The organism is Metamycoplasma auris 15026, from assembly GCF_000367765.1.
Taxonomy (GTDB): Bacteria; Bacillota_I; Bacilli_A; order Mycoplasmatales; family Metamycoplasmataceae; genus Metamycoplasma; species Metamycoplasma auris_A.
Genome location: NZ_AORI01000009.1, coordinates 1 through 57,671 on the forward strand (window position 1 = coordinate 1; position 57,671 = coordinate 57,671).

38 protein-coding genes and 2 tRNA genes (1 of these 40 running past the window's edge) are annotated in these 57,671 nt (G+C 28.5%); 18 read left to right on the forward strand and 22 right to left on the reverse strand.

All coding sequences use genetic code 4. The annotated features are described in order from the left end of the window. The 16 genes from MAU_RS01410 to MAU_RS01485 all read right to left on the reverse strand — a co-directional run. The coding region (locus MAU_RS01410; protein ID WP_036433059.1) for an Mbov_0400 family ICE element protein at window positions 1-283 on the reverse strand (283 nt) is incomplete at its 3' end. 176 nt (window positions 284-459) lie between these two features. After that, window positions 460-5,070, reverse strand: a complete 4,611-nt coding sequence (locus MAU_RS01415; RefSeq protein WP_004424243.1) for an Mbov_0399 family ICE element protein — start codon at window positions 5,068-5,070, stop codon at window positions 460-462. Beyond that, the gene (locus MAU_RS01420; RefSeq protein WP_004424247.1) at window positions 5,063-5,662 is read right to left on the reverse strand and encodes an Mbov_0398 family ICE element protein; all 600 of its coding nucleotides are present in this window, start codon (window positions 5,660-5,662) and stop codon (window positions 5,063-5,065) included. Before MAU_RS01420 ends, MAU_RS01415 begins: the two co-directional genes overlap by 8 nt. Before the next feature lie 43 nt (window positions 5,663-5,705). After that, window positions 5,706-8,528, reverse strand: coding sequence for an Mbov_0397 family ICE element conjugal transfer ATPase (locus MAU_RS01425; protein ID WP_004424250.1), 2,823 nt, complete (start codon window positions 8,526-8,528; stop codon window positions 5,706-5,708). After that, the gene (locus tag MAU_RS01430; RefSeq protein WP_004424254.1) at window positions 8,528-10,411 is read right to left on the reverse strand and encodes an Mbov_0396 family ICE element transmembrane protein; all 1,884 of its coding nucleotides are present in this window, start codon (window positions 10,409-10,411) and stop codon (window positions 8,528-8,530) included. Before MAU_RS01430 ends, MAU_RS01425 begins: the two co-directional genes overlap by 1 nt. 68 nt (window positions 10,412-10,479) lie before the next feature. Beyond that, the gene (locus tag MAU_RS01435) at window positions 10,480-10,782 is read right to left on the reverse strand and encodes an Mbov_0395 family pilin-like conjugal transfer protein (protein WP_004424256.1); all 303 of its coding nucleotides are present in this window, start codon (window positions 10,780-10,782) and stop codon (window positions 10,480-10,482) included. Between the two features lie 361 nt (window positions 10,783-11,143). Then, on the reverse strand, window positions 11,144-11,272 hold the full coding sequence (locus MAU_RS03720; RefSeq protein ID WP_274517386.1) for a hypothetical protein: 129 nt from the start codon (window positions 11,270-11,272) through the stop codon (window positions 11,144-11,146). Beyond that, window positions 11,259-12,839 carry an MAG3960 family lipoprotein gene (locus tag MAU_RS01445; protein WP_004424262.1) on the reverse strand — a complete coding sequence of 527 codons (1,581 nt, stop codon included), beginning with the start codon at window positions 12,837-12,839 and terminating at the stop codon, window positions 11,259-11,261. Before MAU_RS01445 ends, MAU_RS03720 begins: the two co-directional genes overlap by 14 nt. Before the next feature lie 106 nt (window positions 12,840-12,945). Next, window positions 12,946-13,386 (reverse strand): single-stranded DNA-binding protein, encoded by a 441-nt coding sequence (locus tag MAU_RS01450; RefSeq protein ID WP_004424265.1) that lies wholly within the window; start codon window positions 13,384-13,386, stop codon window positions 12,946-12,948. A gap of 10 nt (window positions 13,387-13,396) precedes the next feature. After that, window positions 13,397-13,654, reverse strand: coding sequence for a hypothetical protein (locus tag MAU_RS01455; protein WP_004424269.1), 258 nt, complete (start codon window positions 13,652-13,654; stop codon window positions 13,397-13,399). 47 nt (window positions 13,655-13,701) lie between these two features. Beyond that, a complete protein-coding gene (locus MAU_RS01460; protein WP_004424273.1) occupies window positions 13,702-14,472 on the reverse strand; it encodes a hypothetical protein in 771 nt (256 codons plus the stop codon). Between the two features lie 48 nt (window positions 14,473-14,520). Further along, entirely contained in the window at window positions 14,521-15,129 is a 609-nt protein-coding gene (locus MAU_RS03435) for an Mbov_0392 family ICE element protein (protein ID WP_004424275.1), read from the reverse strand. 83 nt (window positions 15,130-15,212) lie between these two features. Beyond that, the gene (locus MAU_RS01470) at window positions 15,213-16,070 is read right to left on the reverse strand and encodes an Mbov_0389 family ICE element HExxH motif-containing protein (protein WP_152414847.1); all 858 of its coding nucleotides are present in this window, start codon (window positions 16,068-16,070) and stop codon (window positions 15,213-15,215) included. After that, the gene (locus MAU_RS01475; RefSeq protein WP_152414848.1) at window positions 16,057-17,982 is read right to left on the reverse strand and encodes a type IV secretory system conjugative DNA transfer family protein; all 1,926 of its coding nucleotides are present in this window, start codon (window positions 17,980-17,982) and stop codon (window positions 16,057-16,059) included. The genes MAU_RS01470 and MAU_RS01475 overlap by 14 nt, the downstream gene beginning before the upstream one ends. Window positions 17,983-18,086: 104 nt before the next feature. Beyond that, on the reverse strand, window positions 18,087-19,406 hold the full coding sequence (locus MAU_RS01480; RefSeq protein ID WP_004424282.1) for a hypothetical protein: 1,320 nt from the start codon (window positions 19,404-19,406) through the stop codon (window positions 18,087-18,089). 218 nt (window positions 19,407-19,624) lie between these two features. Next, entirely contained in the window at window positions 19,625-20,416 is a 792-nt protein-coding gene (locus tag MAU_RS01485) for an MAGa4850 family ICE element protein (protein ID WP_004424284.1), read from the reverse strand. Between the two features lie 319 nt (window positions 20,417-20,735). On the opposite strand from MAU_RS01485, the gene MAU_RS01490 reads away from it, so the two are divergent. From MAU_RS01490 to rpmE, 15 genes are all read left to right on the forward strand, one after another. Continuing rightward, entirely contained in the window at window positions 20,736-22,889 is a 2,154-nt protein-coding gene (locus tag MAU_RS01490; protein ID WP_004424286.1) for a putative immunoglobulin-blocking virulence protein, read from the forward strand. Window positions 22,890-22,953: 64 nt separating this feature from the next. Then, window positions 22,954-25,557 carry an Ig-specific serine endopeptidase MIP gene (mip, locus tag MAU_RS01495; protein WP_004424289.1) on the forward strand — a complete coding sequence of 868 codons (2,604 nt, stop codon included), beginning with the start codon at window positions 22,954-22,956 and terminating at the stop codon, window positions 25,555-25,557. Window positions 25,558-25,737: 180 nt separating this feature from the next. Next, the gene (locus MAU_RS01500) at window positions 25,738-27,954 is read left to right on the forward strand and encodes a putative immunoglobulin-blocking virulence protein (protein ID WP_004424292.1); all 2,217 of its coding nucleotides are present in this window, start codon (window positions 25,738-25,740) and stop codon (window positions 27,952-27,954) included. A 22-nt stretch (window positions 27,955-27,976) separates the two neighbouring features. Beyond that, window positions 27,977-30,466, forward strand: coding sequence for an Ig-specific serine endopeptidase MIP (mip, locus tag MAU_RS01505; protein WP_004424293.1), 2,490 nt, complete (start codon window positions 27,977-27,979; stop codon window positions 30,464-30,466). A 210-nt stretch (window positions 30,467-30,676) separates the two neighbouring features. Next, window positions 30,677-31,174 (forward strand): 50S ribosomal protein L10, encoded by a 498-nt coding sequence (rplJ, locus tag MAU_RS01510; protein WP_004424294.1) that lies wholly within the window; start codon window positions 30,677-30,679, stop codon window positions 31,172-31,174. 28 nt (window positions 31,175-31,202) lie between these two features. Next, window positions 31,203-31,574: a 50S ribosomal protein L7/L12 gene (gene rplL / locus MAU_RS01515; RefSeq protein ID WP_004424295.1), complete on the forward strand. Its 372-nt coding sequence runs from the start codon at window positions 31,203-31,205 to the stop codon at window positions 31,572-31,574. Between the two features lie 138 nt (window positions 31,575-31,712). Next, window positions 31,713-35,303 (forward strand): DNA-directed RNA polymerase subunit beta, encoded by a 3,591-nt coding sequence (locus MAU_RS01520; RefSeq protein WP_004424296.1) that lies wholly within the window; start codon window positions 31,713-31,715, stop codon window positions 35,301-35,303. Further along, complete coding sequence (rpoC, locus tag MAU_RS01525; protein ID WP_004424298.1) at window positions 35,303-39,760, forward strand: DNA-directed RNA polymerase subunit beta'; 4,458 nt, start codon at window positions 35,303-35,305, stop codon at window positions 39,758-39,760. The genes MAU_RS01520 and rpoC overlap by 1 nt, the downstream gene beginning before the upstream one ends. A 180-nt stretch (window positions 39,761-39,940) precedes the next feature. Beyond that, window positions 39,941-40,243, forward strand: coding sequence for a 50S ribosomal protein L21 (rplU, locus tag MAU_RS01530; RefSeq protein ID WP_004424300.1), 303 nt, complete (start codon window positions 39,941-39,943; stop codon window positions 40,241-40,243). A 2-nt stretch (window positions 40,244-40,245) separates the two neighbouring features. Next, window positions 40,246-40,503, forward strand: coding sequence for a 50S ribosomal protein L27 (gene rpmA / locus MAU_RS01535; protein WP_004424302.1), 258 nt, complete (start codon window positions 40,246-40,248; stop codon window positions 40,501-40,503). 206 nt (window positions 40,504-40,709) lie between these two features. After that, entirely contained in the window at window positions 40,710-41,171 is a 462-nt protein-coding gene (locus tag MAU_RS01540) for an MSC_0623 family F1-like ATPase-associated protein (RefSeq protein WP_004424304.1), read from the forward strand. Between the two features lie 17 nt (window positions 41,172-41,188). After that, a complete protein-coding gene (locus tag MAU_RS01545; protein ID WP_004424305.1) occupies window positions 41,189-42,736 on the forward strand; it encodes an MSC_0619 family F1-like ATPase alpha subunit in 1,548 nt (515 codons plus the stop codon). Then, the gene (locus MAU_RS01550; RefSeq protein ID WP_004424308.1) at window positions 42,736-44,112 is read left to right on the forward strand and encodes an MSC_0618 family F1-like ATPase beta subunit; all 1,377 of its coding nucleotides are present in this window, start codon (window positions 42,736-42,738) and stop codon (window positions 44,110-44,112) included. Before MAU_RS01545 ends, MAU_RS01550 begins: the two co-directional genes overlap by 1 nt. Before the next feature lie 176 nt (window positions 44,113-44,288). Beyond that, a complete protein-coding gene (locus MAU_RS01555) occupies window positions 44,289-46,670 on the forward strand; it encodes a phosphoketolase family protein (protein ID WP_004424309.1) in 2,382 nt (793 codons plus the stop codon). A gap of 65 nt (window positions 46,671-46,735) precedes the next feature. Continuing rightward, entirely contained in the window at window positions 46,736-46,945 is a 210-nt protein-coding gene (gene rpmE, locus MAU_RS01560; RefSeq protein ID WP_004424310.1) for a 50S ribosomal protein L31, read from the forward strand. 75 nt (window positions 46,946-47,020) lie between these two features. Here rpmE and MAU_RS01565 read toward each other — a convergent pair whose 3' ends face one another. The 3 genes from MAU_RS01565 to ileS all read right to left on the reverse strand — a co-directional run bounded on the left by MAU_RS01565 (window position 47,021) and on the right by ileS (window position 50,666). Further along, a complete protein-coding gene (locus tag MAU_RS01565; protein ID WP_004424312.1) occupies window positions 47,021-47,260 on the reverse strand; it encodes a hypothetical protein in 240 nt (79 codons plus the stop codon). Between the two features lie 93 nt (window positions 47,261-47,353). Next, entirely contained in the window at window positions 47,354-48,001 is a 648-nt protein-coding gene (locus MAU_RS01570; RefSeq protein ID WP_004424314.1) for a signal peptidase II, read from the reverse strand. Beyond that, window positions 47,988-50,666: an isoleucine--tRNA ligase gene (ileS, locus tag MAU_RS01575; RefSeq protein WP_004424316.1), complete on the reverse strand. Its 2,679-nt coding sequence runs from the start codon at window positions 50,664-50,666 to the stop codon at window positions 47,988-47,990. Before ileS ends, MAU_RS01570 begins: the two co-directional genes overlap by 14 nt. A 283-nt stretch (window positions 50,667-50,949) precedes the next feature. Here ileS and leuS point away from each other — a divergent pair, with 283 nt between their 5' ends. After that, complete coding sequence (leuS, locus tag MAU_RS01580; protein WP_004424319.1) at window positions 50,950-53,355, forward strand: leucine--tRNA ligase; 2,406 nt, start codon at window positions 50,950-50,952, stop codon at window positions 53,353-53,355. Between the two features lie 101 nt (window positions 53,356-53,456). Further along, window positions 53,457-53,861 (forward strand): hypothetical protein, encoded by a 405-nt coding sequence (locus MAU_RS01585; RefSeq protein WP_004424321.1) that lies wholly within the window; start codon window positions 53,457-53,459, stop codon window positions 53,859-53,861. A gap of 83 nt (window positions 53,862-53,944) precedes the next feature. Here MAU_RS01585 and MAU_RS01590 read toward each other — a convergent pair whose 3' ends face one another. From MAU_RS01590 to MAU_RS01600, 3 genes are all read right to left on the reverse strand, one after another. Further along, window positions 53,945-56,272 carry an MAG2960 family serine endopeptidase lipoprotein gene (locus MAU_RS01590; RefSeq protein ID WP_004424324.1) on the reverse strand — a complete coding sequence of 776 codons (2,328 nt, stop codon included), beginning with the start codon at window positions 56,270-56,272 and terminating at the stop codon, window positions 53,945-53,947. A 160-nt stretch (window positions 56,273-56,432) separates the two neighbouring features. Beyond that, window positions 56,433-56,507, reverse strand: a tRNA-Gln gene (locus MAU_RS01595). A gap of 3 nt (window positions 56,508-56,510) precedes the next feature. Continuing rightward, window positions 56,511-56,594, reverse strand: a tRNA-Tyr gene (locus MAU_RS01600). 292 nt (window positions 56,595-56,886) lie between these two features. On the opposite strand from MAU_RS01600, the gene MAU_RS01605 reads away from it, so the two are divergent. After that, window positions 56,887-57,671: the 5' end (the start) of a 5'-nucleotidase C-terminal domain-containing protein gene (locus MAU_RS01605; RefSeq protein ID WP_004424328.1), read on the forward strand. The gene runs 1,261 nt beyond the window's last position; the window shows 785 of its 2,046 coding nt (coding positions 1-785); its start codon is at window positions 56,887-56,889; its stop codon lies beyond the right edge, outside the window.

The window sequence follows — 57,671 nt, forward strand, 5'->3', positions numbered from 1 at the left end:
AATTAATCGCGTTACCAATTTCTACTTCTTTACCATAAATATTTCTATTTGGAACGATTACATTTCTATCATCATTAGTTGTTTTATATTGATTCTTTTTAGTAATTGATTTAACTGATAAATAATAAACATAATCATTAGAATAAAAGACTACATAGGGGCGATGAATCTTACCTTTTTTAAATGTATCTATTATTTTTGCATCCGAATTAATTGCTATAGGTAAGTCATTTTTATTACTTCTAACTTTAAATAATTTCCCAAACATTATTTTATTTTCCATACTATTTTAATTATAAAATTAATAAAAAAATGTAGGCATTTAAACCTACAATTGTTTCTTTTTTTAACCCGAGTACCAGGATCGGAGAGTGGTTGAAACTAATCCACTAATAATCAAGAAAACTAAGTTTTCTATACCAATAGTTTAACATAAATTTTAAAATTAATAAAATTTTTTTACTTAATTTTGTTTTTAACTTTTCTTACATAGATAAAACCAATAAGAGTTCCTATGCCTGTAGCTCCTAAAATCCCTAAAGGGATAAAAATTAAAAGAATTTGTTTTTGCGTTAGCTTTTTAGTAGTGCCATTTATTGGCTTATTTAGATCATCAATAGGATCAAATAGTTTATTGATATTAGAAATACTTATAGCAACGGTATTCTTAGATACATTAGGTATTGCTTTTAAACTTAATGAAGCGAAAATTGGCTCATTTGATTTTTTGCCAATTTTCTTAATAACTTCATTTAATTCATTAAGGTCTATATCATAATGTTTTTTGTACTCAATAAAGTATTGTAAACTCAAATTATTAATAATAGTTTTTAAAACTTTTTCTCTTAGTTCAGATAAAACGTGCTCATTAAATGATTGTTTAGCTAAATATACATATGAAAGGTCATAAAGAACTTTATTAATTTTTGGATCTTTGTTTGATCCACTACCATTATTATTGTTTCCATTAGATCCATTGCTATTGCCATTGTCGTTATTATGGCCATTGCCATTGTTTTCGCCACTACCACTTCCGCCTGGATTGTTTCCATTTCCATCAGAGTGGCTATCACCATTACCATGGCCATTATTAATATATCCATCTCAAGGTCTATATGGACTTACATATGGATCTAGTTCATCATTAATAACTTCATTAGCATTGTTTGTAACATTTACAAATGTAGAATTTTTAATTTTAATGTTATTGCCTTTAATTTCTAATTTAGCAGAAACACCTTTTCCCAATGAAAGTGCTCTTATACCACTTTCTCAATTATCAATAATTAAGTCTTTATTTATTTCTAAATTGTGTTCCTTTAATTGCTTATTAATTTCATCAATTACTTTAGTTTTTAAGGATGAAAGCTTGCTTTCATTTAAGCTAATATCATTAAGTTTAATTTTTGATAAGTCAATATCTTCATCTAACACTTGATTTACTACATTAATAACTTCTACTTGAGCATATCCAAATTTATTATTAAGTGCTTGCAAATTGGCAATTGAAATAGATAAGTCACTTTCATTTTCAATATTTGTTTGTGGATTTAATCTATCAAACGCTACTTGGTCTAAATTAGTGATGATATAATCTTCATTTATTCTTAATCCTAGTGTTTGTGCTTGAACTTGTTTTTTGATTTCTTCTTTTGCTGCCTCTAGAGTAGTAGTTCCCTTAAGATTAATTTGTTTAAATTTGATCCCTGAAAAAATATTTCTTTTTTCTTTAGTAAGATCACTTTCATCATCATCGTCATTATACCTATTTGTTCCATCAGAGTTAGAACCACCACCAGGATTACTTCCACTACCACTTCCGCCTGGATTGTTTCCATTTCCACCAGAGTGGCTATCACCATTACCATGGCCATTATTTCCACCATGGCTGCTATCACCAGGGGAAGATGGATTATATGGATTTATCTTATCTCAGTCTCTTTCATCATCAATTGGCTTGTTAGGTTTTTTGTTATTACTATTAGGATCATAATTAATATTTTTTGAAAAGTCTAATGTTAAGAAAAATATATTATTTGGCACTATTTTATATCTAGATTCATCACTCTTATTCTTAAAGGATACTTCTATTTTTAATCTATTAAGAATTTCAATAGCAGAATATTCAATATTTAATAGTTTTAAATATTTATCAGATAGCCCTATAAAAACGTCTTTATTGTCAATTGTCTTTAATGCTTTTAAAAAAGACTTATAAGTATTTTTTGCTGCTAGGTTTAAAAACAATTGTGAATTAAGTTTCAGATTAATAAGTTCTTTATTAATGTTTGGATCCTTATTTGGATCCTTCCCATCAGAGTTAGAACCACCACCAGGATTACTTCCACTACCACTTCCGCCTGGATTGTTTCCATTTCCACCAGAGTGGCTATCACCATTACCATGGCCATTATTTCCACCATGGCTGCTATCACCAGGGGAAGATGGATTAGTATATTCAGCAATAGGTACTAAAACAGCATAAGGATTTTGACTTAGTCTAAAACGGCTGTTAGTTGTAATTAATTTAAAATATACTTTTAAATAATTACCTTCACCAACTTCAACTTTGCTAAGTGCTACCTTGTCATCATACATAAAACGGTCGACAAATGGTTCGAATGCCTTAACTGATGCTATGTCTTTAATGTCCTTTTGTGGAGGAATAGTTTTAAACTTAGGAGTAATTGCGATTGGATGATTATATTCATGCCCAATTCATAAAGTATTAATGTATTGCTTGTAGAACTCCATTGCATCTTCATAATTAAGTTTCTTAATTTGATTGAATTTAAGTTCTTTATTAATTTCTAATCATTCAAAGAATTTTTTTCCTTGTTTGGTTTCTCATAAAGGTCTAATATATTTTAAATTTGGTAAATTATCTAAAAATTGTGTGTGCGGACTATTATTTGGTCTAATTAGAATTAATTTAAAATTTGAAATTGACTTATCAGCATTAGAAGCAAAAAGTCAAATGCCTTCTTCACTAAAATATGTATTTTCTGATGTTTCGTTCGACAGTTCGTAAGCTCAATTTTTGTACTTAGATTCAATTCATTCGTTTTTATCGTTTAATTTATATAAATGAGCATTTTTAGTTTTTCCAACTAAAGTTCTTAAGGCACCTTTTTCTAAAACAGCAGCTTCCATTATCACACCACGATCTAAGTCTTTTTCGTTGGTATGTGGGGGAAATAAAGTCTTAGTAAATGCAGGAAGTTTTGTAGTTTTATAATATGTTTTTTCTTTATTTGATGTAAAAAAGGAAGATCATTCAAATTTCATTTTATTAAAGTCAAATCAAACTAATTGTTTCTTTGTTCCTGTTTTTGGATCAATTAAAGGATCATATTTAGGATTAGGTAAGGGATTACCATGTTCGTCTGCTTTTGCTTCTCCTTTTTCGTTCATCAAAAATTCCTCAATAAGTTCTTTTTGATGTTTATATTTTTCAGGATTTCAGGCATATCATTTAAAATTTAACTGTGAACTTTTTGAATCAATGATAATCACTTTTTCATATGTATATTCAACAATTTTATTTGACTTGTCACTAAATTTAGTTATTTTAATTTTGTACTCATTTTTAGCATGGGAATTATCTTCAGTTTTTATGGATTTTTCTTTATCACCATTAAAATTTTCATTAAATTCTTTTGATTCATCATTTGCATCTTTACGATTATCTACTAAATCATGTTCAAAATAATAGTTAAGGACATCAATTTTTTGACCATTAATTTCAATTATTTCTTTTTCATCATCCTTTGTTGTAAAACTTACTTTTAAAGGCGTATGGGCAATTCATTTTCCACCATATCTATTTTTTCCATGTGTTGTAATTTCTTTATCTTTGTCAGCTCTAACTAAAATGTCGTCTACTAATTGAGTAGTGTTGGAATTAAAATCAACTCATTTGCCAAGCTTAATTTTTAGTCTATCTTCTAAAGAAGCAGTTGCTACATAGCCTTTATATTTATCAGAGTTCTTGAAACTTATTTTTATGTTTTTTGCTACTAATTCTTTAAAACTGCGATCAGCATTTACTAAATAAATATTAATAGTATCAGCTGAAATTATTTCAAATTCAGCTCTTAGATTAGAAGTATTATTTTTTTTATTAAATTCTTGGAATTTTTTATCTAACTTCGTTTCATTAGTTTCAAAATCTGCTTTCTTTATTTCATCACTATTAAATTTACCACCAGTATCTGATTCAAGTGTTCAATCTTCATTTGTTAATTTGTTTTTTAATGTATTGAAATCAGTCTTATAAGCAGAAAATGGATGAGCTATTTCTTTAGGAATTTCTAAATCAACTGTTATTGTGTAGTCAGTTATATGATCCCAATTTCCTTTTTTTGTATATTCAATTTCACCATCTGTAGGAAATTCATATTCATCTCTTTGGTCTTCAGCAGTATAATGATGAGTAGCAATCATATTTTTTGCTTTTTGATACATTGTGATTTTTTTAATATATTTTTCTAAGTTAGCATAATCATTAAACTGCTTGTTTAAATTTTTAGTTACAAAATGTTTAAATGTATTAATGAAAGGATTTTTATTAATATTTTCATCATCTGTTGTTAGGTTTTTTCAATAAATTGAACTCAATAAGTCACTTAAGTTAGAATATTCAGTAGTTTTTTCAAACCCACTAGCAGTAGTATAAAAGGTAGGAGCACAAACTCCGGGTTCATCATAAGGGTTTTCGCAACCATGGTCGTATGGATAATCACCCTGACTGGAAAGGTCAATCACTTTTCATTTTCCATTTTCTAATTTTTCATTAGGTTTAGAGATATCTTTTCAATTTTTAGGCTCTCAAGTTCGCATAAAAAACTTAGTTCCCGCTTGAGATTTTGCATCTGATGGCACCATAAAAAGATTACTAAAAGAAATAGTCTTTTTTTCATAATGAATTGATGCTGCATACTTATTATTCGGGAAATCAAAATATTGAGGAAATTTATAAGCATTTACAGATGCACTTAAACTTAAAACAGCAGTTGGAATTAAAGAAGAACTTACAGCAAGAAATAAGCTTAATTTTCTTTTATTCATTCTTTTTTTCCTTTTTATCTTTCTTTATTAATGAATCAATACCTTCTATTCTTTCAGAAACAATTTTTGAGTCTAATTCCCCATTATGCATTCTATAATTATCAAATTTTTCTTCTGCGTCTTTAATTGCTTTAATTTTTTCATTAATCTTATTTAATGTTTCATCGTGCTTAATATCTAAAATTGTCCGCATTTTTTCAAAATATGAAGCCTCAGTTAAAAGTTCTACATTCAAATTAGCTAATACCTTTTTATCTAAACTTTCGCTAGAGTTCAAAAGCACATCTAGCTTTTTATTAATAAGCATCAATTCCGCTCTATTTTTTAAAATTTCTCTTGTTAAATTTGCTTGAAAGGGCGCTAAGGATGAGTATAAAACCTTTCTCATTGCATAGTAAATATCATCTAGCGCATCTTTAAACACAATCTCTTTTTCTTTGTTATATAAATATTCTCGGAATATAGTTGCAATTGCTTCAGAAACACTTCTATTCTCAATTTCATTAGTTCTTCGAAACTTTTCAAATCTTGCTATATCTTCTTTTTCATATAATCGAAAAGTAACTCTTAAGGGATCAAATTTTTTTGCCATATCTTTTTCCTTTGCCTTTTTATTTCATTAGACAAAATAGGTCTTATTGACCTATTATTCCTTTATCAAAAAATAGTTGTTGTTCAAAATCATTGTAGTAAACACTACCTTTGATTTTTGAATACATATGTAAGCTAAAAATTAAATTACCAATATCACTGTCAGCTAAGAATCTTTGATAGCTTTTATTTAGTCCACCAGAAGCCTTAAACATATCCATTACAGCTTCCAAGTCTTTTTGTTTAAGACCAAAGAATTTAGCATATTGACAGTTTTGTAAAATAGCTTCAGCTTTTTTAGTTATCATTGATGAGCCTAAAAAGTCCGATGGATTTTGTGTACATAAGATCATCCCTGCATTAAATTTTCTTACAGTCTTTGTCATTGTATAAACAAAATCTAATGTAGCCATATTGCTTGGATCTATATACATATGTAACTCATCTATTACTAATACTGTTTTAGCTTCTTTATCTTCTATAGCATTATTAAAGATCTTATTTTGAATAAAGCTTAGTAGCACAAATAGTCCTACTTGTCCACTATCTTTAGAAGTATTAAATAACTTTTGTGTATTAAAAATAATGAAGTCATTTTCAAGGTTAATATTAGTTTGTCCATTGTAAATATATTCATATTTACCATTATTTTCAAAGTCAAATGCAAGACGATCAATAATGTTAGCTAAAACAATCTTTTTTCTTTGTTCTTCAAATTCATCTTTTCATTGATAGTTTCTTAAATGATGAATTAGATCACTCATTATTGGATATTTAAAGTTCTTTAATGAAAGTACATCCTTAATTGCATATAACCCTATTTTTTCATATAGTTTTCTTATAATTGACATTAGAAAAACAATATAGTCTTGATTTCAATCAGGATTAATTAGCTTAAAGTATGTTTCTAGTCATTCAAGATGCTTATTAATAATTAATTTTGTACTTAATTCTTCATCATCATTAAATAGTTGAATTTGTACTTCTAGTGGATTAATTAAAGTCTTATGCCCTAGTCCTAGGTCGATCATTGTGGCATTAAACTTATTGCCTAGTTTTGTATATTCATTTTGTGGATCAATGATATAAACTTTATTATTAGCCGCTAAATGTCCAACAATAGCTTTCTTAACATCAGTTGATTTACCTTTACCTGAACTACCTACTGTAAACATATTATAGTTCACTCTCCGAGCACTCTTTTTATAGAATTGATCAAAGATAATAGGCTCACCAGTTGAAGCTGTTGCTCCTAGTATAAAAGCATTATTATCATTGTTATTTTCATTTTCGAATGGCCATCCGTGGCTAACGTTATAACTTGACATAGGTATTGCTTCATGTAAGTTATCTGTAGGAATTAAAGAAGCTTGTGCAAATGCTTCAAATTGTTTAAATGGCACAGTATTAATTGTTAATTTAGCTCTTTTTGCATTAGTTATGCTCTTTGCTTCAGCTACTCTTAATTCCTTTAAATTATTTCCTTCATTAATGAGCATTAATGAGCTATTAAGCAATAAGTTCTTATTCTCTTGTAATTGTCTTTGCAACTCTTCTAAAGCTTCAATTTGTAAGCTTGATGATTGTCTAAAATACTTAGATTTAATAAGTGTTTTATTATCAGTCATTCTTTTTCCACTTTTATCTAATAATGAAGCTTGTGAGTCTTCGTTAAAAATGCCTAAATTTCAAACAATAGTAGCTTCATTATCGAATAAAGAAATAGCTCATCCATCATCAATGTTTAATGGTAATTCACTAATAGTATGGATTGAATAATATTTTCCATCTTTTATAAAATAATTACGTTTAAATATAGTATTTGATGCTAGTAGTGAATCTAAAGTTAGAGTATTTGTTTTTTTACTTGGTTTTTTTGATACTTTAGTTCTAACAAACTTCTCTTTTAAAAACTTAAAGAACTCTCTGACTTTTTCTTTAAAGGTTAATGATTCATATACTTCATTGTTTTTAACTAAAGTTTCCCTTTGGGAAATATTTTGTTCTTCTAAATATCTATATGCTTCTTCTTCATTTAGCTTTGTAAGACTAATCGAAGCTAGAAATTTAAGTAAGTCCATCCCTTCAACTAAATTCGCTTCAATATCCATTGAATTAAAAGAAGCAATAGTATTAGCTACAATCTTTTTAAGTTCTGCTATGTCTTTAGCATATAAAACTACATAATATGTATCTACTAATAGTTCAGTATCTAATAGTTCTAAATCATCTTTAATTGATTGATAATATTCTTTATAGTTTTTAATTACTGTTTTATCAGCATTATTATTTCTTAATGTAGAAAGTTTCTTTTTCTTATTTTGTTCTAAGCTAACAAAATTCTTTGAATAGTCTGCTAGTTCTTTTTTTCTTATTAGTGTTAAATGATATTCAGAAGTATCAATTCATTCATTAAATTTATTTAAGAAAGTTTCTCTATCTTCTAAATCTTCATTTCAAGGACTCTTACCTTGAAATTTTAAAATTCCAAGATATTTAGTACCAGTTTTTAATTGTTTAGTTTTAACAAACTTATTTTCAATTATTGCCTTATAAGGCACTAATAGTTTTGGACTATATGATTTATTATTGTATTTCTTTACTGAAAACAAATACTTAATGGCTCTAAAAAGCAAAACATATAGTCTACAATCATATTTATGAACTTTTATTAATAGTAATGAAAACGTTAATGCTAATCCTAATGAAAGAACTAAACTTCATTTCTTAGGATATGATGGAGGGAACGAAGTATAGCCTATTGTCACACTTAGAATTGTTATTATGCATAGTACTAAAAAGTCCATTCATGAAAAAGATTTTCAAAAATAGTTTTGTGTTTTTTTTAAATTCTTAGGTTGTAACATTATTTGCCTCCTTTGTTTTCTTTTTCTAGTAGCTTCTTAAATTTATAAGCAGTTACATTTCCATCAGAGTTAGAAACAGTATTTCTGGTCTTCAAGAATGCTTGCTCATCCTTTGTATAGAATTTCATTCTACTTTTTTGGAGCTTATCTAAATCTTGGGCTCTTTTAATAGCAGCTTCTTTCTTAATTTTTGTATCTTTTAATTTAGTTTCGAGTTTCTTAATTTTTGCTGTAGCTTTATTGATTGCTTCAGGATCAGAATTTGAATCTAATTTATTTTTAGCTTTATTAATTTTAGAATCTAGTTTTAATTCTTGCTTATCGCTTCTTAATGCTTCTTTTGAAGCTTTTTCCATTTCCTTTCCATTTTTAAATGCTGAAGATCTAAGATCTTTTTTAGATAAATTATCTAAGTTACTTTCATTAGATGAAGCGCTAGATTCACTAATTAAGTTATTAGAATTTGTTTCACCGCCACTTACATTAGATGCATTTTCACTAGCATTTGAAGTGTGAGCATTACTTTGATTTTCGGAATTTGCTGATGTACCTAATGTAGGATTACTTTGTCCTTTATCTTCTACTCCAGAAGATCCAAGCATTAGATCTTTTTCTTTTGCTTCTTTTAACTTCATCTTATTAACTTTATTAGTTTGTTTTTGATCTTTAAGAGCATTTAGTTTTTCATTTCTTTCAGCTAGACCAATCTTGCCATCTTTAAATGCTTGTTTAATACGTCTTTTACTATCAACATTTTCTAAAAATTGACGTCCAGCTGCAGTCTTACCCATAATGCCTTTTACGCCTTTTGTAAGGACATTATTTTTAGCGAATTTCCCAATTCCTTTAGCTGCTTTAACTGCTCCAAAACCACCAGCAGCTAATGCAAGTCCTCCATGTATTGCCGCTTTTGTACTTGCAAACGATTCTTTAGCAGAAGCACTCTCACCAGCAAATGAAGTAACTATATCTGTTAAACTGCTTACTGAGACAGCCCCACCAACAATTAGTCCTACCATTAAAATAAATCTTGCAAAATAGCTCATATTTAATGTATTTGCTCATCCTACAGACTTCTGAGTTCAAATAACAAGAATTTGCATGCCAATTAACATACCTAATATTGCATATGATTTTGCAGCATACATTTCCATTCATTGCTTCATTCTTTTTCCATCATCAGCCACAGACGCACTAACAATAAATGGAGATATTATAAATAGAAAGAATTGTTGAAAGACTTTAGTCACTAAGACAATTAGTCCCATTGCTAATGGTATTAATGTTCCAAATCCTAAAAATGCCCCCATAAAGATAATTTGTCCAGTAGCACCCTTAGGTAAGTTTTTATATATTCCATATGGAATATGAAAATTCCCTGCCCCCGGATCTGGTTTTCTTCATTCCGCAAATGAAATTCCAGAAGACGCCCATTTTTTATCATATAGTGAATCAAATATTGATTGCCCGATCGAAACTCCATCACCACCTAGTATTAAATTCATTAAAACATTAATTATCATTGTAAAAAGATATAGTAATATTGGAATACCGACTATAATTAATGTTCCTAGTAAACTTCTTTTCATTGCCACACTAATTGGCGAGACTTGATCTGATTTTTGAAATTGCACACGTACGGCTGACATTACAAATAAGATTGCAAAGACAAAGACAGATATAATTGTTAATCTTAAAAATAATGTTGGTAATTGGGCATCAGCAAAACTTTGCCCTGGCTTGATTCCAAACATCAAATATTGTGGTAGCGAAGTTGAGATTAAGTTATAAGTTTTTGCTACTAAATCTACAAGAGTAAGTGGCAATCTAACGAAAATTGTGTAAAATGCAATGAATAGTCCATAAAGTAAATGCGTAAACACTTAAGACTACCCCCTATATTTTTTGTTTAATGTATTTAAAGCAAATTTTTCTTTTAAATGATTAGCCCCTAAGAGACTTTTCAAACTTGTTGTAAGATTCCAGTTACTAATCCTGAAATTGCTCAAGCAATAACAATAAAAATAATAAATCCAGCTAATCATTTAATTTTTTTAAGTTCATTCGCTCTTTGTTCATCACTATCCGCTTTTGAAGCTTTAAATCATGCAGTAGCTCCAACTATTAGAATTACTACTACTAGAATTCCGGCTAGTGATCCTAATGTTATGTTTATATATTTTTGTACAGTACCTGCTAATTGTGCTAGGCTTTGTCCTAAGCTTCCAGTATCAATTGGTTTAACATCACCCATATTTTTTTTCTCCTTATTAATAAATTAATTATTTTGTATTAGTACAATTACTAAAACTACACTTATTGCAGCTAGCATCCCACTTAAAATTACTGATGCTAAGCTTATTTTTCATCTTTTTCCATAAAATGCTTTGTTATTCTTCCGACTTTTTTTATCCCTAATAAAAACACTTCTATATTCAATTAAAAATAAACTTAAACATAGTCCAAAAGCACCCAAAGCAATTAATGCAAAAAGTATTGCTGATATTATTCCTGTTTTAATGCTTATTACCCCTTTTAAAAGTAAATTAGAAAAGCAAAAATGCCAACAATTATTTAACTGTTGGTATTTACTATTTTTGTTTATTATGAGTTAATTATTCTTTAATTAAATCTAAGATAATTTGCTTAACTTCTAAGTCATTATCATCAATTACTTCAAATTCTTCACTATTAATAATTTCATTCAATGATTGAATTAATTCTTCTTTATTATTCATCTTCATCTATTGAGGAATTTTCTGTTTTAAATTTTCAATTGAAATTATTTTTGTAGTGATTAATAATACTCTTAGATTCTTCAAGCACTTCTTTTTCATTTAAAATTCTTGGTTTATCTAATTTATCCACAGTTTTTATATTTGCTCAAATAAATTCATAGTAAGGTTTAAGTTCTTTTTTCTCGAACGCTTTCTCGAACGCTTTCTCGAACGCAAATTTATTGTTTCTATTTATAGCAAATGCTAATGGTTGGATGAATTTATGGTATTGCAAATATGCTCATCTATAAGCATCTCTAAAGTCTGTTTTTATTTCATTATTTAAATCGGTAGGGAAAAGAAATAGTTCAGTATCACTTTCTTCATCAGTAAAACCTACTAATTGCCCTAATTTCATATATTCAATAACTGCATCGTGGAATTTATCAAATGTTTCAGTTATATTTAATTCCTTAAAGTTTTCTTCTAATGTCTTATCTTCTTTTCACTCTTGCTCTTTAATCAATGCTTGTTGGAGTTTTAAATAACTCATTAACATATTTCATAATGGATACTGCATTGTAAATCTTTTAGTTCTTTGTCAGTAGTTAAGCATTAAGATATCAATATTAAGTGTGTATTCATTAGGATTTAAGTCTTTTTTAAAAAGAAATTCACTTGTTAAGAATAACTCATTAACTTTGTTACCAAAATTAAAGAAGTCAACATTATTAATCATTCTTTCAAAAATTCAAAGCATAGATGGCATTTTTTTAAGTTTATTATCATCAGCAGTCATGCTTAATTCAGGGTAATCATTTTTAGGAGGTATTGATTCAAAATATGTACTTATTTTAGTTTTTCCATCTAGATCTGGAACTGAAGTTCTACTTTTTTCCTTACCCCAAATAATTCCGCCTGCTCCATCATTTTTAAATGACTCATAGATTTCTTTAAGTGTTTGTTTTTTAACTTCTTCAAAACTAAATGAAGCATCCTCTGATGAACTTATTTTCCCACTTAATGTAATGTCTAATTTAGAATCTTCCATTATTTTTGTAACTATATCAATTAATGTTCTATACTCATCCGCATTAATTTTTATTAGATCTTTTTCTTTTGCTCTATAAGGAAAACCTTTTTTAAAATGTTCCAAGTTGCGCACATAGTAAGAAACTCTAGCAATAGAAGGGAAATCAATATTTTCATCATCCAAGTGTTCTACTTTTTGATAATCTCTAAAAGTAGGTAACATTGCTTTAAATTCTTTAGCATCATCATTTAATACAGCAGAAGCATAGATTGCATCTTTAGTATCAAGTGTATCTTCCCTACTTATTTTGTATTTCTTCCCATTAAAAGTAAAAGTAGTTGGAATTGCATTTTCAGCTTCTTTTTGTGAGCTATCTGATGATGATGGATTATTGTTATCAACATTGAATGAATCAATATGATTAGGATCTTTTGGCACTGGAGTTACGTTTCTTTTCCCATTTATGACTTTAGTTTCAACACCAAGAATTTTACAAGATATAGTTGCAATTGGTAACATTGCAATCATACTTGCTATTCCTCAAAATAATCTTTTTTTCATTATCTTTTTATATCTTCTTCACTAATAAGATAAATTATACTAAATATTTTATTTTATAAAATATTATTTAACTCATATGATAGTAAATGCCGTTATAATTTATTTTTTAAAGATCTCATTTTCAATTTAGCCCATCTTCAACATCATCCTCAGCAAGGATTTTTTCTAATTCACTTACTGTTTTTTTAGTTACCTCTTCTTTTTCTAAGATTTGATTTTCTTTAACTTTTTCTGCTGATTGAATTAAATAAATTTCGTCAGCAATTATGTTTATTGTGTAAACTTTCTCATTATTTTTAAGATATGCATTTGATTCTAAATAACCATTAACTGTAATATAGTCACCTTTTTTTATGTCATTAGCAACTCACTCGGCTGTATTATTTCAGGTTATGATATCAAAATAGTTATGCTTTTTGTTATTAATGTTATGAATCTTAAACTTTAAAAGTTTTGCTTCATTCCCTTTAGGATTTGTAAATTCCTTTATATAATATTGGTCACTAACTACATATCCATCAAGAGATATTTTGTTTTCTTTTTCCATTTCTCCCCCTTTATTCTTCTATTGGATTTAATAATAAAATTGCTTTTATTGCGCTTGCAGTTTCTTCTTCATTTTTGTTGCCTATTTGGTAATTATTAGCTCAGCTATTTAATACATTAATTCACTGTCAGCCTTTTATTCTTTCAGCTTCCAATCTTTTATCAATTAGTACAAAATTAAGAAAGTTATTAAGCTCCTTGCTTGATGGACTTTCTTTTTCTATTAATAGTTTGAATTTGTGTAATTCTTTTGTTAATTCCGTCGTCATTCATCCTTTATGTATTTTTCTAACTCTTTTTTTAATTGAGTATTTTGTTAGTTGAGTTGATTAATAGTTTGTTTTAAAATATCAGCAATTAATTTTGTAGGTATTGAGCTACGTTCATCATAATTGCCTAATGTGTAATGATTCTTGTTATAGCCATTTTTTAGCATTTGCTTTTTTAAATTTAATGAGTAATTACTCATAAAGCACGTTGGCTTTTGGCTAAAATTAAGATCATAATTGTAATAGTAGGTTATATTCTTGAAGCCTTCGAAGCTTCAGTGGTTTTTTAAAAACTCTCATATTTTGCTATTTCTTGGATTTTCAATTACATAGGCTTTAGGCTTAAATGTTTCTATGATATGAACTAGGCCTGAAGCACAGCCTTCTCCATTTAGCCTATTTCTTTCTTTTTTAATAAAGTCTCTAGTTTTATTAGGAACATCAGCAGTTAATGCTCTGTTTCTATATCACTCTCTACTTCTTACTATTCACTTATCATTATCGTAAGTTTGGCTCATTCTGCAAGAACAGTCGGCCATACTGAAGCTTTCACAAGGCGGACTAGCTAGGATAATATCTGGGCTTGGTAGATTATTTAGATCTTTAATAAGATCTACATTTGCTAAAGATAAGTTTATTTTTTTATATTCTCAGTTTATGTTGGCCTTTGTTAGTGGATGCAGTTTTAAATCATTTATACCTATTGCATATACTTTAACTAAGTCATAGTTAGCAAAAAGCTCATTGTTTTCTAAAATGCTTTTAGTATATGAACAATTGCCATCGTCAAATAAAAGTCATAAAACTAAACCATTCATTAGTATTCTCTTTATTATTGCTTTAGAAAAAATTTATTTAGTTTTTTATTAAAGCACTAAGCCTTCAGTTTGTTTTTCTTTTAGATAGTCATCTAGATCGTATGGATAATTAACTAGTAAATCATCGATTTTTTTGGTTGCTAGTCAATCTTGAAATTCATCATTAATGCTATAAATTTCTTCAGCACGTCCATAAGCGTTTAATTTAATATAGCTTTCTGTATCATGGATTTCTAATAAATCTTTTAATAAATAAATATTGGCATCAATTCCATTAGTTCTTAAATCGCTATCCATTTCTTCTCATAAATCACTAAATGCATGAATATCTTGTTCTTCAAAAAAAGTATCCCTGAGTTCATTGTCAAGATATTCGTTCTCACTAAGTTCGAGAGTCATTTTATATAAACTTGCAAGGTCGTTTAGATCTTTGTTTTCTATTAATCAATACGACATATTTTGTATAAATTCTTCTCTGAAATAATCTTCAAGATTATTATGTATACCTTTAATTAATTCGATATATATTTCTCTTTTTTGTTCATCTTTAAATGAAGATGCATATGCATTTAAAATTCTTAAAAAATATTCATTATTTTCAGATAGTTCATTTGCTAGTAGGTATTCTATATCTTCGTATTCAAAATATCTTTCCATTTTTTAGTTCCCTTTGTTTCCTTTTTCTAGTAGCTTTATTGATTAGTTACATAACTAATGCATTTTCATCACTATTTAAGTTTTTAAATTTCTTCTTCATATTCATCGATTTTTAAATGTTCAATAAGCTTGTATCCTAAGGTTAAAATTTCTTCCAACAATTGGTATTTTTCTTTATCACTCAAATTATTAATAGTTGTTGAAACTTTATAGTTTTTATATTTTGGTATTGAGATATTGGTTTCTAAATAATCTAAAGACATTAGACACATTTCGCAAGCTTTAATTACTACATATTCTTTTAATAAGTCTTGTCGGTCTTCTAATGTATGATTAGATACCTTATGACCAAATTCATGAATTAATAAATACTCCTCTTCTTGTTCAGCATACTTTTCATTAAGAAATACAGACTTATTTAATGTTTCAAGTATTAATTTATTTCCATGCAAACTTGAATTATTAGTTCAGTAAATATCTCATCCTTCTCATAAGGAAAAACATTTTTTCTTAAAATTTTTTATATCAATTTTTTTCAAAGGCTTTGGTATGTAATTTGTGGATGAAAGATCGTATACTGGAAGAGCACTAAAGATAATGTCTTTTGTCTCTTTGTTTTGAATAGGACAAAACAAATATAATTTATTTTCATTTTGCCTTACAAAGGTATCTAAGTTTCTTCATTGTTTAAAAGTTTTAATTTCGGAAAATAAAACCTTATTATCTGCATCAAGTTTCTCATTTATTGAGTTTTCTTTGTAATATAGATATCTTAGATTAAGCAAAGATAGCTGTGGTCTTATTCTTCCAACAAAAGAAAGAAAGTCTTTTAATTTCAATTCATTTATAAAAAATTCATTAATATTACTTATAGTATTTTTTAAAACAAATTCAATATCAGTTTTTTTAATTTCAATTTTGCTATTGCTACTCATCTTCATCACTTTCTAATTTGCTTATAGTGTTAAAGCAAGAATAAGTTTTGAATTTTCTAAAGTCAACAAAACTTAGTTTTTGTCTTATTATTTCTTCATTATTATTTTCTTGCCAATAGGTATCTTTATTAGAAACAGCGCCTTTGTCTTTTTGTGTAGAAATTCCAAGATTTATTTTTTTCATTTCATTAAAATCCCAATCTACTAGAGTTTCTTCAGAGTTAGTTTCTAATAGATGAGTATAAGCATCAATTTTTAAATACTTATAAGCAGGAAGTAGTTTTAGAGCAATCGGCTTACTTCCACCAGAAGAAATAATTGTCATATCCTTATCTTTATATTTAAGTTGGGCAACTGACATTACAGCTTCTTTACTTTCTGAAGTTGAAATGGTTTGCTTATTAGAATCGCTTTGCTTAGAAATACTTTCCTTTTTAACTTCTTTATCTCCTAAAGTATTAGAAAGAGATTTTAAAGTTTCATCAGAGTTAGTTTCTAACATAATTGTTAATCTAGCTTGTGATTTAATTGCTTCAGCATCTTTACCTTTTTCATCGTATTTTTTAAGTTGTTCGAATGATTGCACAATTAATAAGAAAAGAATATTTCTACTTCGACTTATACTCATTCAATCAGCAATATCAGGAATTTTCAAGGAGTTAAACTCTTCTAGATAGAATTGCAACATTCTTGGAAGTCTTTGTTTAGGTAATGAATTTGCATAGTCAATGGCATCACGATAAATTTGAGTTACTAGCATACTTATTAAAAAGTTAAATACTTGCTTATGATCAGGAAAACATAAAAAGATTACATAAGGTTTATCATCTCTTACTATCTCCCTAATATTTAAAGTTGTTTTAGATGTAATTTTTGAGGCAATAGGGTTTTGACTAAAAGTAATTAAGACATTTGAAGCATTTGCTAACATTCCGGATAATGTTTGAGGAACTATAGTAATTAATGCCTCTTGTTCCTTTTGAAAATCAAGTCAATATTTATTCTTTTCCTTGAATTTCTTAGTAATTTCTATCCATTTTCCTTTAGTGAATAATTGCAAACTTGTGTAAGCAGCAACATTTTTAAAAGTAAAGAAATCAAGCGTAAATTCATTGTCTTCTAAGGAGTAAAGAAGCATAAATTTAATAATTGCAGTGATACTTGCTTTTGCTTGTGTGACTCAAATAGTGTCTTTTTCTGATGGTCAAGGTAAAGTGTCTATAATTTCAATTATTTTTTCAAATGCTTTATTGTAATTATTAGCTGTAAGTTCTTCTTTAGGAGTGCTGTGTACTTCATCTCATATTTGTTGTAATGGATTTCAATATAAAGAATTTTTTATATCTATAAAATCAATAACTTTTATTTCATAACCATTTTGTTTAAAAATATTTCCAGTTCTTGCTAATATTTGTTTTTTTGGGTCAGAGATAACCATACAAGGTTTTTCATTCTTATCTAAATTAGCATTGTAATCAATTCCAGGAATGACAATTTTTTCAGTTTTCTTGCTACCTGCTATACCAATTACTATGCCGTGGGCATCAGTATTGTTTACTATGTAAGGATTTTTTCAAAATGGTTTATCAATTTTTCCTAAAATGAAGTTTGCTTTGCCAGCTTTAAAATTTTTTCTTAAAACTTTTCAACTACCATCTTTTGTAAATTGATTGTAGGTTCAATTACTACTAAATTCGGGATTATTTTTATTCTTAATTTTGTAAATTATTCTGTTATATAAGACTTTATAGCTGAATAGAAGTCAAAAAGTAGGTATGCCAGCAAATAGAATTAAGAATGAATAATTTCTATAAGTAGAATTTGATTTTCAAAAAATATAAACATCAGAAAAGAAATTTCTAGATCCTTTTATCCAATATCCAAATATTTCAGCAGACTTAGTTTGGATAAAATACATAATAATTGGTAAAAAAAGAATACATAAAGAAGGCCAAACTAGAAAGATGAAAGTATAGATTAAAAACTTTTGTGTTTTAGTATGCGCATATTGCTTTTTGTTCACTAAAAAATGATTTTTGATTTTATTGTGCTTATATTTTTTTTATAAGCTCTTAAGGCTTCAAATCTACGCATACGTAATATTCTTTGTAATTCAAAATCTAATAGTCTTAAGTGCTTAAGTAAGTAACTACTAATACTTTCATTATCTTCCTTCTTCCCGTAACCATAAGTGTCTATTTTTTGTTCATATAAATTATCTAAATTCATTTTTAAGCAATTTTTTATAATAACATTAGCAATTTGCTTTTCAAATTCATCTTTTTCTTTATTTATAAATTCCTCTTTTAAAGAAGAACTTTGTTTTCCATCAAAACTTGAATTTATTAATTTTTGGAAATCAGAATTATAAGTCTTAACTTTTTCATTTAATTCAGCATTGTCTTTAACTCGTAGATTAAATATTTCATTAATTGCTTCTTTAATCTCATGCTTATTATTTGCTGAAGCATAAGTTCTATTTTTAGAATCTCTAAAGAATTGTTTAATAATTTTTGTTGCTTTTAGAATTCTTTGTTCATCTTCAGATAAACTAAAAGAAATTAAACTTTGATTAGTTTTATTAATTTTATCCAATGTGCTTATAAACAATTTTTTAATTTCTCTTCTATCACTTCAAATGGTATTTTTAAAATCAAATAGATTTTTATAATCACTTTGTTCATTGATAGCATTTTCAAATAAGAATGAAAATCTACTAATACTTTTAGGATCAAATTTACCCTTAAGACGATAATTGTTAGTATGATTAGGTTCTTTTTCGAAAAAACCTAAATGAATATGTGGATAATTTGTGTTAGAATGCAATGTTCAATAGCCTATTATGTTATTGGGATCTAACTTATTAGCCTTTAACAAACTCCGCATATTTTTATTAAGAATGGCATTTCATTCGTTTTTATCTAACATATTATTCTTGATTCCTAAATCGCCTGGATTAATAATCATCTCTCATACATGCTGAGATTTATTAAGCTTTTTAAATTGTTTTTTAGCAATTTCAGGATCAATATCTTTAGGTTCATTATTAAAAAGTAAATGTAATCCAGTTTTATCTTCTATATTTGCTATTTCTTTGATTTGTCTTTGTTTTAAAAGCGTTCTTGAATTTATAAATGAAACAAAATTTACATTTTTATTTTTCATTTTTTCAAGCAAAGAATTCCGATCATCATTTAATTCTTGAACATACACAGCACTAGGTCTACTAATGTAATCGATAAATTTACCTGATTTATAAAATTCATAATTATGAATTTGTTTAGTTTCTTCATTTGCCCTTTTTTTAGTCTTATAATTAGCAAATTCAAATGAAATATACATAGTTTTATTAAGTTTTTTATTTTTCTTTATTAATTTCTAAAATATTTATGGATTTCTAGAACATATACGAATATATATACATATATTCTTTAAGAACTTCATTTTAGCAAGCTAAAAAGTGTAAGTTTAACAAGATAGTTTGAATTAACTAGAAAGGGTGATTTAATTTAACTTTAAATAATGACTTTATGGAGATTTTAAAAAAGTCAATATTTTTCTTAATTTAAGATAAGGTATTTAGTAATAACAAAAGAATTATTTTCATAAATTTTGTTATATAAAAATTCAAAATTCATATAGTTCTTTAGATAGTTTGAAGTTTTACTAAAAATTCCCCTTGAACCCTTTAAAATTTTTTTTAAAAATGTGTTTGTTAATAGGATGCATTTCTTGAGTGATAATTCAGATGGAAAAGAAGAAACTTCAAGTTTCAAAAGTTTTAGTGTCGTATAGGAATTCATAACTTTTTTGGTTACATACTTATTAACAAATTTATAAGTCTTAACCACTTTATGATTTTTTTTGTTTTTAATTTTTAGAAGCTGTGAAACATTCCAGATTAACATAGCACTTCCAAAATCTAGAAAGATTTTTCACAATCTAAGAGAGTTAATTTTCATAAAATTTTCATTAGTCAAAACTCAAGGTTTTGTAGTAAATTTTATTTTCCCTTTTTTATCTCAAAATAAGTAACCTAGATTTTGCAATAGCTTTATATTTTCAGTTAAAGTCGATCTTTTAAAACCATATTTCTTTAATTCAAAAATTGAAACATAGTTGTCCCTTGCACCTAATTGTTTTGCAATCGCTAAAAGTTCAAATGCGACTTTTCTGTTTTTTAGTTCGTTGAACATTTTTTCCCCAACTGCCACTTTCGCCTTAAAAAGCAACTTTAAGCCAGAAGGGGTTAAAACGTCATAGATTTTTTTCTCATAGTTACTTCAAAAACGAAGGTCAAGTGAGGCTTCTTTTTGTAATTTACTCAAGTCATCATAGTTTAGTCATTTCATAGTAACCTCCTTATTTTCGTTTTTAAGTTTTTTTGATGAGGCTTTAATGAGAAAAAAAGCCCCTGATTGAACAGGAGCCTTAACATACCTATTTTTTACTCTTCCTTAAAATTTTAAAAAAACCCTCAATTTAAGTTGAAATCGTGCAATTTACTTTACAAAATTGTTTTTTTTTTTTTTTTGAAATTATTTTGCTATACTTTTATTTTTAAATTTTAAGTATCAATAAATAACAATTAAAAAAGGGTTACAAGCATTAGTTTATGAGATTATTTAAAAATAAAAAAATAAAAAAATTGCAATAGCACTAGGACTAAGTTTGATAGCGGCCTCAGCATCTGCAGGGCTATTATATGCATTCAACCAAAAAAATCATTTAGGTATTAGTTATCTAAATCACAACCAAGCAACACCAGAAATTTTTAATCGTGGTGCTGCTGATACAAGAAATGCAGCAATCTCAAATACTGATAAAAATCTTAAAGAACTAACAAGTCCGATTGAAATTGAAGATACAAAACCAATAGTGCAACCCACTGAAATTTCTAAACCCGAAGTAACCCCAAAAGATGAACCTCAACCTACCCCCAGTCCAGCTCCTGCGAAACCTGAAGTTAAAAAAGAATTAGAAAAGGTTAAAATCAAAATCAATGGTGTTGAAGTTGATGCTATTGTTGAAAAACCAGCAGGTAGAACCCTAAATCCTGCTGACGTTGCAGCTGGAATAACAAACCGTAATCCGTTTGTTTATGATCTAGTTGGAAGAGTTGTTTCTGTTGAGGTAACTGAAAAATTAGAAAATGCAGTCGCTGGCGAATTATTGAATAATGATAAATTAGGACTTAAAGCATTTCAAACTTCATTTTTCAAAAGCTTCTCATTTGAAAAAAATGAAAATTATGACCCTGATTTATTTTTTAAACAAAACTATGATTATTGACAAAGAGTCTTACAACGTTTTCGGCAATTGCTAGATAATAAAGAAAAAGTGGTTAAGTTTCTAAAGGAAGGAAAAGCAGAAGAACTTGAAAAACAAAATTTTCCAAGTGATGATGTTAGATACGCTTGATTAATTCAAAATCTTGATTACTCTAAATTCAATAAACTGTCAGATGGTGCTAAAAAATTCTTAGCTCAAGGATATACTGCTACTGCTGATAATGTTTATATCAATGCAAACGGTGAACTTGACTCTCATGGATATGATGTACCTGCAGGATATAACAAAGTAACAACTCTTTATGAAAAACTAAACAAAGAAAGAAGAGTATTTAGTATTTCAGGATATTATGGAAGAAATCCAGACCAAATTAATAAAGGTGAATATCCTGGTTGAGCAAAAAGAGATGCTACAGATAAATTTAAAGAATTTGGAATTGGTAGCGGTGATGACATTAAAGTCTTTGAATTAAGTAAAACTGAAGATGGCAAAGAAAGAAAAGAACTTGCTGTCGAAATTGATGCAGCTAATGAAGAAGGTTATAAAAAGACTCTAAAATTTATTCAAGAACTTCAAGAAAAAGGTAAAAGAATTACTTCATATCGTATTAGAAATATGGGTAAAAACGATCCAAACCAAGCTTTCAGAGAAATTATGAAAGCTCTACCTGAAGATCTGCCACATCTTGAGCTATTCTTTGCAGCTAGTGCAACAAATACTGCTTCATTAATTGAACTTGAAAACAAGAAAATTAAAGAATTATCACTATTTACACTTGGTAATATCCATCTAGATGGCTGATCTATTAATCCTCTTGCTTTAAAAGGTGTTGAATGAGTGAATACAATTGATTATTCAAACAATTATGGTATTCAAGATGCAGCTTCTAGAATTGTTTTCAATACACTTGCTTTTGAAGAAAGTGATATTGATACAAGTAAATCAAATTTAGCTGATAAATTCAAACGGATCAATGATGGTCTTAGAATGGCTTACTATGTAAGAAATAACGAAGGAATCTTCCAAGGAAGTTTTGGCCCTGGTAATAATCCTGACAATGATGAAGGGAATAGTAGTTATCCAACAAGACTTGATTTTTCTAGAGCTCCATCAATTAAAAGTCTAAAAGGTTTAGTATTCAGCGATAAATTCAATTCTAATAATCGTCCAAGAAAACTAAAAAATCTAAAATTCTTCAATGATAAAAATTACTTTGAATTATCAGGCGATGATTTAGATGGTGGACAACTAGATAGTGTTATGGCAATAGGCGAACCAGCTCCTCCAAAAACTAAGATTGAATTTAGTAATGGAAGAGAAACTCAAAAAATTAGAATAAAAGGAACAAATACTCTAACTGATTCTGCTTTATCTAATTTAAGTGTTTTAATTTCACTTTCTGAAATTCCAAAAGTAGTCCAAGTGGATTCTTCAGCTTCTACCCTTAAGGAACAATTAAGTGCAAGAGGATATACAGTTGAAGATTATTCAGGTGGAAGTTCTTCATCATCAGATGATGATACATTTAACTAATTTATTTTGATGCTTAGAATAAAAAATAGCGTATTGTATTTAAAAAAATAAGGATAAAAAACTTATGAAAAAAAGTCTAAAGAATAATAAGCTTTTGTTTTCTTTAATAGGAAGTGCTACATTAGTAGCTCCTTTTTTATTGGCAATTTCTTGTGAAAAAAAAGAAAATAAAGAAAATGATGCCAATAAAAAAGAAGAAGTTGATAAAAACTACACTGATGCAGCATTTAAAAAAGATGTAGCTGAATTTTCTACAAAACTTGAAGATATTTTTGACGTTTCTTTTACTAAGTTTTTCTTAGGTAAAAAAGAAAATGTTTATGCTTCCGAATTACAATCCCAACCTAGTTTTCTTGAACTAAGTTTCAAGGATAAAAACTTTAATAAAAAAATCGATGTTAGAGTTGATGGCATTAATGTTGAATCAAGATCAAATATAACTGGTCATGCAAAAGTTATTGTTGAATTAAGCAATAAGGCAACAAAAACAAAAGAAGTTAAAATCTTTGATTTGGATGGACTTGCTACAAATCCCAATAATACAGACCATTCAGGTAATCGTCCTTCAAACTACACTCCTTCATCGCTAAAAAAAGAAGAACTTGAAAAATATATTACTTTGTCTCAAGAAGAGCGTTTCAAAATTGATAATGAAAAACATATAAAAGGGCTAAAAGATTATTTAGCTTTTGCTGCTGGTATTAAGGAATGAGAGTCACTAAGAAAAGATCTGAAAGCTAAACCCGATAAAATTTCTGAATTTAATGAAAAAGCTAAAAAATTAGGTCAAGATACTTTTGAAAATCAAGCATACAAAGGATTTACTCTTCCTTCATATAAAAGCGATGGAAGTGGTGAAGTTGATGGTCTAGATATTCTACCAGGGCAAGAAATGCCAAAAAGACCATCTGAGATCGATGTTATTGGTAAATCAAATCCTGATGGCTCAATTGGACTTGCGCGTAAAATTGTTAATGAACATTATTTAGATATTGCCAAACAAACATATTCAATTCGTTTAACTAATTTAAGAGATTGAAAAAACGAAATTGCTAAAAATGAAGCAGATATTAAATACTTAAAAGAAAATATTGGCGAATTTGATAAACTAAAAAAAGATAAGTTAGAACAACTTCAAAAGGATAGAAAAGCAGTTGAAGATGAATTTAATAAGAAAATAGATTCCTTAGATACAACATTAAAGAAAAAAGAAACAGAAAGACGTGATAAGGCATTAGCAGACTATGATGCAAGCATAAAGCATTATGAATCTTTAGATAATGATAAGTATATTGAATTCCTAAAGAAACAAATAGATGAATTCAAACAAAAAGCCGAAAATAATAAGAAAGAAAAAAGAGAATTTATTCCTGAAAATGGAACAATGTGAATATTGGATTTTCAACTAGATAATGATGGATATCCAACTAAATGATATTTTGGAACTAACTCACACGTTGCTAGAGCTCTAACTAATAATTTACAAAGTTTTTCAATTACAAAAGTTAGTGATGAATTAAAGGTGGGCTCTCCTTTAAGACTATCATGATTAGATGATAATATTCATACATATGGATTTGATGAGAAATCTAAAGATGCTATTAAGAAAGTTTTTGATGGTACAGATTTTCTAAATGAAACTCATAAGGCCTGGGAATTCTTATCCAAAGAATCAAAGAAAAAGTTTCATGATTTGCATTCATTTGCAGACTTTGCTGTTTTTGAAATTGATTTTAACAAGATAAAATCAGATAGTTTGACAATTAATGCCAATAACAAAGATATTAGAAGTAAGAAAAAATATATAAATGAAAATAATGGAAAATTTGCTCAAGAATTAGCCAAAGATATTACAAATAATTACAAAGAAAATACTACCAAACATATTAAATTTAAAAAAGAATCATATTTAAAAGATTATAATAAGATTGATTTTCCATTTAAAGGTGCTCTTAAACCTGAACTAGACCAACTTTATGCAGTTGGTTGACCTTCTTCTAAGGGTGATTTCTATCTAAAACAATATGTTGATGATGACCAAAGAGCAATGCAAGACATTTCCTTCAGTCTTTGAACAAATACTGAATTTGAATACTACGATATAAATGTTGTTAATGGTGAAAATTCAGTAGTAAGACCTGAAAATCTTGAGAAATTTAAACGTGGAAACTTCTTATCCTACCAAATTGGATATAGATCATTTGTTAATAAACCAGGTGTTCTAGATACTTTTATAGCTTCTCCAAAAGCAGGTGATGATTTCATTGAAATAAATGGCAAAAAATATGCAAACATGGTTCTTGCATATATGCCTCGTAGATGAGCTCCAATCGGAGGAGCTTCAGGTTCTTCAATAAGAAATCAAAATAATGAATTAGTTGCAGTTTACTATGCAACAAATACATCTGCTCGTGTTGGAATGGCAGCTGCATTTAGATCTGAAGGATTTGATTATGAAGGTCTATATGGTAAATACAATCTACCTCAATATGATCTAATTTATGGTGGTGGAAAAGACCAAAAAAGTTCTTACAAGGATGCCCTTAAGAAAATGTATGAAAGTCAAAATGGATCCTTCAAAACAAATCTATTTAAAGATGGTTTAGATAAAGAAAATCCTGAATATAAATTTGATAAAGTTTTGACCTATTCAGATATCAATAAATAATCTTAATTCTTTAGATTTTATTTCTTACTCATAACAAAAAATGTTATGAGTTTTTCTATTGAAAATATATTGAATTTAATTGAGTTTTATTGAAGAAATTCAATCTATTTTTTGTTAAAATATTTACTTTATTTAATCTAGTAATTAATATCTAAAAAAAGCAATCAAGGAGAAAAAAATATGAATTCCTTAAAATCTAAAAAAACTAAAAAGATGCTTTTATCATTAGGAATTGCTATGTCTGCTGCAATTCCTTTAGGAGTGCTTTTATACTCTTTAAATCATAAAAATAATTTAGGTATTAATTACATCAATAACAACCAATCTAATCCCCAAATTTTTAATCGGGGAGCTGCAGATACAAGAAATGCAGCCATTTCAAATTCAGATACTAATCTTAAAGAACTTACCAGTCCTATTGTCATTGAAGACAAGATAGAAAAAAAGATTAATCCAATTGAAGCTTTGAAAGAAGAAAAAAAAGAAGATACTCCAGTTGTATCCGAACCTGAAACAAATAAGATTGAAGCTCCTATAAGTGACAACATTGAAATTAAAGAAGTAGAAATCAATGGTGTCAAGGTTATTTTACATGCTGAAAAACCAGTAGGTAGAAAACTAGATGACCGTGATATTAAAGCAAGAATAACTAACAGGGTTCCATATATCAATAAACATGTTGGCAAAGTTTTAAAGATTGAAGTTACAGATGCTCTAAAAGAAGCAACAGTTAAAAACTTAGTTGGTGGTGGCTGAAGTAGTTTGAAAAAGTATGCTAATACTTTTTTAAGTGATGATATTCCTTTAACTGCAACAAAAGAATTTGATCCAGAATTATATTTTAGAAATAACAGCTATGTTTGACAAAAAATGATTGATCGTTTTTGACGTTTGTTTGAAAGTGAGAATGTTGTTAATTTTCTAAAGAAAGAGGCAGCTGATCAGTGAAGAAGCAATACCTTACATTTTGGTTCCAAAGACTTAAAGTATGCTTGATTAATTAAGAATTTAGATTATTCTAAATTCACAACATTATCAAAGGGAGCTCTTGACTATCTTGAACAAGGATATACAGCGACAGCTGATAATGTTTATGTTGATGAAAATGGTCAGCTATCCTCATATGGTTTTGAACCTGCTCCTGGATATAATTCAGTTACAACAAGACAAGAAAAAGATAATAGAGAGCGGCGTGCTTTTGCTATTGATGGCTATTATGGAAGAAATTCAGGTGATATTGAAGCAGGAGAATATCCTGGTTGAACTAAAAAAATTGTTACCAATGATGAAACTTTTAGGAAATTCAACGTTGGTAATAATGATGGAATTGTAATAAGTGAACTAACAAGAAATAATCCTGATCCAAAACTTGAAGTTAACAAAGGTTATGTTGTAGAAATTGATGCAGCTAACCAAGAAGGATTTAGTAAAACTGAAAAGCTTATTAAAGATTTAATTGATTCCAATATTCCAATTACTTCATATCGAATTAGAAATATGGGTAAAAATGATATCAACCAAAGTTTCAAAAGAATCTTCCAAGCGCTTCCTCAAAAACTTCCACAACTTGAGCTTTTCTTTGATGATCGTGCTACAAATACACAAGCTTTAATTGAATTAGAAAATAAAGAAATCAAAGAATTATCAATTTATACAATTGGAAATGCTCTGCTAGATAACTGATCCATTAATCCACTTGCTCTAAGAGGAGTTGCTTGAGTTAATACAATTGATTACAATATAAATCTTGATTCAAGAAGTTACAATATGGCTTCAAGAATTGTTTTCAATACTCTTGCTTTTGAAGAAAGTGATATTAAAGAAAGTGAATCAGATCCAAAAGAAAAATTCAAGCGGATTAATGAAGGGCTAAGAATGGCTTATTATGTAAGAAATAATGAAGGAGTCTTCCAAGGTAATTATGGACCAGGGCTAGATCCTGATGTTGATGAAGGAAATAATAGCTATCCAACTCGCATTGATTTTTCAAGAGCTCCTTCAATTAAGTCCTTAAAACATTTAATTTTCTATGATTACATTAAGGATTCTAATCGTCCTAGAAAATTAAAGAATGTCAAATTCTTTAATGATAAAGAATGATTTGAAATTACACCAGATGATTTAGATAATGCCCAATTTGATAGCGTAATAGCCCACCAAGAACCAGGGCCTCCAAGAGCTAAAATTGAATTTAGCAATGGACTTAGCACACAAAGTATTCGAATCAAAGGTAATAATGAATTAAGTTCTTCAGCAATTAGTAATCTAAGAATTCTTTTAAAATTATCTGAAATTGGTAAACCTATTCAAGTGGACAGCGGATCAGACAAATTAAGATCCCAACTTCAGACTTATGGTTTTAATGTAGAAGATAGTTCTGATGAAACATTTAACTAATAAAAATAATTAGGATAATAAAATGAAAACAATAAAAAAAAGGAAATTAATTTTTCCAATCTTTAGTATTTTTAGTTTAAGTTTGCCATTTTTTATTTTATCATGTGAGAAGAATAACAAAATAGGTTCAATTCTAAAAGAAAACTTCAATTCCAATAATAAAAATGATGAAAAAAATTCTTCATACAATAAACTTTTTTCTTCAATAAATCTCGAAGATCATTTTGATTTAAAAATCAAAGATTTATTGTTAAATCTAAAAGAATTAACTTTCTTAGAATTACAAGAAAAAATCAAAGAAATAGCAATTGAACCTAAGAATAAAAATCTTCTAAGCGACTATGATTTTAAAGTAAATGATATTACTTTAGAAAACAATAGTAATCAAACTAATGAAGCTAAAATCAATGTTACTATTACAAACAAAAATACTAAAGAAACTAAAAGTTTTCAATATAAATTACTTAATTTAAAAAATGAAAATGATTCATTAAATTATCCTAAATCTCTTAATCATATTGCAAACAAAGATGAATTCTTTAAGAAAGATAATGATGAATATATTGATACCTTAAAAAATCATCTAAGAATTTCAGCTGGAATTAACAATTGAAATGAATTTCGCAAAGATCTTAAGGCAACGTCAGCTAACCTAAAGGATTTCAATGAAAAAGCCAATAAAATTGGCCAAGATAGTTATGAAAATTTAGCTTTCAAAGGTTTTAGTCTTCCTTCTTATAATGCAAAAAATGAAGTAGAAGGAGTAGCTTTATTTGAAGGAAATGAAATAGGGAAACTTCCTTCTTTAAGAGATGCATCAGGGAAGGCCGATGTATACAAAACAATTGGTTTAGCACGTAAAATTGTCAATGAAAAATATTTAGATATTGCTAAGCAAACTTATTCAATAAGTCTTACAAGAAAGAATTTATTTAGAAAAGAAATTTCTGAGTTAACTAAGAATATTGAATATTGGAAAAATGGTAATAAGCGATCTGAATTTCAAGGATTAATCAATCAAAAACTTAATGAATTAAGACATAATAAAGAACTTCTTGAACAAGAATGAAATAGAAGAATTAAAGAGAATCAAGAATCTAATTTAAATTCGGAATTGCAAAAAAGAAAAGAAGATGAATTAAAAGCATATGATGAAAATATTGCTTATTATAGCAGCCATACACTACAAAAAGAAATTGAAATTCTAGAAAATAAACTAAAAGAATTTCAAGGATTTGTAGCAGAAGATCGCTACACATTAAGTGAAAATGGAACTATGTGAATTTTGGATTACAAGCTTGATGAGCAAGGATATCCAACAAAATGATATTTTGGAACTAATTCACATGTTGCAAGAGCTTTAAATGAAGATTTTCTTTCATTTGCCATTACAAAGATTAATAGTAATGTAAGCGTTGGAACTACACTAAATTTTTCAAGATTAGATGATAACATTACAACTTTTTATTTCAATGATAATAAGAATGCAATTAAAAAAGTATTTGATGGAGTTGATTATTTAAAAGAAAATCCAGCTAACTTTTTAATTCCGCAGCAAAAAGATAAATATAAAAACTTTGGTGCTTTTGCTGATTTTGCTGTTTTTGAAATTGATTTTTCAAAAATAACAAAATTTAGTACACAATCTAATCAACAGAGTGTTGATGCTAAATTTGAATTTCTTAAAGAAAATAACTTAGCTCAAAATCTAGCTAAAGAAATTACTAATGATTATGCAAATCAAAAAGATAAGCATATTAAATTTAAAAAGAATTCATATCTAAAAGACTATAAAAAAATAGCCATTCCAAAAAATAAAAAACCAAATGAAGACCAAGAATATCTTTATGCAGTTGGTTGACCACAAAGTACAGGCGATTTTTATTTTGATAGAAGCAATATAGAGCTTCTAGAGCAAACGCGAATTAATTTTAGTCTTTGATTTAATAGCGAATATGAATACTTTAATGAAGAAATCAAAAACCAAAATTTCAATCTAAAAAACAAGCATGACAAGGGAAGTTTTTTATCTTATAATCTAGGATATCGAACATTTAAAAATTTACCTGGACTTTTTGATACATTTTTAGCAGTTCCTAAATTTGGTGATGGCTTTTATGAATTAAATGGCAAAAAATATATCAATATATCTTTAGGTTATATGCCACTAAGATATGCTCCAGTAGCTGGAGCTTCTGGGTCTTCTATTAGAAACCAAAATAATGAATTAGTTTCAATTTATTATGCAACTAATTCAATTGGAAGAGTCGGTCTTTCAAGTGCATTTAGATCCGAAGGATTTGATTATCAAGGTCTATATGGTAAATATAATTTGCCTCAGTATGATTTAATTTATGGTGGTGGAAAAGACCAAGCTAAATCCTATAAAGATGAACTAAAAAAACTTTATGGAGATTCTTTTAAAACTAATCTATTTAAAAATGGGCTTGGAAAAGAAAATCCTGATTTTAAATTTGGTAATATCTTATCTGCAAAAGATTTGAATAACTAGATTTTAATACTCAAATTCATAGCCAAAAATAGCTATGAATTTTATTTATTTAAAAAAAAATTACAACTTATATTTTTATAAAAAAATATGATATAATGCTAACGCAATATATGAAGACAGTAACGGCCTAAAAAAAGCTTAATAATGTTACCAAGTATGTGAAATGTTTTTGTTATTGCAATTTATTAATATCAAACAAGGAGGAATCAAATGAGTGCATTAAGAGATGCTAAAGTTTTGGTTGTTGATGAAATTGCTAAAAATCTTAATGAATCAAAAGCTTTATATGTAGCTGCTTATAAAACTCTAGATGTAGCTGCGCTGCAAGTAATTCGTAGAGAATTAGCTAAACATGGTGTACTTTTAAAAGTATATAAAAACCGTTTAGTAAAACAAGCTTTAAAATCAAATGATAACCAATCTTTAAATGACTTTTTAGTTGGTCAAAATATCTTTGTTTTTGCTAAAGAAGATGATTTAAGTTCTCTAAAAGCTTTAGTGAAGTTTCAAAAAGATTTTCCTGCATTGGAATTAGTAGCTGGAATTTATGAAAACAAAGTTGTTGATGCAAAAACTTTATTGGAAATATCAAAACTTCCTTCATACGAAGAATCACTTATGATTCTTGGAAACTCATTACTTGCCCCAATTAGAAATTTAGCAATTGGTCTAAATGAGTTAGTTAAACAAGGAAAAGTATCAGAATAATTATAAATAAATAAGGAGATATATAAAAATGGCAAAATTAACAAAAGAAGAATTCGTTTCAGCGCTAAAAGAAATGAATATTAAAGAAGTAATGGAATTAGTTGAAGGACTAAAAGAAGAATTTGGAATTGACCCAAGTGCTGTTGTAGCAGCAGCTGCACCAGCTGCAGCAGAAGCAGTTGAAGAAAAAACTTTATTCAACGTTACTCTAAAATCAGATGGTGGCAACAAATTAGCTGTTATTAAAGCTGTTAAAGACATTTTAGGATTACCTTTAATGGATGCTAAAAAATTAGTAGAATCAGCACCAGTATTACTAAAAGAAAATGTTAAGAAAGAAGAAGCTGAAGAAATCAAAGCTAAGTTAGCTGAATCAAAAGCTGAAGTTGTTCTAGATTAATAATTAAATAAAAAAACGAGCTTTGTATAAGCCGTTTTTGTCTTTTTTTATAATACATATATATGCGCATACATATGGGCAAAATTAGAGAATGAAATTCTCATTCATAACAAAAAATAAATTATATTGAGGTTAGATATGAGTGATAAATCACAATACGTTTTAAGAAAATTTGGACCAGTCACTACACGTAGAGACTACTCAGTTAGTCAAAAGAAATTCGACACCCCAGACTTTTTAAAAATGCAAAGAGACTCAGTTGAACAATTTTTAACTGATGGTGTTGAAAAAGAGTTAAGAAACATCTATCCAATTGAAGCTAGAGGCAAAGTTAAGATTGAATATATTGAAGACTCTGCTTTTTTTGAGTATCCAAATAAAACCGAATTTGAATCAATTAAGGAAGCAAAACAAAAAGGCTCTTCTTACATAGGAAAACTAAAAGCAAGACTAAGACAAATTAATGATGAAACTGGTGAAGTTATTTCAGCAGAAGTTGTTTTTGCTGAAATTCCTATTATGACTTATGGTGGATCTTTTATCATTAATGGTTCTGAAAAAGTTATTGCTTCCCAATTAATTCGTTCAACTGGTGCTTATTTTGGAGTAAACGTTAGAAATAAACAAGCTAACGATTTATTCAATAAAGTTGAAATTATTCCCCAAATTGGTTCATGAGTCGAAATATATCACAAAACAACCTCATCTAATCCTGATACAATCAAAGTTCATATTGACAAAAATAAATCATTTCTTTTAACAACATTTTTAAAAGCACTTGGTTTTAGTGAAAGATCAATTAAAAGAATGTTTGGCGAAGTTCCTGAGTTAAATGAAACTCTAAAAAGAGATAAAACACTAGGAAATTCTGACGAAGAAATTACACGTGATGCCCAAGAAACTATCTATCGTTTAATAAGAAAAGGGGATCGGATGACTGCTGAATCAGCACGTAATTTGATTCCTTTAACTCTATTTAATGAAAAAAGATATAGTCTAACTGAAACTGGACGTTTCACACTAAATCGGAAATTAGATATTGGTGAAAGACTAGTTAACACTTATTTAGCTGAAGATTTATTAGACAAAGATGGAGCTATTAAATATGCTAAAGGGCTATTAATTAATTGAGAGATTGCAAGAAAGATTGCAGAAGAGTTTCGTTTAGGTATTCTTCCTTTATGAAAATTACCTGATGCAAGTCCTTTAATGTATGGAAATCAAATTGAAGTTAAAGGTAATGAAAATTTAGGAAATAGAATATACGTTTCAAGAGTTTTTGTTTATCCAACTGAAAATGATTTGTTGAATGATACAAATAAAATTCAAGTTCTAGGTAATGATCCAACTTCAACTGAAAACTTTTTATTAATTCCTGATTTAATTGCAACTATTTCATACTATTTCAATTTACTTTCTAACATTGGTAGTGATGATGATCCCGATTCTTTAGTTAACAAAAGAATTGTAACTATTGGTGAATTACTTCAAAACCAATTTAGAATTGGACTAATTAAATTAGAAAAAAATACACGTGAAAGAATTTCAACAAAAGAAATTTCAAAAATTACTCCTAAGAATGTCACAAACAACAAACCAATCTTTAACCAATTTAAATCATTCTTTAATACTTCTAAACTATCACAATTCATGGATCAATGTAATCCGCTTGCAGAAATTTCTAACAAGCGTCGTGTTACTTCACTAGGACCTGGAGGACTAAATCGGGACACTGCTCAATTTGAAGTGCGGGATGTGCATCCAACACATTATGGAAGAATTTGTCCAATTGAAACACCTGAAGGGCCAAATATCGGGCTAATTTTAAATCTAGCTTCATTTGCTGATATTGATAAATATGGTTTCATTAAAACTCCATATTTCAGAGTTAAGAATAAAAAAGTTGACTTTTCAAATGTCCAATATCTAACAGCAATTGAAGAAGCAGGATACACATTTGCCCAATCTACTGTTTCAATTCAAGATGACATGATAATTGATAGTAGCGTTGTGGCACGTCGTGATAACCAATATCTTGAAGTGCCAGCAAACGAAGTTGATTTTATTGACGTTTCCAACCGTCAAATGACTTCGATTGCAGCTTCAGCTATTCCATTCTTAGAAAATGACGATGCTAACCGGGCACTTATGGGTTCAAACATGCAACGTCAAGCTGTTCCAGTATTATTCCCAGAAGTGCCTCTAGTGGCTACTGGTGTTGAATCTGATATTGCTAAATTCTCATCAACAAATATGCTTGCAAAACATGATGGAATTGTTAGTTATGTTGATGCAAATGTAATTAAAGTAAAAAGAGCTGAATCAGATAAAATTGATTCATACTACCTAAGAACATTTGAACGTTCTAACCAAGGAACTTTAATTCACCAAGTTCCTCTAGTAAAACTAAACCAAGAAATTAAAACTGGAGATTTATTAGTTGATGGCCCATCAATGAAAGATGGCGAAATGGCACTTGGAAAAAATGTTTTAGTTGGCTTTACTACTTGACATGGATTTAACTATGAAGATGCTGTTGTTCTATCAGAAAGATTAGTTAAGGATGATGTTTATACATCTATTCATATTGAAGAACAGACAATCCAATTTAGACACTCAAAAGCAGGGGAAGATATTTTAACTGCTGATATTCCTAATGTTTCTAACTTCTCAAAACGTCATTTAGATGAAAATGGTATTGTAAGAGTGGGTTCAGAAGTTTCAGCTGGTGATATTTTAGTCGGTAGAACTTCTCCAAAAGGCGAAGAAAATCCAACTCCTGAAGAAAAATTGATGGCAGCAATTTTTGGACAAAAAACAGCTTCTAGAAAAGATACTTCCCTAAAAGTAAAACATGGACACAACGGAACTGTAGTTGCTGTTGATGTACTAAGTCGGAAGATGGGAGATGCTCTAGAAGATGGCATTGAACAAATAGTTAAAGTTTCCATTGCTCAAAAAAGAAAAATTAAAGTCGGCGATAAGATGGCTGGACGTCATGGTAACAAGGGTGTTGTATCAATCGTTCTTCCAATAGAAGAAATGCCATATTTAGAAGATGGAACACCTTTGGATATTGTTCTAAATCCACAAGGGGTACCTTCTCGGATGAATATCGGTCAAGTTCTAGAATTACATTTAGGTTTAGCTGCTAAAAAACTAAATACTAAATTTGTAACGCCAATTTTTGATGGAATTACACATAACCAAATTAAAGAAATTCTTGAAGAAGCAAACATTCCACAATCAGGAAAATTAACCGTTTATGATGGAAGAACAGGTGAACCTTTTGACCAACCTATTTCTGTAGGTATTATGTATTATTTAAAACTTTACCACATGGTTGATGACAAGATGCATGCTCGTTCTGTTGGTCCATATTCACTAATTACTCAACAACCTCTAGGAGGAAAATCCCAAAATGGTGGACAAAGATTTGGGGAAATGGAAACTTGAGCAATTGAATCCTATGGGGCTTCAAACTTACTACAAGAATTTCTAACTTACAAATCTGATGATATTAATGGACGTAACCAACTATATAATGCTCTTGCAAGAAAAACTAAGTTACCACAACCTGGTATGCCTGAATCATTCAATGTTTTAGTTCATGAATTAAAAGGTTTAGGAATGAAATTAGAAGCAATTGATGATGCAGATGATAGCAATATTGATAAAGAAAGAGTTGATACAAAATATCAACAAGATTGAGATGGAGGAGTTGAATAATGAGAGATAATTTAAAATACACTTTATTTGATGAAGCAAAAATCAATAAAATTTCACTATCGCTAGCAACTCCGGAAGATGTTGAAAAATGATCGCATGGGGAAGTTACCAAACCTGAAACTATTAATTACAAATCATATAAACCAGAAAAAGGTGGTTTGTTTGATGAAATAATTTTTGGTCCAATGATTGATTATAGATGTCCAGTTTGTGGATATAAGTATAAAAAAATCAATGAAGGTTCATACTGTACAAGAACAGAATTATGTAAACAAGAAAAAGTACAAATTCTGCCAAAAATTGCCCGTAGAAATCATATGGGACATATTAAACTTAACAGTCCTGTTGTGCATTTTTGATACTTCAAAGTTGACCACTCAATTCTTTATAAACTTCTTGGTTTAAGAATTTCAAGTGATAATATTAGCGAAGTTGTTAGAAGAGAAGAACTTGAAAATCTAATCTATTATAAAAACCATATCGTTGTTGAAGATGGTGGACTAAAATCTCTACCTAAAAATCTAATCATTGAAATCAATGATGCTGCTGTTATTTATAAAGAAGCATTGGATGAACTTCTAACGCGTTTTGATCCAAAAAATCCAGACCAAAGAGAAGCATATGAAGATATTGCTGAAACAATTGAACAGCTAGTTGAAAAAGCAACTTCGAAAATCGGTCAAGAATATGGAATTGACTTTTATGAATTAAATGAAGTTATTGAACACTATTCTAGCGCCAAAATTATGACTGGGGCTTTAGCAATTGAATATCTACTTAAACATCTTGATTTAAATGCTGAAAAAGAACTTGTCACTAAACAAGTTCGCGAACTAAATGCCCAAGAATCAAAAAATCCAGGTAAATTTGCAACAACTACCAAGCAAGCAAGAGAAAAATTGTATAAGAGATTACAAGTAATCAATGCGTTTATTGAATCAAAACAATCTCCAACAAACATGCTTATTTATAACCTACCAGTTATTCCTGCTGATTTAAGACCTTTAATTCAACTTGATGGGGGAAGACACTCAACTTCTGATATCAATGAGTTATACCGTCGTGTAATCATTAGAAATAACCGTCTACAACAATGACAAGAAAAAGATGCGCCAATCTTAGTTATTCAAAATGAACTGCGGATGATTCAAGAAGCAGTTGATGCTTTAATTGATAACCAAAGAAGAACACCAAACCCAGTATTATCTAAAGATAATCGTCCATTTAAATCCATTTCAGATTCACTAACTGGTAAAAAGGGACGTTTTAGACAAAATTTACTTGGAAAACGTGTTGACTACTCAGGACGTTCAGTAATTGTAGTTGGTCCTAATCTAAAAATGCATCAATGTGGAATTCCGCGGGAAATGGCTGCGAAATTATTTGAGCCATGAATCATTGCACGATTAATTGACCAACAAGTAGCTTCAACTGTAAAAAATGCAAAAAAAATCATTGAAGATCAAAATCCAATTATTTGACCTCATATTGCTGAGGCAATTAAAGGAAGACTTGTGCTTCTTAACAGAGCACCTACTTTACATAGACTATCAATCCAAGCTTTTGAACCAGTTTTAGTAAGAGGAAAAGCAATTAGACTACACCCTCTAGTATGTACCCCATTCAATGCTGACTTTGATGGGGATCAAATGGCAGTTCACGTACCTATTTCTGAGCAAGCTCTTTTAGAAAGTCGTGAACTAATGCTAGCTAATAAAAACATTTTAGGCCCAAAAGATGGAGAACCAATTATCAATCCATCACAAGATATGATTATTGGACTTTATTATCTAACAATCGAAGAAAAAGACGCATTAGGTGAAGGTAGAGTTTTTGATAACTATGATCATATGATGCGTACTCTTGAAGCTAAAAAAGTTTCGCTACATGCAAGAGTAGCACTTCCTGCAGAAGAAGTAAAAAGCCTAAAATTATTTAGTGGCTTTCCAATTAATAAGAAATTGTATGTAATTTCAACTGTTGGTAAATTCATTTTCAATAATGTCTTTCCAAAGAATTTCCCATTCATTTATGACAACAAGGTTACAAAAGCTAACAACTTAGATGATTACAAAAATGAATTTAAGAATACATATGTAGTAGAAGCTGGAACTCATATTGCAAACTACATTAAAAGCCTTCCAACACAAGAAGCTTTTAATAAGAAAAACATTGCTAAAATCATTCGTTATATGTTTGATAATTATGTTGCAACAATTAGCATTGCTGACGTTGCTGCTGTAATTGACCAAATTAATGATTTAAATGAATCAGATATTGTTTTAGAATTTCTAAAAATTAAAACTTATAAGAATCAACTTCTAGAAAAAGAACATGCTGATTTATTAACTGAGTTTGTTTTAAGAGAAAAAAGAAGAATTCAACATGATACAAAAGAAAGATATTATGGTGAAAATACTTCTCCGATCTCATTCAAAGAAAAAGCCAAAATGCTTGACAATGTGTGATTTAGTTATACAAACATTGTAGCTTCTATTTTGGATGACATTAAACAATTAGGATTTGATTATTCTACAACTTCTGGTATCTCTATTTCTTTCTCAGATATCTTAGAAACAAACAAGAAAAAAGAATATCTAGCAGATGGGGACGCTTATATTAATAAGTTAAAGAAATACTACAACTTAGGTTTAATTACTGATGATGATCGTTACTCATTAACCATTAAAAAATGAGCAGAAGTTAAGGATAAAATTCAATCTGAACTTGAAACTATTATCAAAGAAAATCCAAAAAACCCTGTTATTACAATGATTAATTCCGGAGCTAGAGGTAATATTTCTAACTATGTGCAATTAGCTGGTATGCGGGGACTAATGGCCAACAACACTAAAACAACAAAAGCCGATGCTAAAAACGACAGAGTTGTGCGTTCGACAGTTGAAGTGCCAGTCAAATCTTCATTCATCGAAGGACTAACTGCATTTGAATTCTATTCATCAACACACGGGGCTAGAAAAGGGTTAACAGATACAGCCCTTAATACAGCTAAATCTGGTTATTTAACAAGAAGATTAGTTGACGTCGCCCAAAATATTGTTGTAAGACAAGCAGACTGTCATTCTGAATATGGATATTTAGCAAGAAACATTGTTGATAACAAAACTAAACAAATAATTGTTCCTTTAAAAGAAAGAATTATTGGTAGATTTTCAAATAAACCAATCTATGACAATGAAAACAATTTAATTTGTGAAAGAAATGTTTTAATTACTAACAAAATTGCCCAAAAAATTATTGATGCAGGAATTACTGAAGTTGAAATTAGATCAATTTTAGGATGTAACACACGTAATGGGGTATGTAAGGTATGTTTTGGTAAAGACTTAGCAACAAACCGTGTTGTTAACATTGGAGAAGCAGTTGGAATTATTGCAGCTCAATCAATTGGGGAACCTGGAACTCAGCTAACAATGCGTACATTCCATACAGGTGGTGTTGCCGGGGTGGAAGATATTACAGGTGGTTTTACTCGGCTAATTGAATTAATTGATGCCCACGACCAACCATGAGGTCGCCCAGCAACAATTTCTCCATACCAAGGGAAAATCATTGAAATTGAAAAGAATAAGAAAGCTGAAAACGAATATATCATTTCTATTCAAACAACAAATCCAGACAATTATACAATAGTAAAACAAGTCTTTGTGGAAACCAATAAGAAACTAAGAGTTGCTGTTGGCGATGAAGTGCGCATTGGACAAAAACTTTCTGAAGGGCCAATTATTCTAAAAGAATTATTAGCCTTAACTGACGTTATTACAGTGCAAAACTACTTACTAAAAGAAATTCAAAGAATTTATAGAATTCAAGGGATTGCAATTAGTGATAAATATATTGAAATCATTATTAGACAAATGATGTCAAAAATTATCATCAGTGAACCTGGAGATTCAAAATTCTTTGCGGGAGCTATTGTTGATATCTTTGATTACCAAGAAGAAAATGCAATTTTATTAAGTGAAAATAAAAAACCTGCATATGGTAATGTAATCATCAAAGGAGCAAAACAAGTTCCACTTCTATCTGATTCATTCTTAGCTGCTGCTTCTTACCAAGAAACTTCTAAAATTCTTGTTAACTCCGCAATTTCTTCAAGAACTGACCATTTAAGTGGACTAAAAGAAAATATCATTGTTGGAAAAAAAATTCCTTCTGGAACTGCTCTTGAAGATTTTGAAGAACACTCAAAATACGACATCAAACCATCAATTAAATACTTCACTTCAATTCTTGATTCTGAATATAAAGAAAATGAAGAAGAAACTATTGAAATTTCTGAAGATAATGAAATTGATTTAGATGCCTTAACCCAAGAATTGTCTGATTCAGAAAGTACTAAAGATTATTTAGAAGACGAAGAAAATGATCTTTATGAAGAAGAAGATGCTGTTGCTGAAGATGAAAATCAAGATGATGATTCAGATGATGAATAACCAGTAAACAAACAAAAAAAGAAACATAAAAAAACACTTATGTTTCTTTTTATTTTGTTAAATAAAAATAGACTTAGTTTTGGTATAATTCTTTACGTTACTTATAGAGTAACCATTCCAAAGTGGTTTTAAAACTTTTTTAAAGTACCATTAGGATGTGACAAAATATAAGGAGTTTAAATGTTTGCAATTATTGAAACAGGTGGAAAACAATTAATTGTTAAAAAAGGCGATGTTATTTTCATTGAAAAAATTGAAGGTAACGTAGGAGATATCGTTACATTTAACAAAATTCTAGCAATTGAAAACAAAATTGGTACCCCTTATTTAGAAGAAGTTTCTGTTTTAGGAATTATTGAAAAACAAGGTAAAGCAAAAAAAATCGTTGTTTATAGACATAATGCAAAATCAACACACAAACGTAAATTAGGACACCGTCAACCTTATACAAGAGTACAAATTACTGAAATTAAGGAGAAATAACCATGGCACATACGAAATCTGGTGGAACAACTTCGAATAGTAGAGATTCGGCTGGTAGAAGACTTGGTGTTAAAGCAACTGATGGACAATTTGTCACTGCTGGAAGCATTATTTATAGACAAAGAGGGACAAAAATTTTCCCAGGTAACAATGTTGGCAGGGGAAAAGATGATACCTTATATGCTCTAATTGATGGCATTGTAAAATTCGAAAACAGAATTAACCGTAAATTTGCATCTGTATACAAAAAAGAAAAATAATTGTAATTTGTAATTGTAAGTTCAATTTCTGAACTTACTTTTTTTATACTTTTTTTTACAATTAAGCAACCTTATTTATTTAATTAATAGCTTAATTTAGGAATAAACTTGGTATTTTCTTATTTTTCTTATATAATAATTGAATTATTTTTTAATATATAACATTAAATTCAATTTTTTCTAAGATTAAAAAAGGATTAAAAAGCATGCATAAAAAACCTGAGATTGTTATTGAAAAAAATAAAGAAAAAATTCTTTTTTTTCTTGAAGAAAGCAAAATGCTACAAACAAATAATTTCATTGATTACAATAAGTTTCTTTCAACCATTTTACTAAAAACAAAACTTAATTCTGATGATAAAAATGTTTTAAATTTTATTAACAAAATTAAAAACTCACTTGAAAATTTTGAGAGCTTAATTTTGGAAGATATCACAATTGCTTTTTTAATTAATGAAAAATTTAGTTTTGATAAAAAAGTCCCTTTTATTATCAAAAATGAAAAAAAGCAACCTAGTGTTAATTTATTTGAACAAGCATTCAATTTACAATTACAAGAATTAATTAAAGACAATTATTACATTGAATTTTTACCAAATATAGTCTTATATTTTTCATCGAATGCACAAGATTTAAAGTTATATATTAAAAAAAGTTATTTTAATTAAAGTAAGGAAATCAAATTATGGAGAATATTAATAGCTTAAAGGAATATAGTAAACCAAAAGTAAGCTCAATATTTAACTATATTATTGAAGTTCAAGGAAAATTTAACTATGAACAATCAATGATGTTTGTTTGCGAAAGAGATAAAAGCATCAAGATGATTTTGATTAATGCATCAGAAGATAAAGCTTTTTTATTAGCAAATAATGAAAACAAAGAAATTCAAATTGATGACACAATCATTCCTATTGAAAATGCTGATGTTTTTAGTTCAGAAGAACATTTTGGTAAGGTTATTGATATTTTTGGCAATGTTGTGCTACCAAAAAAACAAGAAATCAAGCAACAACCTTCAGATCCTCATAGTCCAGCTTTTAAATTAGCACACCAACTGATGAGTGTGCAAACTCTAGATAAGCAACTATATACTGGTTTTACATTAATTGATTTATTAATTCCAATTGGTAAAGGACAGCGAGAACTTATTATAGGAGACCGTCAAACTGGAAAAACTCATATTGCAATTAATGTTATTCTAAACCAAGCTAAAAGTAATACAAAATGTATTTATGTTGCCATCGGACAAAAAAAAGAAAGCATTTCTAAGATTTATAACATTCTAAAAGAAAAGGATGCTCTAAAAAACACTATTATTATTGATGCACCTGCAACTAGTTCATATGAACAATACTTAGCACCATATGTTGGAATGGCACATGCTGAAAATATCTCTTTAAAAGATGATGTAATCATTATCTTTGATGATTTAACCAAGCATGCAAATATCATTCGTGAAATTGCCCTTTTAACTGATAAACCAGTAGGAAAAGAAGCTATGCCAGGAGATATTTTCTTTGCACACTCCCAACTACTTGAAAGAGCTGGTTCTTTTAAGGATAAAAAAACCATTACAGCCCTTCCTATTTTGCAAACAGTTGATGGTGATATAACTTCCTTAATTGCTTCAAATGTGATTTCCATTACCGATGGTCAAATTGTAACTAGTGCGGATTTATTTTCACAAGGAATTTTACCTGCTATTAATATTAATCTATCAGTTTCAAGAACTGGGTCTTCTGTGCAAAATCGTATTATGTCAAAAGTAGCTTCTGAAGTAGGAAAAACTTATAGACAATACAAAAGACATCTAAAATTAGCTACTTTAGATTACGAGTTGAATAAAGAAACTGCTGAACTTCTTTATAAAGGTAAAATGATTGACAAAATGTTTATTCAAAAAGGTTATTCATTATATTCAACGAAATTTGTTTTTCTAATGTCAAAATTAATATCATGAAGCATTTTACGTGGTATTAAAGATGAAGAAAAAGCTTTGAAATTTATTAATTTATTAATTGAAACAAATGCTGATGCCAAGGAAACATATGAATTAATTCAATCATCAACAAATTATGATGACAAACTAATAAGAGACTATTTTGCTTATTCATTAAAACAATATTCAAATTATCTTGGACTTGATTGAAAAGTAGAATACGACCATGAATTTGTGGAATTTGAAGATTCTTATTTAGAAGAAATTGCTAGAAAATTAGGAGATAAATAATGGGAAAAATAGTTAGATTCTGATCTGATATTCTTGAAATTAAATTCACTAAAGAAAATCTTCCTCAAGTTAATCATCTACTTACAACCAATGATAATAAAACTTATTTATTAGTAAAAAGAATTATTGATGAAGAAACAATTAGAGCAATTATTATTTATTCATCTAAGCCAATTAATATTAATGACAAAATTATTAATACCAAAAAAAGTTTCATGGTTCCAGTAGGAAAAAATTCCAAAAACAATATCTATTCTTTTGAAGGAAAACCTCTTTTAGAAAATAGAAATACATCCCCAAAATACATTGAAATGAATTCAATTATCAATAATGAAAGATATTTGAATAATCAAAATGAAATTATTGAAACAGGAATTAAAGCAATTGATTTTTTCATTCCCATTCTTAAAGGATATAAATTAGGTATCTTTGGAGGAGCTGGAGTTGGAAAAACAGTTTTAATGAAAGAAATTATTTTCAACGTTAACAAAAAAAATGCCAAAACTTCTAATATCTTTATAGGTTCTGGAGAAAGATCAAGGGAAGCAATTGAATTATTCAATGAGCTTGAATCATCAAATTTAATGCAAAATTCTGCAATGTATATTTCAAAAATGAACGAATCTCCTGGCGCTAGAATGTCAATTGTCCCAATTGGTATTACTGCTTCAGAATATTTAAGAGATATTGAAAAGGAAGATGTTTTATTATTCATTGATAACATTTATAGATTTGTGCAAGCTGAAAATGAAGTTAGTGCTTCTTTAGGTAAAAAACCATCCGTTGGTGGTTACCAATCGACTTTAGAATCTGATGTTGCTAACATTGAAAATCGTATGTTCAAAAATGAAAATGGCTCAATTACTTCATTCCAAACTATCTTTTTACCAATGGATGATTTAAGTGATCCAAGTGCCGTTGCTGTTTTCAACCATTTAGATGGAAATTTAGTTTTATCACGTAACCAAACAGCTAAAAATATTTTTCCAGCTTTTGATCCACTAGCTAGTTCATCAAACTCCGTTGATGAAAGCATTATTGGAAAAGATCATTTTAATGCTATTATCCAAACCAAAAAAATTCTAAAAACATACAAAGACCTAGAAGATGTTATTATGATTTTAGGATTTGATGAATTGGATGAACAAAGTAAAAGAACTGTTAAAATTGCCTTGCAACTTGAAAACTTCTTTACCCAAAATTTCTTTATGACAGAACACTTTACTAAAGCAGCTGGTGTTTATGTACCTCTGCAGGATACAATTAAATCAGTCCAAAGAATTTTAGATGGTAAATATATCAAACAAAGTCCAGAAATTTTTGCATATGTTGGCTCTAACTTAGATATTCCAACAGATGAAGAACTAAATTTATAATTTGACAAGTATTTCAATCTTATTTAAATCCCAAGAAAAATAGTAAATACATTGAAATAGTTTTAAATTTTTAATCCTTAAATTAATGTTTAAAATTAGAGTAAAATATATTTACTATTTTTTGTTATTTTTATTTAAAAAAACTAGAAAAGCAAGCAAAAAATAATGGAGGATAAATGAAAACAAAATTCGATGAAATGAAGTATTTCTTAGCTATGGATAAATGATTTAGAGCAGCTAATTATTTATCAGTGGCACAAATTTATTTAAGAAATAACCCACTTTTAAAAAATGAATTAACAAAAGATGACATTAAATTGTATCCAATTGGCCACTGAGGAACAATCCCTGGTCAAAACTTTATTTATACACATCTAAATCGTGTAATTAACAAATATGATTTAAATATGTTTTATATTGAAGGGCCAGGTCATGGTGGACAAGTGATGATTTCTAATTCTTATTTAGATGGTTCATACACTGAAATTTATCCAGAAATATCTAAAGATACAGCCGGCATTCAAAAGATGTGCAAAAGATTTTCATTCCCTGGTGGAACAGCTAGCCATGCTGCTCCTGAAACTCCTGGTTCAATTCATGAGGGAGGAGAATTAGGTTATTCATTATCCCATGCAACTGGCGCTATTTTGGATAATCCTAATGTAATCGCTGCAACAGTAGTTGGTGATGGTGAAGCTGAAACTGGACCTCTTTGTGCTGGTTGATTTTCAAATTCATTTATAAATCCAGTTAATGATGGAGTAGTACTTCCAATCTTACATTTAAATGGCGGAAAAATTTCCAACCCAACTCTTCTATCAAGAAAGCCTGCTGATGAAATTAAAAACTACTTTTTAGGAATGGGCTGAGATCCGATATTCTTTGAATGATCTGAAGATAAAAGTAATCTTGAAATTCATGAAGAAATGGCAAAAAAAATGGACAAAGCCATTGAAAAGATTTTAGAAATTAAAAAAGAAGCTAAAAAACTTGGTGCACAAAATGCCATTAGACCTGAATGACCAGTTTTAATTGTTAGAACACCAAAAGGATGAACTTGTCCTAAAGAATGAGATGGTAATGCTATTGAAGGCAGTTTCAGAGCACACCAAGTTCCTCTTCCTGTGAGTGCATTTAAAACTGAACATATCAAAGAATTAGAAAAATGACTAAAATCATATAAACCAGAAGAATTATTTGATGAAAATGGCAAAGTTATTGATGAAATTGTTGCACTAGCTCCAAAAGGGCAAAAAAGAATGGCAATGAACCCAATTACAAATGGCGGAATTAATCCAAAAACACTAGAATTATCAAATTGAGAAAACTTTGCCCTTGATATTAAATATCCAGGACAAAACAAAGCGCAAGATATGGTCGAATTAGCCAAATTTATGGCTGATACAATGCTAAAAAACAAAGATAACTTTAGAGTATTTGGACCAGATGAAACAAAATCAAACCGTTTATTTGCATTATTTGATGTAACAAACCGTCAATGACTTGAAAAATACTCAGATAAATTTGATGAATGAGTTTCACCAGTAGGAAGAATTATTGATTCGCAACTAAGTGAACACCAAGCACAAGGTTTTCTAGAAGGATATGTTTTAACAGGACGTCATGGATTTTTTGCTTCCTATGAATCATTTTTAAGAGTTATTGATTCAATGCTAACTCAACATATGAAATGATTAAAGAAATCCTTAGAGTTAAAATGAAGAAAAGATTATCCATCACTAAATATTATTGCAACCTCAACTGCCTTTCAACAAGACCATAATGGTTATACACACCAAGATCCAGGTATTTTAGGACATCTAGCAGATAAACGTCCTGAATTAATTAGAGAATATCTTCCAGCTGATACTAATAGCCTTTTAGCAGTAATGCAAAAATCTCTTGAAGAAAGAAACACCATTAATTTAATTGTTGCCTCAAAACAACCAAGAGAACAATTTTATTCAATTGCAGAAGCTAAAGAATTAGTTGAAAAAGGTTATAAGGTAATCGATTGAGCTTCAAATGTTAAAGATAAAGAAGAACCAGATGTTGTTTTTGTGTCTTCAGGAGTAGAACCTAACTTAGAAAGTCTAGCTGCAATTTCAATTGTGCATAAACATTTTCCAGCTCTAAAAATTAGATATATCAATGTTGTTGATTTATTAAAACTAAGATCCAAATCTATTGATCCAAGAGGACTTAGTGACGAAGAATTTGATATGGCATTTACAAAAGATAAATTAGTTGTTTTTGCATTCCATGGTTTTGAAGGACTTATTCGTGATATATTCTTTAGCAGAACTAATCACAACTTAATTATTCATGGATATAGAGAAAATGGGGATATTACAACCAGTTTTGATATTAGACAACTAAGTGAAATGGATAGATATCACATTGCCAAGGATGCCATTGCTAAGCTATATGGCAAACAAGCACAAGATTTCCTTGATTTAATGGATAAAAAAATACAAGAACACAACAACTACATTCATGAATATGGCTATGATATGCCTGAAGTTGTTGATTGAAAATGAGAAAACATTAATAAATAAAATTACATACTTTTGTGGTAAAATATTTGCTAGTTAAATAACGTTAGCATTAGAAGGAGCATACGATGAAAAAAGATATTCATCCAAAATATAGTGAAATTCAAGCTACATGTTCTTCATGCAACACATCATTTATTTTTGGTTCAACTGCTGAAAAAGTAACTTTAGATGTTTGCTCTAATTGTCATGCATTTTACACCGGAAATCGTACAGATGTTAAAGCTCGTGGTCGTGTAGAAAGATTCAACAAGATTCTAGAAAAATCAAAAAAATAAATCTTGCTTAAAATCATTAATAATAAGAAAAAAACTAGGTTATTGTAAGCCTAGTTTTTTATTTTTCTAAAGACTTTAGACGCAATAATGAAAGCCAACATTAAAGCCCATTTTGTTATCTTCATTTTCCCATTTGGCACTGAAGTCTTTTGTTTTAATTTCGCCCTTACTTGCACTTAGAGACTTAATTAAACTAGCTGTTGAAGCAACAGTACTAAATACCAAAGGAAGCGCTCCCAGTATTGAGGTTATAATTGCAGAAATTGCAAAGCCACCTGAGAGATTATTGCATTCTTCTTTATTTAATTTTTCCATTTTTTATCACCTCATTTCAATTTTTAAATATAAAGTCTAAGAAATGAAGTAAAAAGCGAAAAAAAGAAGAAAAAAGTAAGAAAAAAACGACACTTACATCATGTCGTTTTCTTTATCTTTTGAAGGATTTGGAATTTGCAATTCACTTTGTTCTTGTAATTTATTTTCTTGGATACTTTTAGCTTTTTTGCTTTTAAAGTAACCAAAAGTTGCTTCAAGAATAATTGCTACTAGAATGCCTACACCACCAAGTACTAATCAAACATCAGCAAAGTTGAATACTCCTTGATTAACTCATGGAAGATTGATGATATCTCGCACTCCTTTAAATAGAAATCTATCAATCATATTACCAAATGCCCCAGCACTTACAATTGCAAGAAAAACAGTTACATAAATTAATTTTTTATCCTTAATAAATGTCACAGCAAAAATTGCACCAAAGAAAATCATAAAGCTAATGAAATGTAAAAAGCCTAAATTTGTTTCAAGGAAGCCAAGAGTAGTTCCCTCATGTAAAACTGATCTAAAAGTAACAAATTTCCCACCAGCTTCTCATTTGCTATCAACAAATAGTCGACTTTTATCAGCTCATTTAAAAATGGTTTCTTTTGTTACTAAATCAATCATTAAAAAGAAAAGAAATACACAAAAGAAAATTGCTAAATTAATTAAAATAAATTTTCAATTAATTTTTCAATATTCTTTAGAAAAGTATTTAACTCTGTTAGTTTCGTTCATTAATTACTCCTTCACATCTTTTGCAAATTTCAAGATCTTTATTAAATTCATCTTCTTCAAAATGATTTCAACATCTTAAACATTTAAATGATGGCAGTTTTTGGACTTTTAGTTCATTACCAAAAGAAACTTTTGCAACCATTAAAAGTTTTGTTAAAGGTAGAGATTTAATAAATTGTGATGAAGTATTAATTGTAACAAAAGCTTCATTTTGTCTTTTAATTTCTTGATTTTTTATATTTTCTTCAATCAGTTTGTATACCTCATTTTTTAATTCAAAGAATTCATCTCATTGTTTGCTTAGGTTTGAAGACGACTTAATTTCTTTATCATTTCATTTTAAAAGAAAGACTGATTCAAACTTGTTTGGTTCATTGAAGTATGAATAAACTTCCTCCATTGTTGTTGGCAGAATTGGAGCTAGTGCTTTTAGTAAGAATTTAATGATTTTTGTAAATAGAGTTTGTACCATCCGACGTTCTAAGTCATCTTTTTTATTTAGATAAAGAATATCTTTTGTAATAGAAATATAATAAGAACTTAAATTGATAATGAAGTTATTAATTTCTTTGATTACATTGACAAATTTATATGTATTGTAATAACCTAAAACTTTTTCTTCAAGATTATTCAATTTTTCTTCCATTAAGGCATGAATGGAATCAAGTTGTACATAATTGAAATCAAAATCAGAAATACCCCCAAGCATAAATTTGATTGTATTTCTTAGTTTTCTATAGATTTCAATATTTTGTTCTAAAATCTTGTCATCAATAGAAATATCAGCTGTATATTCAGAATTAGCTACTCAAAGTCTTAAGATATCTGCACCATGTTTTGCTACTACATCAAGAGGATTAACTGTATTACCTAAAGATTTTGACATTTTGCGTCCCTTACCATCTAAAACAAAACCGTGTGATAAAAATGCTTTAAAAGGTGACTTATTACGTCAAGCAACAGAATTAATTAGGGAACTATTAAATCATCCTCTATATTGGTCTGAACCTTCAAGATATAAATCAAAAGGAGCTTCGATTCCTGCAGGTTTAATTGCTAAAGAAGTAGAACCTGAATCAAATCAAACATCCATAATATCAGTTTCTTTGGTAAAACCTTGATTTTTGTATTTGTCTGGTAGTAATTCATCTACTTCTTTTTCATATCAGATATTTGTGCCAAATTCTTCAACTAAATTAATAATGTGATCAAAGATTTCTTCTTCTAAAACTGGATTTTTATTTTTATCATAGAAGACAATAATTGGAACTCCCCAGCTTCTTTGTCTTGAAATACATCATGTATCACGATTTTCTAACATTAATTCAAGTCTTTGTTTGGATCATTCATTAAATGTTTTAATGTTATTTATTTCAGATAGAATATCATTTTTAATTTTTTTAACTGAAACAAATCATTGAGGAGTTGCCCGATACATAATTGGTTGGTGTGTTCTTCAATCATGTGGATAGGAGTGTTTAATTTTTTTAAAACCAAGAAGAAGGCCTTGTTCTCCTAGAAATTTGCCAATTAATGGATTTGCATCATCATAGAAAATATTTGCAAATTGGAATGCTTTTTCATTAAGAATTCCATCATCATTGACATGCATAATTTTTTGCAAATTATTTTTGTTGCCAATAATAAAGTCATCTTCACCAAAAAGGGGTGCCATATGAACTAAACCACTACCATTTTCTAGCGTAACATGATGGCCTTCAACAACTGGGCAAACTAAGTTATTAATTGGACTTTTGTATTTAATATCTAAAAGATTTTTTCCACTAAAAGCTTCTCCAATAATTTCATAGTTTTCTCATTTACACATTTGTGCAACAGAATCTAGTAAATCTTTTGCTAATATATAAATTTGGTTATTAACTCTTATTTTTAGATATAAGAAATCTTTGTTAATTGCAACTCCGGAGTTAGCAATTAAAGTTCAAGGTGTTGTTGTTCAAATGATCAAATTATCATCTTTTGCAACTATTTCATTACCACAAACAACTTTGAATGCAACATATAATGATGGAGAAATATGGTCAAAATATTCAACTTCTGCCTCAGCTAGGGCAGATTGGGAAGAAGGAGATCAATAAATTGGTTTTAAGTCTTTATAAATTAAGCCATCAAACAACATTTTTTTAAACAATCTTAATTGTTGTGCTTCAAATTTCTTATCCAAAGTTATATAGATATCACTAAAATCTGTAAGTAAACTTAGTTTTTTAAATTGTTCTTTTTGTCTTTCAACTTGACTTAGAGCATACTCAGCACAATAATTTCTTAATTCTGAAACTAAAAAATCTTTGGCACTCATTTGCTTTTCTTTTAGCATCCTGTGCTCAATTGGAAGCCCATGTGTATCTCAACCAGCAACAAAAGGACTAAAGAAACCAAGCATACTTTTATTTCTTACAATGATATCTTTTAATATCTTATTTAGTGCATGGCCAACATGAATATCACCATTGGCATAAGGAGGCCCATCATGTAATACAAAAGCAGGATTATTTTTATTTGAATCTAAAACCTTTTTATATAGATCAATCTCTTGTCATTTTTGACTATAGATCTTTTCTTTTTCTACTAAGTTAGCTTTCATTGAAAAATCAGTTTGAGGCATTAAAAGGGTATCTTTATAATCTTTATTTTTTATCTCCATAAGTTATGCTCTTTTCAAAATATGTATTTTTTTATAAAAAAATAATATTTAAATTTTACACAATATTATCTTAATTTCATTTAGTTATTTGATGTTTTTAGGAAAAATTAGGTTGTTTAATTTTTTCTTTTTTACTTCATTATATTTCTAAAAATGACAATTATTTAACTATTGAAACAAGAAAAACATAAAAAATATAAATAAATATATTTTTAGATTTTTAGTGCTTCATTTTTAGCTTTTCTAAGAATAAAAGTAGGCTAATTAAGATAAAATTAATACCATGTATAATCACAAATTAATTGAAAAAAAATGACAAAAATTTTGGGATGAAAATAACTCATTTGCAACAACAAATAACAAAGAAAAAAAAGCCTATATTCTTGATATGTTTCCATATCCATCAGGAGCAGGACTACATGTTGGGCATCTTGAAGGATATACAGCTACTGATATAATAGCTCGCTACAAACGCCTAAATAATTTTGATGTGCTGCATCCAATAGGATGGGATGCTTTTGGCCTTCCAGCGGAGCAATATGCCCTAAAAACAGGTAATCATCCAGCATCTTTTACTAAAAAGAATATAGATAATTTTCGTTTGCAACTAAGAATGATGGGATTTTCTTATGATTATAAAAAAGAAGTTAATACAACAGATCCTAACTTCTATGTTTGAACACAATGAATTTTTAAAGAGTTATACAAAAAAGGCTTAGCTTCCATTGAAGAGATTGATGTTAATTGATGTGAAGAACTTGGCACTGTTTTAGCAAATGAAGAAGTTATTGAAATAAATGGTAAAAAAGTTTCCGAAAGAGGAAATTATCCAGTTATAAGAAAACCAATGAAGCAATGAGTGCTAAAAATTACTAAATACGCTAACAAGCTTCTTGAAGAAATTGATAATTTAGATTGACCTGAGAGTCTTAAAATGCTTCAAAAAAACTGAATTGGTAAGCAAGATGGTTTTTTAGTTAAATGAGATATAAAAGACTCCAATTATATGCTTGAAACATTTACGACAAGACTAGATACAATTTATGGAACTTCAGCAATAATTTTAAGTCCGCAACATCCTTTATTATTTGAAATATCAGATAAAAAACTCCATGAAAAAATTACTGCATATATAAATGAAGCAAAACAAAAAAGCGATTTAGAAAAAAGTCAGACAAGCAATAAAAAAAGTGGCATTTTTTTAGGTTGTTATGCACTGCATCCTCTAACAAAAAAAGAAATTGAAATCTGAGTTTCTGATTATGTACTAAGTAATTATGGAAGCGGAGCGCTTATGTGTGTTCCTGGTCATGATGAAAGAGATTTTTTATTTGCTAAACAATTTAATCTTGAAATTAAACAAGTTTTAGAAGCTTCCAACTTACCTTTTTTAGATGATGCTAAGCATATTAATTCAGAAGAAGTTAATGGTCTTAATATCAAAGAAGCTACAGATGTTATTTATAAAAAATTAAAGACACTTAAGAGAATTAAAAATCAAACGACTTTTAAACTAAGAGATTGAATTTTTTCCCGTCAAAGATATTGAGGCGAACCTTTTCCAATTTTATTTGATGAAAACAATCAAATTCATTTAGTTGATGAAATTGTGCAGTTACCATTTACAAATAACATTAAACCATCAAATTCCACACAAGGCCCTCTTGCCAACATTAAAGAATGATTAAACATTGAAATTGCTGGAAAAAAATATCGTCACGATACAAATGTCATGCCACAATGAGCTGGATCAAGTTGATATTTTTTAGCTTACATTCTAAAAAATGAAGATGGCAGCTATCTTCCCTTAAATTCAGACGAAGCTAAAAAACGCTTTGAAAAATGAATGCCAGTGGATTTATATATTGGCGGCCAAGAACATGCAGTGCTGCATTTACTATATGCTAGATTCTGACATCGTTTCTTATATGATCTTGGTATTGTTAATACAAAAGAGCCTTTTGCTAAAATCATCAATCAAGGACTAGTGCTGGGTCCAGATGGCCAAAAAATGTCCAAATCACTTGGTAATGTTATTAATCCAGATGAATTAGTTTTGGAATATGGTGCTGATGCACTACGTTTATATGAGATGTTTATGGGACCAATTACTGATTCTAAAGCATGAAATACTAATTCATTGAATGGCATTAGAAAATGATTGGATCGGATTGATACAATTCTTAATAATTTAGCTAAAAACATTGATAAAAATATTTCAAATATTGAACTAGAGAGTCAGCTTCATCAATTAATTTTGGATATAACTAATAATATTGAAAAATACAAATTTAATATCGCAATTAGTAAACTAATGGTGTTCATTAATTATGTGTCAAGTCTAAAAAAAATAACTTCAATTGAACCAATTAAAACTTTTGCTATTCTTCTATCACCATTTGCACCGCATTTTGCTGAGGAAATTCTTTTTAATATCAATGAAAAACCAATGCAATTTCAATCTTGGCCAATTGCAGATACGAATAAGATTATTAATAAAAATCCCCAAATTGGGATTCAAATTAATGGAAAAGTTCGCGGACAGCTAGAAATTAATCCTTTCTGAAATAAGGATGAAATTATTAGTCAAGCAACAAGTCTACCTTCCATTAAAAAATGAATTGAAGATAAAGAAATAATAAAAAGTGTTTATATTGAAAACAAGATTTTAAATATCATTGTTAAATAATAAATTCATTTAGATTTTCTTACTTTTAAATAAACTTCTAATGATTTAAAAAAGGCATCTTTAGAAGTTTATTTTTCTTTTAGTTTTATATAATTTAAATTATGGATAACACTAGTAAACTTAAAAAATTAGCAATTGCTTATTTGGCATTAATTGGAACTATTATTGGTCTTGGATTAATTATTTTTATATGATCACTTATTGCATTTGGAGCCTCAAGTAATCTAGCTGCATTAGTAAATCCTACTGATCCAAAATCATTATTAACTTTTTCAGCAGGTTCAATAGCATTGTCATTAATAATTTACTTATTAATGGTTCCAATTGGTATTGCTTTAATAGTTATATTGATTTGATCAGCAATCATTGCCCCAAACCAAAAATATTTAGTTTTATTTATTGTCGGACATATTTTTTGAATAGTAGGACTTGTTGGTATGATTATGTATTTAGTTGAATATAAAAAAATGCCTAAACAAGATTCTATGTCACCAATGATGCAATAGCAATGAAAAAAAATAAAATTCTAAATTAAAGTTATTCTAAAAAAAAGTAAGCTTTGTTTAATTTCAAAAAGCTTACTTTTTATTTAACTTAGTGGATTTAGTTTAATAGTGTGCAAATTATCATTCTTTAATTTCTTAATAGCATTAACTAAAATATTGCCATCATCCTTGTTTTTATAATCGCCTTGTCCCTGAATAAGATTGATTGCGTTTGTTGTTGTATCATGAGATTGATCTTGTGTTAATAAATAATTTATACCAATTAAATTGAATGATGAATCAATTGCCATCGAACCAGAAGATCCACTATCTAAAGCATCATTTTCTTTATTTTTTTCAATTCTTGTATACAAAGTTGAATGCTGAGTTAGGATATTTAGAGGCATTCCATGTTCTTTATCATTAACAAAAGGTTCAGTGTATTCTTTTCATCTATTTTGATGCGAATTTCAATCTTTATTTAATTGTGCATCATATCTTACTCAAAGACTTTTAAAATCATCTTCTTTAACATAGCGATTTTGTGTGCTAATAATGCCACCTGTTGATTTATTGCCCTTAAAACTATAATTTGGATAACCTGCATAAAATTGTGTTTTATAAGGACTAGCTAGCTCATTTTTACCAAGACCAACATATCAATCTTTTTCTTTCTTAGTTCCTATAATTTCTGCTAATTTAGGAAGAATTAAATGTAGCTGATCCTTTTTAATTTTCATTTTTAGTAAAACAAAATCTGCACCAGCATTTTGTGTTTTTCCAATGTAGCTTTCTTTATTATATTCTTCAAATCATTTACTTGCTGTGTCAGGATGATCAATCTTAAAATCACTAGCAAAATAACGAGGCGTATAATAGGGCATATCTAGATATTGTGAGTATGCATCAATGGTTGGGATACCAGCATCTTCGCTTCCATATATAAAATTACTAGTTAATTTATCTACCTTAGGTTTTATTGTTAAAAATTTATTGTTAGTGCGATTTTTTAAATCATTCCAAAATGAATCTAGATTACTTGGACCATAAAATCCAGCTTTTCATCTACTTGATTTTTCTTTGTTTTCATTTTTGAAAAAATACAAACTTTTATCAAAAATCTTATTCAAACTAAAAACATGAATATTAGTAGCTACTAATAGTTCTCAATAATCATTTTTTTCATCATTTGGATTAATAATCCGATCCACTACTCATAAAGTTCCTCCACCACTTGTGTAGCTTAGGTGTTCTTTTTGAAGTCCAAATGGATCCCTAAATCACTCAGTGCCATAATAGAGCATCATAAAACTACGGTCATAAATATACTGATAAAAATCAAGGTTATTTTTTAGATAACTAGAGTTATTTTTATCTATTTTTAAATAGTATTTGTTTTGTTTCTTATCTTCTAAAAGAAACTCAATCTCACCAACTTCATCATTGAAATTTGCCTTAATTTCAATGATATTTTCAATCTTAAAAATCTTGCTTATACTTTTAAAATCTAAATAATAAAATAATTGACTTAAATTTGAAGGAAGATAGCCAAAAGGATTGCTTTTAATAATGGAATTTAAATCTAAGTTTAGTTCTTCTAGGCTACTAATTTCATTTTTATTGAAGTTATCTAAATAAGCTTGTTTAACCATGCCATTTAGGGCAATATTTTTATTATAGAAAGCCACTTTTTCTTCTGGATTTTTTCCATAATTTCCATAATAACCAATATCTTTTGTATAACTTCAAAATTCTTTATCTGCTTCTATGTTATAGTTTTGAAAATCAATGGGATTGCCATAATTGCCATTTTTTAAAAAAACATTGATATTATGCGATGCACTTTTAAATTTTGGCGTTGATCTTGTAATCGTATAAACATCATTATTAAAAACAAAATTTTCATCAAATAAATGTCTATCAAAAAAATAAGCTGGATATTTATCTTTTGTATAAATAGTGTGACTATCATAAACTAATTTTTCATGATTAGAATATGTAGGGCTAATATTAGGTTTGTTATTTTTAGAATTATCATCTGTAGGATTATTGCTTTGATTATCTTTGTTAGAATCTGAATTTGGAAAAGTTTCATTTGGTTTTTTAAAATTAAAAAAGCTTTCTTCTTTGATAATTTCATTATAAATTTCTAATCCATTTAAGGCTTTTTTAATCACTTTTATTCTTACAACTAAACTGCCATTTCTTTTGATTAATGATTCTTTTATTATTTGATATTTGTTTGAATCATACTTTATTTCAATATCATTTCAATCTAGATTATCTAGTTGTAAATTACTTTGATTAGGAATAGAAATTTCAATTTTTAGATTACTATCTAATTTATTTTCATCTTCTGTTTTACATGAAAAAGCAACTAAGGGAAAACTTAAAGAAAAAAAACTTAATGCCAGTTTTAATTTATTTTGCATCTTTTTCATATTAGTTCTCCTTACTTTGCCTTTTTAGATTTAAGAATGATATTAAGATTTTAGCAAATTGCAATATTTTTAGTTTTTTTTAGGTATCTAAAAAAAGCAAATAAAAAACCCAAAAATGTCTTTTGAGTTTTAATTTTTCAAATAAATGATATGGCTGCCCTTGTTAGATTCGAACTAACGGATGGCGGTACCAAAAACCGCTGCCTTTCCACTTGGCTAAAGGGCAAAATGGTGGAGGGGGAGGGATTCGAACCCCCGAACCGTGAGGAAGTGGGTTACAGCCACCCGCGTTTGGCCGCTTCGCTACCCCTCCATAATGCAATTTGCAAAAAAAATTATATTATAAACAAAATAAACTTTTATAAAAAAACTAATTTTTTAAGCAATTGTCTAGATATTAAATTTAGATGCTTTGTTTTTATTAAAATGTCAATATAAGCTTTCTTAGATTAGTAAAAAAATATAAATTAAATTCTATTTGAGATTATGCTAAGAATAAGTCTCACAATTGTTAGGTGTTTTTTTGTAGTGTTATAATTGAAATACAAAATAAAGCAAAAAACATAAAAAAAATCAATCAACCATTAGTTTAAAGGAAAGATTTCATGAAAAAGAAAATGTTGTTATCCCTTGGTGGGATATTAACTGCCTTTAGTGCACTTCCAATGATTGCTATTTCTTGCGGGCAACCAAATGAAGAAAAGGTAGCTAAAGCAAAGGCTGCATATGAAAATGCTTTTAAAAATTTTGATGAAGCAATTAATGCTGATATGCAATCTTTAAAAGATAAAAAAGCTGAGATTGAAAAAGAAAAAGACGAAACTAAAAAGAAAGAATTAATTGCAAAAAAAGAAGAATTTGTTAAACAAAGAAGTCCAATTTTACTTGCTTTAAGAAAAAAAGTTAATGATGCATATAAGAATTTAAGAGTAGCTCAAAAAGGTGCTGGCACACAATTAATTAAGATTGTTCATACAAATGATGAACATGGCCGGCTAGTTTTTGATGATGGGAAATACAACAACTACTCAGGTATGCAAGGATTAGCTGAAATTTTAAGCCGTGATTTCGATAGAGATTTATTATTATCAGCAGGTGATTTAATTCAAGGACTTCCCTTATCAGATTCCGATAAAGGGCTAACAATTTCAAAAATAGCTAAAGAAATGAAATACAATGCCGTTGCTATTGGTAACCATGAATTTGACTATGGCTTAGATCATATGTTTAAGATTGAAAAAGAAACAGAAGGGATGCCATTTTTATCAGCAAACATAGTTTGAAATAAAAAAGCTGTTACTGACCAAGTTAAAGATAAAAATGGCAAACTTGCGATAGAAGGACAAAAAGTATTTAGTCCATATATCATTAAAGAACTACCATCAGGACT